General features: G+C 64.7%; 44 protein-coding genes and 1 pseudogene (1 of these 45 running past the window's edge). 21 read left to right on the top strand and 24 right to left on the bottom strand.

The features are described from left to right. Positions 1-377: the final stretch of a LacI family DNA-binding transcriptional regulator gene (locus tag NX780_RS17475; RefSeq protein ID WP_258829159.1), read on the top strand. It extends 658 nt beyond the left edge of the window; 377 of the gene's 1,035 nt are visible here — the last part of the coding sequence; its start codon lies beyond the left edge, outside the window; it ends in the stop codon at positions 375-377. 81 nt (positions 378-458) lie between these two features. Here the strand turns inward: NX780_RS17475 and NX780_RS17470 are convergent, their stop codons facing one another. Both NX780_RS17470 and NX780_RS17465 read right to left on the bottom strand, forming a co-directional pair. Beyond that, complete coding sequence (locus tag NX780_RS17470) at positions 459-1,043, bottom strand: DUF308 domain-containing protein (RefSeq protein WP_258829158.1); 585 nt, start codon at positions 1,041-1,043, stop codon at positions 459-461. Between the two features lie 88 nt (positions 1,044-1,131). Beyond that, positions 1,132-1,716 carry a TetR/AcrR family transcriptional regulator gene (locus NX780_RS17465; RefSeq protein ID WP_258829157.1) on the bottom strand — a complete coding sequence of 195 codons (585 nt, stop codon included), beginning with the start codon at positions 1,714-1,716 and terminating at the stop codon, positions 1,132-1,134. Between the two features lie 168 nt (positions 1,717-1,884). Here NX780_RS17465 and NX780_RS17460 point away from each other — a divergent pair, with 168 nt between their 5' ends. Both NX780_RS17460 and NX780_RS17455 read left to right on the top strand, forming a co-directional pair. Then, positions 1,885-3,117, top strand: a complete 1,233-nt coding sequence (locus tag NX780_RS17460; RefSeq protein WP_258829156.1) for an exonuclease/endonuclease/phosphatase family protein — start codon at positions 1,885-1,887, stop codon at positions 3,115-3,117. A 97-nt stretch (positions 3,118-3,214) separates the two neighbouring features. Beyond that, positions 3,215-3,454 carry a hypothetical protein gene (locus NX780_RS17455; protein ID WP_258829155.1) on the top strand — a complete coding sequence of 80 codons (240 nt, stop codon included), beginning with the start codon at positions 3,215-3,217 and terminating at the stop codon, positions 3,452-3,454. Between the two features lie 17 nt (positions 3,455-3,471). Here NX780_RS17455 and NX780_RS17450 read toward each other — a convergent pair whose 3' ends face one another. Continuing rightward, positions 3,472-4,530 (bottom strand): AI-2E family transporter, encoded by a 1,059-nt coding sequence (locus NX780_RS17450; RefSeq protein WP_258829154.1) that lies wholly within the window; start codon positions 4,528-4,530, stop codon positions 3,472-3,474. 85 nt (positions 4,531-4,615) lie between these two features. On the opposite strand from NX780_RS17450, the gene NX780_RS17445 reads away from it, so the two are divergent. Further along, on the top strand, positions 4,616-6,568 hold the full coding sequence (locus NX780_RS17445; protein ID WP_258829153.1) for a TonB-dependent receptor: 1,953 nt from the start codon (positions 4,616-4,618) through the stop codon (positions 6,566-6,568). Positions 6,569-6,584: 16 nt separating this feature from the next. On the opposite strand, the gene NX780_RS17440 is transcribed toward NX780_RS17445, so the two are convergent. Next, positions 6,585-7,328, bottom strand: coding sequence for an SDR family oxidoreductase (locus NX780_RS17440; RefSeq protein WP_258829152.1), 744 nt, complete (start codon positions 7,326-7,328; stop codon positions 6,585-6,587). 132 nt (positions 7,329-7,460) lie between these two features. On the opposite strand from NX780_RS17440, the gene NX780_RS17435 reads away from it, so the two are divergent. Further along, positions 7,461-8,390: a LysR family transcriptional regulator gene (locus NX780_RS17435; protein WP_258829151.1), complete on the top strand. Its 930-nt coding sequence runs from the start codon at positions 7,461-7,463 to the stop codon at positions 8,388-8,390. A gap of 10 nt (positions 8,391-8,400) precedes the next feature. Here the strand turns inward: NX780_RS17435 and NX780_RS17430 are convergent, their stop codons facing one another. Further along, positions 8,401-9,849 carry a Gfo/Idh/MocA family protein gene (locus NX780_RS17430; protein ID WP_258829150.1) on the bottom strand — a complete coding sequence of 483 codons (1,449 nt, stop codon included), beginning with the start codon at positions 9,847-9,849 and terminating at the stop codon, positions 8,401-8,403. A gap of 412 nt (positions 9,850-10,261) precedes the next feature. Here NX780_RS17430 and NX780_RS17425 point away from each other — a divergent pair, with 412 nt between their 5' ends. Together NX780_RS17425 and pelA are read left to right on the top strand one after the other, a co-directional pair. Then, entirely contained in the window at positions 10,262-13,180 is a 2,919-nt protein-coding gene (locus NX780_RS17425; protein ID WP_258829149.1) for a TonB-dependent receptor domain-containing protein, read from the top strand. Positions 13,181-13,273: 93 nt separating this feature from the next. Next, on the top strand, positions 13,274-16,375 hold the full coding sequence (gene pelA, locus NX780_RS17420) for a pectate lyase (RefSeq protein WP_258829148.1): 3,102 nt from the start codon (positions 13,274-13,276) through the stop codon (positions 16,373-16,375). 282 nt (positions 16,376-16,657) lie between these two features. Here the strand turns inward: pelA and NX780_RS17415 are convergent, their stop codons facing one another. The 11 genes and pseudogenes from NX780_RS17415 to tssK form a co-directional block, all read right to left on the bottom strand. Then, entirely contained in the window at positions 16,658-17,161 is a 504-nt protein-coding gene (locus NX780_RS17415; RefSeq protein WP_258829147.1) for a hypothetical protein, read from the bottom strand. A gap of 18 nt (positions 17,162-17,179) precedes the next feature. Next, positions 17,180-17,797 carry a hypothetical protein gene (locus NX780_RS17410; RefSeq protein ID WP_258829146.1) on the bottom strand — a complete coding sequence of 206 codons (618 nt, stop codon included), beginning with the start codon at positions 17,795-17,797 and terminating at the stop codon, positions 17,180-17,182. A gap of 205 nt (positions 17,798-18,002) precedes the next feature. Further along, entirely contained in the window at positions 18,003-18,386 is a 384-nt protein-coding gene (locus NX780_RS17405) for a T6SS amidase immunity protein Tai4 family protein (RefSeq protein WP_258829145.1), read from the bottom strand. Positions 18,387-18,496: 110 nt separating this feature from the next. Then, entirely contained in the window at positions 18,497-19,603 is a 1,107-nt protein-coding gene (locus tag NX780_RS17400; RefSeq protein WP_258829144.1) for a hypothetical protein, read from the bottom strand. After that, positions 19,604-19,885, bottom strand: a complete 282-nt coding sequence (locus NX780_RS17395; protein WP_258829143.1) for a hypothetical protein — start codon at positions 19,883-19,885, stop codon at positions 19,604-19,606. Between the two features lie 199 nt (positions 19,886-20,084). Then, positions 20,085-20,818 (bottom strand): annotated as a pseudogene (locus NX780_RS17390) (IS3 family transposase); the annotation flags it as partial. Between the two features lie 785 nt (positions 20,819-21,603). After that, positions 21,604-22,440 carry a hypothetical protein gene (locus NX780_RS17385; RefSeq protein ID WP_258829142.1) on the bottom strand — a complete coding sequence of 279 codons (837 nt, stop codon included), beginning with the start codon at positions 22,438-22,440 and terminating at the stop codon, positions 21,604-21,606. A 2-nt stretch (positions 22,441-22,442) separates the two neighbouring features. Further along, complete coding sequence (locus NX780_RS17380; RefSeq protein WP_258829141.1) at positions 22,443-24,371, bottom strand: peptidoglycan DD-metalloendopeptidase family protein; 1,929 nt, start codon at positions 24,369-24,371, stop codon at positions 22,443-22,445. Positions 24,372-24,378: 7 nt separating this feature from the next. After that, on the bottom strand, positions 24,379-27,285 hold the full coding sequence (locus NX780_RS17375) for a type VI secretion system Vgr family protein (protein WP_258829140.1): 2,907 nt from the start codon (positions 27,283-27,285) through the stop codon (positions 24,379-24,381). Beyond that, positions 27,285-28,052, bottom strand: a complete 768-nt coding sequence (gene icmH / locus NX780_RS17370; protein WP_258829139.1) for a type IVB secretion system protein IcmH/DotU — start codon at positions 28,050-28,052, stop codon at positions 27,285-27,287. The genes NX780_RS17375 and icmH overlap by 1 nt, the downstream gene beginning before the upstream one ends. A 12-nt stretch (positions 28,053-28,064) precedes the next feature. Next, positions 28,065-29,405: a type VI secretion system baseplate subunit TssK gene (gene tssK / locus NX780_RS17365; protein WP_258829138.1), complete on the bottom strand. Its 1,341-nt coding sequence runs from the start codon at positions 29,403-29,405 to the stop codon at positions 28,065-28,067. Between the two features lie 230 nt (positions 29,406-29,635). Here tssK and NX780_RS17360 point away from each other — a divergent pair, with 230 nt between their 5' ends. From NX780_RS17360 to NX780_RS17300, 13 genes are all read left to right on the top strand, one after another. After that, positions 29,636-30,244, top strand: a complete 609-nt coding sequence (locus NX780_RS17360) for a tetratricopeptide repeat protein (protein ID WP_258829137.1) — start codon at positions 29,636-29,638, stop codon at positions 30,242-30,244. A 34-nt stretch (positions 30,245-30,278) separates the two neighbouring features. Next, positions 30,279-30,791 carry a type VI secretion system contractile sheath small subunit gene (gene tssB / locus NX780_RS17355; RefSeq protein ID WP_258829136.1) on the top strand — a complete coding sequence of 171 codons (513 nt, stop codon included), beginning with the start codon at positions 30,279-30,281 and terminating at the stop codon, positions 30,789-30,791. Between the two features lie 2 nt (positions 30,792-30,793). Beyond that, a complete protein-coding gene (gene tssC, locus NX780_RS17350; protein ID WP_370663624.1) occupies positions 30,794-32,296 on the top strand; it encodes a type VI secretion system contractile sheath large subunit in 1,503 nt (500 codons plus the stop codon). 33 nt (positions 32,297-32,329) lie between these two features. Continuing rightward, on the top strand, positions 32,330-32,821 hold the full coding sequence (locus tag NX780_RS17345; protein WP_258829135.1) for an Hcp family type VI secretion system effector: 492 nt from the start codon (positions 32,330-32,332) through the stop codon (positions 32,819-32,821). A 32-nt stretch (positions 32,822-32,853) separates the two neighbouring features. Beyond that, entirely contained in the window at positions 32,854-33,330 is a 477-nt protein-coding gene (gene tssE / locus NX780_RS17340; protein WP_258829134.1) for a type VI secretion system baseplate subunit TssE, read from the top strand. Further along, positions 33,331-35,175: a type VI secretion system baseplate subunit TssF gene (tssF, locus tag NX780_RS17335; protein WP_258829133.1), complete on the top strand. Its 1,845-nt coding sequence runs from the start codon at positions 33,331-33,333 to the stop codon at positions 35,173-35,175. Then, the gene (gene tssG, locus NX780_RS17330) at positions 35,139-36,218 is read left to right on the top strand and encodes a type VI secretion system baseplate subunit TssG (protein WP_258829132.1); all 1,080 of its coding nucleotides are present in this window, start codon (positions 35,139-35,141) and stop codon (positions 36,216-36,218) included. Before tssF ends, tssG begins: the two co-directional genes overlap by 37 nt. A gap of 36 nt (positions 36,219-36,254) precedes the next feature. After that, positions 36,255-38,888: a type VI secretion system ATPase TssH gene (gene tssH / locus NX780_RS17325; RefSeq protein WP_258829131.1), complete on the top strand. Its 2,634-nt coding sequence runs from the start codon at positions 36,255-36,257 to the stop codon at positions 38,886-38,888. Between the two features lie 100 nt (positions 38,889-38,988). Next, positions 38,989-42,213: a type VI secretion system Vgr family protein gene (locus NX780_RS17320; protein ID WP_258829130.1), complete on the top strand. Its 3,225-nt coding sequence runs from the start codon at positions 38,989-38,991 to the stop codon at positions 42,211-42,213. Further along, entirely contained in the window at positions 42,210-43,691 is a 1,482-nt protein-coding gene (locus NX780_RS17315; RefSeq protein WP_258829129.1) for a hypothetical protein, read from the top strand. Before NX780_RS17320 ends, NX780_RS17315 begins: the two co-directional genes overlap by 4 nt. A 2-nt stretch (positions 43,692-43,693) precedes the next feature. Further along, complete coding sequence (locus tag NX780_RS17310; protein ID WP_258829128.1) at positions 43,694-44,695, top strand: PoNe immunity protein domain-containing protein; 1,002 nt, start codon at positions 43,694-43,696, stop codon at positions 44,693-44,695. Between the two features lie 140 nt (positions 44,696-44,835). Continuing rightward, entirely contained in the window at positions 44,836-45,558 is a 723-nt protein-coding gene (locus tag NX780_RS17305) for a malonate decarboxylase holo-[acyl-carrier-protein] synthase (protein WP_258829127.1), read from the top strand. Between the two features lie 85 nt (positions 45,559-45,643). Then, positions 45,644-46,459 carry a hypothetical protein gene (locus tag NX780_RS17300; protein WP_258829126.1) on the top strand — a complete coding sequence of 272 codons (816 nt, stop codon included), beginning with the start codon at positions 45,644-45,646 and terminating at the stop codon, positions 46,457-46,459. A gap of 313 nt (positions 46,460-46,772) precedes the next feature. Here the strand turns inward: NX780_RS17300 and NX780_RS17295 are convergent, their stop codons facing one another. The 8 genes from NX780_RS17295 to NX780_RS17260 are packed head-to-tail and all read right to left on the bottom strand — an operon-like array spanning position 46,773 to position 56,529. Next, the gene (locus NX780_RS17295; protein WP_258829125.1) at positions 46,773-47,372 is read right to left on the bottom strand and encodes a hypothetical protein; all 600 of its coding nucleotides are present in this window, start codon (positions 47,370-47,372) and stop codon (positions 46,773-46,775) included. A gap of 41 nt (positions 47,373-47,413) precedes the next feature. Then, positions 47,414-48,430 carry a type VI secretion system protein TssA gene (tssA, locus tag NX780_RS17290; protein ID WP_258829124.1) on the bottom strand — a complete coding sequence of 339 codons (1,017 nt, stop codon included), beginning with the start codon at positions 48,428-48,430 and terminating at the stop codon, positions 47,414-47,416. Positions 48,431-48,457: 27 nt separating this feature from the next. Then, positions 48,458-49,234 carry an OmpA family protein gene (locus NX780_RS17285; RefSeq protein WP_370663623.1) on the bottom strand — a complete coding sequence of 259 codons (777 nt, stop codon included), beginning with the start codon at positions 49,232-49,234 and terminating at the stop codon, positions 48,458-48,460. A gap of 2 nt (positions 49,235-49,236) precedes the next feature. After that, a complete protein-coding gene (gene tagF / locus NX780_RS17280; protein ID WP_258829123.1) occupies positions 49,237-50,232 on the bottom strand; it encodes a type VI secretion system-associated protein TagF in 996 nt (331 codons plus the stop codon). Continuing rightward, positions 50,229-53,999 carry a type VI secretion system membrane subunit TssM gene (tssM, locus tag NX780_RS17275; RefSeq protein WP_258829122.1) on the bottom strand — a complete coding sequence of 1,257 codons (3,771 nt, stop codon included), beginning with the start codon at positions 53,997-53,999 and terminating at the stop codon, positions 50,229-50,231. Before tssM ends, tagF begins: the two co-directional genes overlap by 4 nt. A gap of 16 nt (positions 54,000-54,015) precedes the next feature. Beyond that, positions 54,016-55,404, bottom strand: a complete 1,389-nt coding sequence (locus tag NX780_RS17270; RefSeq protein WP_258829121.1) for a hypothetical protein — start codon at positions 55,402-55,404, stop codon at positions 54,016-54,018. A gap of 1 nt (position 55,405) precedes the next feature. Then, positions 55,406-55,669: a PAAR domain-containing protein gene (locus NX780_RS17265; protein WP_258829120.1), complete on the bottom strand. Its 264-nt coding sequence runs from the start codon at positions 55,667-55,669 to the stop codon at positions 55,406-55,408. A 17-nt stretch (positions 55,670-55,686) separates the two neighbouring features. Further along, positions 55,687-56,529 (bottom strand): M15 family metallopeptidase, encoded by an 843-nt coding sequence (locus NX780_RS17260; protein ID WP_258829119.1) that lies wholly within the window; start codon positions 56,527-56,529, stop codon positions 55,687-55,689. Between the two features lie 188 nt (positions 56,530-56,717). On the opposite strand from NX780_RS17260, the gene NX780_RS17255 reads away from it, so the two are divergent. Continuing rightward, positions 56,718-57,596, top strand: coding sequence for a hypothetical protein (locus NX780_RS17255; RefSeq protein ID WP_258829118.1), 879 nt, complete (start codon positions 56,718-56,720; stop codon positions 57,594-57,596). Positions 57,597-57,671 lie beyond the last annotated feature (75 nt).

Genomic DNA, 57,671 nt, shown 5'->3' with positions numbered 1-57,671 from the left:
CCGACTTTTCCTCCAGCGCGGGCTGGTCGGCCGCCCACGAGCTGCTGGCCTCGAACACCAGCTTCACGGCCCTGTTCTGCGCCAACGACGAAATGGCCCTCGGCGCGATTTCCTGTTTCTACGAAGCGGGCCTGCGCGTGCCGAACGATGTCTCCGTGATCGGCTACGACGATGCGCCCAGCGCCGCCTATTCGGCGCCGCCCCTGACGTCCGTGCGCATACCGTGGCGCGAGATGACGGCCAGCGCCGTTGCCGAGCTGCTCAATCTGTGCGACGGCGGCCGGCGTCCGGTGGTGCGCGAATTCCCGGTCAGCCTGGCGCTGCGGGCTTCGCTTGCGCGACCGCGGGAACGCGCCACGGCAAGGTTCAAGGAATAGTTCGACGTCCGGTATCGCTCGTGGGCCGCAGCGCGACGTGCAGGGTGTTCCGCGGCGCGTGCGAAGCGTCCCTGGGAGTTCTCAGCCGCGGCGCGCGCGCAGGGCCTTGATGCCGAGCGCCAGCGCCGATACCAGGAAATAGAAGGCCCCGAAGCCGGCATAGCCGATCACGGTGGCGATCGAGGGCGTGGCCTGTCCGCCCGCCTGGTGGATGAAGACGGCGCCGGCCAGCGCGGACTGGGCGCCGCTCAGGATCATCGCCCACTGGGCGCCGCTGTGCTTCCAGCGCCGCAGGGCGGCCGCCAGCTGGAGCAGTCCCGAGAGGATCGCCCAGGCGCCGAATACCGCGAGCACGCGGTGCATGTCGGGGAGGGCGGCGGCGATGGCGGCGGTCACCGCCAGGCTGACGACCACGTTGATGGCCTGGGGCCGGTTCGACAGGATGCCGCCGCTGCGCTGGCCGTCGGCCAGGTTGGCGAGCGCATCCCAGGCCGGATAGACGATCAGCAAGGCCGCTGCAATGGCCGGGAATCCTGCACCAAAGATGGTCGCGAGGGCGATCCAGGCGATCGAGAACCCCGCCCTGGTGAAGTAGTACGTCTTGAGCCAGCCCTCCTGGGTGGCGGAGGTGGCGGGGGCGGCCGGCAAGGCCATGTCGTTCTTCATAATATACCTACTAGTTGGTAGATCGTGGGCGCAAATGGATTGCGGTCCGGCAGGCTGCGCTGTACCCGTACGGACCGTGCTGTCGGATTCAGGCGCCGGCGGTGAGGCGCGCCAGTTGCGGATCCATGATGGTGGCGAACGTTCCCGTGTCGCCGTAGGCCCGGGCGGAGAGCATGGCGCCGTGGACGGTCGCCATGAAGGTCTCCGCCTCGATGCGCGGGGACTCCTTCAGGACGATGCTTCCCTGCGTCGCGCCGCGCTCGAAGACCGAGGTGAGCCAGCCGGACAGGAAGCGGAAATAGGCGCGGATCTCGTGGGCGACGGTGTCGGGCAATACCGGCAGTTCGTTGGCCAGCAGGGCGCATACGCAGAAGGGCGCGCTCGCGTCGCCGATGCAGGCCTTCCAGTAGCCGATGTAGGCGCGCAACTGCTCGAGTGGCGCCGGAATGGCATGCCCGAGATTGGCGATGCCGTCTTCCGCGTCCTGGCGGTAGCGGCTGACGAGCGTGGTCACCAGTTCCGCCTTGCTGGGGAAATGGTGGTGGATGCTGGGCTTGCGGATGCCGACGGTCTCGGCGATGTCGGCATAGCTGAACCCGTTGTAGCCGCCTGCGATGACCAGGGAGCGGGCGCAGGCCAGGATGTCGTCGGCGGTCGTGGATGTCTTCTTCATGCGTTCATCCTACCTACTGGTAGGTTTGGAGTCAAGCCAAGATTGCCGGCACATTGCTGCGGCCGCCGAACTCCGCGATAATCCCAGCGCCATCCGATCGCTTCGACCGATCGCCCATTGATTCAGCCGGTCGGCCCGCCGACAGGCGCCCCTGTGAAGAAACGCCCCATGCCGACTTTTACCCCGACGCGCATTGCCCTGCTGGCAGCGCTGCTCGCCACTCCCGCGATCCACGCCGCCGAACCCGCCGCACCAGGCGCACCCGTGCAGATCGGCGTCGCCTCCTTCAACCTGGCCTGGGCCGGCTCGCAAAAGGACTTCGAGCGCCACGCCGCCGTCTGCAGCGCCGTGTCCTGGTGCGACACGCGCCCCAAGCGCGGCCCCGGCGGCATGCGTCCGGATGACCAGGCGGTGAAGGTCGCGGCCCAATGCGTCGCCGACACCGAGCGCCTGGCCGGAGGGCCGGAGCAGGCCTCGATGATGGCGCCATGTAACGCCTACCTGGGCCGCAACAGGGAAACGCCGCCGACCGCCGTCGACTACGCCGCCAAGCTGGCCGGCCTGCAGGCGACCGTCGACAAGCTGATCGAGACCCAGGGCGTGCGCGTGCTCGCCTTCCAGGAAGTGCGCTCGGCCGAGGTGGTCAAGACCCTGCTGGGCCGCTATGCCGACCGCTTCGATGTCTGCGACGCGCCGCACGAGGGCTTCCAGACCGTGGCCTTCGCCTGGGACCGCAGCCTGAGCAAGGAAGCGGGCCGCTGCAGCGTCAACCGCGAACTGGCGGTGGTCGACAACCCCGGCGACCCGAAGGCGCGCAAGGTGCGCCCGGGCCTGGCGCTCGAACTGCAGCTGCCGGGACGGCGCGTGAGCTTCCTGAACGTGCACCTGAAGTCCGGTTGCGCCAACATCGTGCCGACCCCGATCTACCAGGCACGCCTGCTGGACGATCCCGCCACCGCGTGCACGGTCCTGAACCGCCAGGTCGCGCCGCTCGAACGCTGGCTGGACAGCGTGGGCAAGCAGAGCCCCGAGTACGTGCTGCTGGGCGACTTCAACCGCCGCATCGACGAGGAAGCCGCCGCCGCCATCAAGCCGGAGCAGGTGCGCATCGACGGCAGCAATCCGCTCGGCGCACCGAAGGAGGATGCGACGGGCAAGGTGGCGACGCGCTACCTCTGGCAGGAACTGGCCGACGCGGGCCGCCCGCTGACGCAGGTGCCGCTGCAGGCCGATTCCGCATGCCGCGGCTTCACGGGACTCGACCACATCGTGCTGAGCGGCCCACTGGCGGCGCGCCAGGCGCCGGGACTGGTGTCGCGCAAGACCGCCGTCGTGCAGGTGCCGAACCAGCGCCTCGAGGCCAGCGACCACTGCCCGCGCAGTGTCACGCTGACGTTCTGAGGCAGGCTTCGTTCGCCGGCGCACGCGAGCCGATCCGTGCGCCGTCCCGGGGCGCGTCTCCTTACCATGCAGGTTCCAGAGCCTACAGGAGAACGACATGCCAAGAGGAGCCAGCCCGAGGCGAGAGCGCGAATCGAAGAAACTGGAACGCAAGTTCAAGAAAGAGAAGCGCTACAAGGGGCGCGAGGAGGAGGTCGCGGCCCGCATCGTCAACAAGCAGCGCAGCGCCGCCGGCGAAACCAAGGCGAAGCGCAAGCCGGCACACCGTTCGGCGTCGCGGCGCAGGAGCCGCAGCCACGCACGCAGGACCAGGCGCGGGACCAGGTCCCGTTCCTGATCCGCCCGCATCGCGGCTTACTCCCCGTGGAACTCCTCGGAGCTTGCGAACAGGCTCCAGGCCGCGATGAACAGGGCCGCGATCACCGGCCCGATCACGAAGCCGTTCAGGCCGAACAAGGCCATCCCGCCGATGGTCGACAGCAGCACCAGGTAGTCCGGCAGCTTGGTGTCCTTGCCCACCAGGATGGGACGCAGCAGGTTGTCGACCAGCCCGATCACCAGCACGCCATACAGGGCCAGCACCGCGCCCTGCCACACCGAACCCGTGAACAGGAACCAGGCCGCCACCGGACCCCAGATGATGGCCGCGCCGACCGCGGGCAGCAGGGACAGGAAGGCCATCACCACACCCCACAGCACCGGCCCCGGCACGTCGAGGAACCAGAAGATCAGGCCGCCGAGGGCGCCCTGCGCCAGCGCGACCAGCACATTGCCCTTCACGGTGGCGCGGATCACGGTCGTGAAATTGTCGAACAGGGGCTTCTTGTAGCGTGAGCTCAGCGGCACCGCGCGCTTGATGCGGGCCGCGATGGTGCGCCCGTCGCGGAACAGGAAGAACAGCAGGTAGAGCATCACCGTCATGCTGACCAGGAAGTTGAGCGCGCTCGAGCCGACGTTCACCGCATAACGCGCCGCCAGCTGGCTGGCCTGGGCCACGCCGGCGGCGAGCTTCTCCTGGATCGTCGAGAGGACGGTCGGGTAGTAGCGCTCGTACATCGAGCCCGCCCAATCCGGCAGGCCGGTCACGATCCGGCGCAGCATCGCATTGAAGTCGAGCTGGCCGCCGCTGACCATGGCGTACAGGCCAAGCGCCTGGTCGACCAGCGCCGCGGAAATCAGGGTCACCGGCAGGATCACCATCAGCACGATCAGCATCAGGGAGATCAGGGCCGCCGTATTGGGCCGGTTGCCGAGCTCGCGCAGGATGCGGTCGTGCATGGGGGCGAACACGATGGCCAGCACCATGCCCCAGAACACGGCGCCGGAGAAGGGCAGCAGGATCCAGAAGAAGGCCAGGGTCACGATCCCCAGCAGGAGCAGGAAGGAGTTTTGCGGAAGGGTGAACTGTTTCATCGCGCGATTCGGAGTTTGTTTCCCGTTGATAATACTCTATCAATACCCGATAATCGCTGTCTTTCCGATTCGTGTGCAATCTTCCATGCTGAAAACTCTGAGCCCGGCCATCCTTCTTGCAATCAGCGTGGCCCCGGGCTGGGCGCAGACCACCGCTCCCGCTGCAGACCAGCCGGCGGTCCAGGGCCGCAGCGAGGAGAACGCGATGCGCCAGGCCGAGGATGCCTTCGGCACCAGCGTCGGGCGCGAGACCATCGGCCTGTACAACTCGTCGAGCGTGCGCGGCTTCTCGCCGATCGCCGCCGGCAATGCGCGCATCGAAGGCCTGTACTTCGACCAGGTGTGGGGCTTGACCTCGCGCATCCGGCGCTCGACCAATATCCGGGTCGGCATCTCGGCCCAGGGTTATCCCTTCCCGGCGCCCACCGGCATCGTCGACTACAGCTTCCGCAAACCCGGCGATACCGCACGGCTGGCGCTGGTGACGGGCGGCGACAGCTACGGCGCCGCCTATGCCGAGCTGGATGGCGAAGCGCCGCTGTCGCGCAGCCTGAGCCTGGGCTTTGGCGGTGCGGCTGGCACCAACGAATATCCGAACGGGACCGATTCGCGCTACCGCAACGCGGCGCTCAGCCTGCGCTGGCAGCCTGTCGCGGCGCTCGAGCTGGTCCCGTTCTGGCACCGCTCCGAGACCTACGACGACGAGAAGGCGCCCAGCTACCTGCCGCGCGGCAGCGCGCTCCCGCCGCGCATCGAGCGGCGCCGCTTCAACGGGCCGGAATGGGCCGACTACCGCACCACCGCGATGAACGGCGGCCTGCTCGCAACGCTGCGTGCGGGGCAGGGCTGGACGGTAAGCGGCGGGATCTTCCGTTCGCTGTATGCGGACCACCGCGCCTTCACCCACCTGTTGACGGACGTGACGCCCGACCGCACTGGCAACCGGCGCCTGATCGTCGATCCGCCGGCCGAAAACAGTTCGACCAGCGGCGAGTTGCGCGCCACCCGTACCATTGCTGAAGGCCCGCGCCTGCACAAGGTCCACCTCAGCGTGCGCGCGCGCGACAGGCAGCGCCGCTACGACGGCTCGCAATCCTTCGACCTCGGACGCACCCCGATCGACGCACGCTATGATGCGCCGCAGCCGGACTTCGTCTTCGGCGAACAGACCCGCGACCGCACGCGCCAGTGGACCGGCGGCGTGGCCTATGACGGACGCTGGAGGAACGTCGGCGAGATCGGTTTCAGCCTGCAGAAGACCGACTACCGCAAGCGCCTTCAAAAGCCCGGCCTGCCGCTCGCCACCGCCGAGGACAAGCCCTGGCTGTACAACGCGACGGCGGCCGCCCATCTGGGCCGGGACCTGGTTGCCTTTGGCAGCTTCACGCGGGGCCTGGAAGAGAGCGGCGTCGCGCCCAGCAATGCGCTGAACCGCAACGAACTGCTGCCGGCGATCCGCACCACCCAGGGCGATATCGGCCTGCGCTACGCCTTGTGGCCCGACATGAAGCTGGTGGCCACCGTGTTCGACCTGCGCAAGCCCTACTTCAACTTCGATGCGGGCAACCGCTATGCCCAGCTGGGCGACGTGCAGAACCGGGGCCTGGAAGTGTCGCTGGCCGGGCGTCTCGGCCCGCGCCTGAACATGGTGGCGGGCGCGGTGCTGTCGCGCCCGCGCGCGACCGGCGAGGGCGTGCGCCTGGGACGGGTAGGAGCGCGGCCGGTCGGCATGAGCCGGCGCAGCGCCGAACTCAATCTCGACTGGCGCACGCCCTGGCTGGATGGGCTGTCGCTGGACATGACGGCCTCGCATACGGGCGCGATCACGGCCACCGTCGACAACCGGGTCGCGCTGCCCGCGCGCACCCTGGTCTCGCTCGCAGGCCGCTACCGCTTTACCTTGCTCGAGCGTCCGGCATCGCTGCGGGTCGCGGTCAGCAACCTGTTCGATACCTTCGGCCTGGAGCTGCGCGGGGCCGGGGCTTACGACGTCATCAACGGCCGGCTCGTTCAAGCCTACCTGTCGGTCGACCTCTAGCGCCCAGCCATCGGGATCAGGCGGCGAAGCCGCCGTCGATCAGCAGGTCGGCCCCGGTGACAAAGGCGGCCTCCTCGCTCGCGAGGTAGGCGACCATGCCGGCGACTTCCTCGGGACGGCCATGGCGCGGCAGGGCCATCAGGCCGTGCAGGCCGGCGGCGAAGTCGCTGTCGGCGGGATTCATGTCGGTATCGACCGGGCCGGGATTGACGTTGTTGACGGTGATGCCGCGTCCGCCCAGGTCGCGCGCCAGCCCTTTGGCCAGGCCGGTCAGGGCCGATTTGCTCATCGCATAGACCGCGCCGCCGGCGAAGGGCATGCGCCCGGCATTCGTGCTGCCGATATTGATGATGCGTCCGCCTCCGCGCATATGGACCGCCGCCGCTTGCGCCGCGACGAACACGGAGCGCACATTGACGGCGACGGTGCGGTCGAAGTCCTCGAGGGAAAAGGTGTCGACCGGATTCAGGACCAGCACGCCCGCGCTGTTGACCAGGATGTCGAGGCGGCCGAAACGCTCTGCCGTGCCGTCGATCGCGCGCCGCAAGGCCGTGGCATCCGAGGCGTCCGCATGTACGGGATACGCCTTGCCGCCTTGCGCTTCGATGTCGGCGGCGAGGGCCTGGGCGGCGGCGGCCGAGTTTGCGTAGCCGATCACGACGGTCGCGCCGTCTTGCGCAAGGCGGCGCGCAGTGGCGGCGCCGATGCCGCGCGAACCGCCGTTGATGAAGGCGACTTTCCCGTTGAGGCTGGTGTTCATGGTGATTCCTTTCAGAGTGGGGGAGGGGGTGGAAGCAGTATCCTTCCCTGCGCTTTGTCGCACTAGTCACAGATAAGCACTATCAGTTTCAACCAATGGTATAAACTGAAGGCGGACTCCCGCCGCGTGATCATGCAGACCGACCTCACCATTCACCTCGACGCCTTCGTGGCCGCGGCCGACGGCGCCAGCTTCTCCGCCGCCGCCAGGCGCCTGGGCCTGACCCCGGCCGCGGTCAGCAAGAGTGTGGCGCGGCTGGAAACGGGCCTGGGCGTGCGGCTGTTCCAGCGCAGCACCCGCAGCCTGCGCCTGACGGAGGAGGGCGAGCGCCTCTACCGGCAGGTACGCCTGCCCTGGGCGGAGATCGGCGATGCGCTGGCGGAGTCGCGTGGGGGCGCGGGCAAGCCGGCCGGCGCGCTCAAGATTTCCCTGGCGCCGACGGTCGGTCGCAATTACATCGTGCCGCTGCTGGACGACTTCCTGCGGCGCTACCCGGACATCCAGCCGGACCTGCGCTTCGAGAACCGCCAGGTCGACCTGGTGCGCGAAGGCTTCGACGTGGCCATCGGCGGGGGCATGGAACTGACCGAAGGGCTGGTCGCAAGGGAGCTGGCGCGGGTGCGGATCGTGCCGGTCGCCTCGCCTGGCTACCTCGACCACCATCCGGCCCCCGCCGAACCGGCGGACCTGGCCCAGCATGCCGGCCTGCTGCGCCGTCACATCATGACGGGCCGCCTGACGCCCTGGATTCTCGGGAACGGCGCAGGGGACGAAGTGGTGGCCACTGTGCGTCCGGTAGCCGTGTTCGACGACCCGGAAGCGCTGGCCCGCGCCGCCGCCTGCGGGCTCGGCGTCGCCATGCTGCCGATGCCGCATGCGCTGCCGCTGCTGGAGTCGGGCGAGCTGGTGCGCCTGCTGCCCGGCTGGTATGCGGCAGCGAAGCCGCTGTGCATCTACTACGCGAGCCGCAAGCTGCTGCCGGCCAAGGTCCGCGTATTCGTGGACCACGTCGTCGCCGACGCCGAAGCGCGCGGCTACGCCCGGCACTTCCAGGAGGCCTAGCGGCGGCGGATCAGGGAATCTTGATCCGGATCGGCATCGGCATCGGTGCGCGGCGGTCCGGCATCGGCGCGCGCTCGGGCGGCGTGAGGTCGGTGACCAGGTCGGCGATGCGCACCGTCCGGCCGGTCTCGAAGCATTTGTTGGCCGCGATGCCGACCAGGGCCGACCAGGCGCCGGCGCGTTCGTCCGAGGCGCGCTTGTACTTGTCTGCCGGACCTTCGCCGAAGATCTCGGTCAGCATGACGTCGTCGCCGCCGCCATGGCTGCCCTTGCCGATGATCGGTTCGATGTCGCGCGGCTGGCCGCGCATCGGGATCACGCGGATCGACACGCTTTCGCTGCCGCTTTGCACCTTGGCCGCGCCGGCCGCGCCGCCCGATTCGACGATGCGGTGCTCGATGCGGCCCTTGGTGCCGTTGAAGGCGATGTGGTAGCCCTCCCAGGCGTCATAGGCCGACAGCGCGTAGTTCAGGTGGGCGCCGTTGTCGTAGCGGACCATCACGTTCATCGTGTCCTCGATGTCGATGCCCGGGCGCCAGACGCACTGGTCGCGGTAATAGCCGTCGTATTGTTCGTTGTCGAGGTAGAGGGCTTTCAGGCCCGGGTCGGCGGCCAGGTCGAAGTAGAAGTTGCACTTCTGCTTTTCCGGGCAGGTCAGGCAGCGCTCGTGCGGACCCGAGAGACCCATGCGGCGCGCGGTTTCCGGCGTGTAGAACTGGCGCGAACCAAAGGCGTGCACGGTTTCCGGCTGTGCGCCCAGCCACCAGTTGACGAGGTCGAAGTGGTGGGTCGACTTGTGCACCATCAGGCCGCCCGAGTTGGCCTTGTTCGCGTGCCAGCGGCGGAAGTAGTCGGCGCCATGCACGGTATTGAGCAGCCAGGTGAAGTCGACCGAGATCACGTCGCCGATCTCGCCCGACATCAGGAGCTCCTTGATCTGGGTGCGCGGCGGCGAGTAGCGGTAGTTGAAGGTGACACGCACGCTCCGGCCGCTGCGCTTGACCGCGTCGATGATGCGCTGCGCCTTCTCGGCGGTGGTCGTCATCGGCTTCTCGGTGATCACGTCGCAGCCGGCATCGAGAGCGCGCACGATGTAGTCGTCGTGGCTGGCGTCGGTGGTGGTCACGATCACGAATTGCGGTTTCGTTTCGCGCAGCATGCGGTCGAAGTCCGCCGCGGCATAAGGGCGGGGCTGGCTGGCGCCGGTGTCGGCAATCGTCTTGACGGCGCGCGCCAGGCGCCCGGCGTTGCGGTCGCAGACCCCGACGATCTCGGAGGTATCGCGGAACTTGCCCGTCATCGCATTGGTGAACATGCGCGCCCGCGAACCCACGCCGACGACCGCGTAGCGCTTGCGCGGCGTGGCCGCCCAGGCGCCGGTCGCCGCCAAGAGGCCTGCCGCGCCGGCCGTCTTCAGTACCGTGCGACGATCGATTCCCTCAACGTTCTTTTCACTCATATCCGTCTCCAAACTTGTTGTAATGGGCCGAACCCGAAAGGCCGGTCAGTTCTATGTTGGCGTGAACCGGTGGAATTGGCAAGACCAATTAGTAGATTGGCTGGACTGCCGTAATCGGTGCCCAGTCGCCGTCGGGGCCTGCAGCGGCTCGTTTGCAATCCGTCCGAGACGGATCGTCCAGACTACCCGCTGAGGATCAAATCAGGGTGTGCAATCGTTTGCGTGATGTATCAAAGGAACATTTCAACATTTTTTTTCAACAAAGTGGACAGACCAGTTTATGATGTGGTCATATCAATTCTTCAGATGCCTTCGCAGAAAGGTCAGGAGTTGAGGTCGGGGTCTGTGGTAGTGGCCTGACCAGATAGAAGTGTGGTCATATCAATTCTTACAAAAATATCAAGGAGACTGAATGAAGCCGTACTTTGTACCCACCCCACGCCGCGCCACGCTCGCCACCGCGGTCAGCCTCGCGCTGTTCCAGCTGGCAGGGCAGGCGCAGGCCCAGACCTCCGAGCCGCCGGCCGACACCCCCGTCGCACAGGCGGTGGTCGTGACCGGTTCGCTGATCCGCCGCGTCGCCGACGAGGGCACCAACCCCGTCGTCACCGTCAAGGCGCAGGAACTCGAAGCGCGCGGCCACACCGAACTGAAGGACTTCGTGCTCGAGCAGCCGCAGTCGCTCTCGCTCGGCACCAACTCCGGCGCGGCCGGTCCCGTCACCAACCTGCGCGGCCTCGGCCCGATGCGCACCCTGTCCCTGCTGAACGGCCGCCGCCTGGCGAACGAGCCGCTGCAGGACCAGTACATCTCGGTCAACGTGATCCCGCGCATGGCGCTCGACCGCGTCGAGACCCTGAACGGGGGCGGCGCCTCGATCTACGGCGCGGACGCCATCGGCGGCGTGCAGAACTACTGGACCAAGCGCGGCTACCAGGGCGCCTCGATCAAGGCCGAGTACGCGCGCCCCGAAATGAGCGGCGGCGGCACCACCAAGAGCATCGGCGCCATCGCCGGCTGGGGCAACCTGGGCCAGGACGGCTTCAATGCCTATATCGCCGTCGACCACCAGAAGAAGGACGCGCTGTTCCAGAAAGACCGTCCGGAACAGCATGACCGCGACGTGCTGCGCACCCTGGGCCTGGGCCTGACGCCGGACGCGCGCAACCCCAACCCGCTGGCCAACTTCGGCTTCGCGCGCAATGCGAATTCGAACTACAACCCGGCCTTCGCCACCGGATGCGAGTCGCCCTGGTCGCTGCCGACCCTGGGCAACGCCAGCCAGAACACGCCGCCGACCTATGCGCCCGGCTGCACCCGCAACAACCTGTTCTGGAACCACGTCACCGACGGCAGCGAGATCACCACCGTCAGCGCGCGCGCCAGCTGGAACCTGGCCGGCGGCCACAAGATCGATCTCGATCTGCTGCATTCCGAATTCACGGTGCAGAAGTTCCGCGGCATGCAGGTGCCGGGCTCGAACCAGCCCTTCACCACGTATTCGATGTCGCCGAGCAGTCGCTTTTACCCGGGCAACGGCATCACGCCGCTACCACAGGTCGTGGGCAGCAACAACGGCACCACCAGCCCGGCCATGTACATCGACCCGTCGAAGACGCCGGGCACGCCGGCTCCCCTCAACATGAACGGCCGCACCATCTACTTCCAGTGGGGCCCTGGCGAACTGGGTCCGGCCTACCGCAACGACGAACAGGGCAATGACCGCATCGTGCTCTCGGCCGAGGGCGAAGTGCTGGGCTGGGACTACCGCGCCGGCCTGAACTACGGCCGCTCCAAGCGCGACACCCGCGTGGGCGAGGGCTACATCCTGTATTCGAAGGCCCAGGAAGGCTTCGACAAGGGCATCCTGAACCCCTTCGGCCCGCAGGATGCGGCCGGGCTCGAGTACCTGCGCAGCATCCAGGCCGAGGACTATACCTACCGCCTGAACAAGGCCTTCAACAAGAGCGTCGACCTGACCGTCACCAAGCCGGTGTGGGAACTGGGCGGCGGCGACCTGGTCGTGGCGATATCCGGCGAGCTGCGCGAGGATTCGGCGCGCACCTTCGACGCGCCGCTCGACTACGTGCTCAAGAACGCGAACGGCAGCTACAACATCGACGCTTCCGGCAACGTCAGGCAGACCGACCTGATCGGCGAAGTGCCGCAGGGCGTGGCCAAGAAACTCAAGCGCAAGATCTCCTCGCTGGTGCTGGAAGCCGATGCCCCGATCACCAGGACCTTCACGGTCAACGGTTCGGTGCGCGCCGACCACTACGACGACCTGAAGCAGACCACCGTGAACCCGGCGCTGGCGACCCGCTGGACCCCGAACGACAAGCTGCTGGTGCGCGCCTCGGTGTCGAGCGGCTTCCGCGCGCCGTCGATCATGGACATCCAGAATCCGACGCCGGAAGTGCGCACCCTGCAGATGGACGACCCGGTCCTGTGCCGCGGCCCGCAGCCGCTGGAGCCGGGCACCGGCACCCCATCCCCGGGCTACACGGCCGACCAGGTCTGCGACGTGCTGACCACGTACTGGACCAAGTCACCCAACAACACCCACCTCAAGCCCGAGAAGTCGCGCGGCTTCAACTTCGGCGTCGGCCTCGAGCCGATCAAGGACCTGTCGATCACCGTCGACTACTGGGGCCTGAAGCTGAAGGACGTGCTGGGCGCGGTCTCGATCGCCGAAATCCAGCAGAACCCGGACAAGTACGCGAACTTCATCAACCGCCGCGCCGACGGCACCATCGACTACATCGTGGCGAGCCAGGCGAACCGCGGCCAGACCCGCATCCGTGGCGCCGACATCTCGGCCAGTTACCGCTTGCCGAAGACCAGCTTCGGCACCTTCGACGCCAAGCTCGATGCGACCTGGTACCACAAGTACGAGTTCCAGAGCGAGCGTGGAGGCGTCTGGAGCAGCAACGTCGGCATCATCACCAACGACGGCCGCTTCGGCAGCGCGGGCCCGAACGCCGGCCTGGCCGGCATGCCGCAGGTGAATCCGCGCTGGAAGTACACCGCGGCGGTCACCTACAGCTACGGCGACTGGAAGACCACGCTGTCGCAGCGCTTCAACACCGGCCTGACCGACCTGACGCCGCGCGCCGGGTCGACCCTGACCGAGGTGGACGAGTACAGCCAGTTCAACCTGAACGTGCGCTACACGGGCATCAAGAACACCACCGTGCAGTTCGGCGTCAACAACATCACCGAAGAATGGCCGCCGATCACCGCCAACACCATCTACAGCGGCGGCTACCTGACCAGCCTGGCCGACATGATGGGCCGTGTCTACCGCCTCTCGGTGGAGTACAAGTTCTAAGCGGTGTCCTGCCGTCTCCTGGAGGGCGGCGCTCTGCGCCGCCCGCTGCCGGGTCCCCGTCCGGGGACCCGTTTTTATTTTGACGTACCGATCATGCGCATCCTCCTGCCTCTCCTGGCCATCCTGTGCCTGGCCCCGCCCATCCTCAGCCAGGCGGCCACACTGTCGACCATGACTCCGGCCCAGCCCTTGAGCGAGACCCGGATCGCCGCTCTGCCGCCCGCACAACAGGGACCATGGCGCGACTACCTGGCGCGCTCACGCCAACTGATGGCCGCGGACAAGGCGGCGCTGCAAGCGGAAGGGCCGCTTGACACCACGCCGCGCCCGCACGGCGGTCCACAGGACGGCGGCATGCCGCTGCGCCAGGCGGCCGCCTGGTACGGCAAGCCGGAGGCGCTGCACATAGCAGGCAACATCCTCAGCTTCCAGACCCCAGCGGGCGGCTGGGGCAAGAACATCGACAGGTCCGGCCCGCCGCGCCGGCCAGGCGAACCCTGGGTGCCCCTCGATGCCGGGCAGCGCAAGGCTTCCTGGAGCTATGTCGGCACCTTCGACAACGGCGCCACCACCAACGAGCTGCGCTTCCTCGCGCGCGTCCAGGCGCAACTGCCGGGCGCGCAGGGCGAACCCTACCGCGCCGCCTTCCTGAAGGGCCTGCGCTACGTCCTGAACGCGCAATACCCGAACGGCGGCTTCCCGCAGGTCTATCCGCTGCAAGGCGGCTACCACGATGCCGTGACCCTGAACGACAACGCCATGGTGCGCGTGGTGACGCTGCTGGCTGACGTCATGGAAGGGCAGGGTGACTTCGCCTTCGTGCCGGCTGCACAGCTGCGGGAGACGCGTGCCGCGGTGGAGCAGGCCGTCGCGCTGTTCCTGGCGACGCAGCAGAGAAGCGGCGCGTCCTTGAGCGGTTGGGGACAGCAGTACGACGCCTTGACGCTGGCGTTGGCCGGCGCGCGCAAGTTCGAGCCGGCCGCCCTCGCCAGCCTTGAAACTGCAGCGGTGCTGCAGTTCCTGATGCGCCTGCCCGATCCCTCGCCGGAGGTGCGCGCTTCCGTGGACGGCGGCGTGGCCTGGCTGCGCGCGGCGGCGCTGCGCGACGTGGCGTGGAAGATGACGCCGGAAGGCAGGAAACTGCTGCCGGCGCCGGGCGCTCCCGAACTCTGGGCGCGCTACTACGACGCGCGCACCTTGAAACCGGTGTTCGGCGACCGCGACGGCACCATCCATGATGACGTCAACGAACTGCAGGCGGAGCGCCGCAACGGCTATGCCTGGTTCGGCACCACGCCGGCGAAAGCGATCGCGCAGCATGCCACCTGGTCCGCGGGAGCGAAACAGGCACGCCTCATCCTGGTGGGCGACTCCACCATGGCCCCGAACGGCGGTTATGGCGATGCCCTGTGCCGGCGCCTCGCGCCCGCCGTCGTCTGCGTCAACCAGGGCCGTGCCGGCCGCAGTACCAGCAGCTACCGCGCCAAAGGCTACTGGGACACCGTGCGCAGGCTGTTCGAGGACAATCGCCGCTACAGCCAGACCTGGGTCATGATCGGCTTCGGCCACAACGACCAGCCGGGCAAGCCCGGACGCTCGACTGACCTGAAGACCGAGTTCCCCGCAAACATGGGCCGCTACGCCAGCGAGGCCCGGGCCGCCGGCGCGCTGCCCATTCTCGCCACGCCGCTGGCGCGCCGCACCTTCGAATCCGGCAAGCTGGTCGATACCCTCGCGCCCTGGGCCGCCGCGACGCGCCTTGCGGCGGCCGGGCAGGGCCTCGCGGTCGTCAATGTGCATGCCGCCACGATGGCCGCCTTCGCCGGCCTGGGCGAGGCGCAGGCCGTCACCCTGGGGCCGCCGCCCAAGCCGGATGCCAAAGGCCCCGACCTGACCCACCTGAATGCGCGAGGAGCGGAGATCGTCGCGCCCATCGTGCTGAAGGCGCTGCAAGCAGCCGTTCCGGCGCTGTCCGCCGATGCGAAGCCGCGCGTGATCGTTTCCACCGACATCGGCGGCACCGACTTCGACGACTTCCAGTCCCTGGTCCACCTGCTGCTCTACGCGGACATGGTCGAACTCGAAGGCCTGCTCGCCTCGCCCTGGGGCGAAGGGCGCGACCGCAAGCGCCACCTGCTCGCGATCATCGACGCCTACGAGAAGGATTATCCGAAGTTGAAGACCTGGTCCCCGGCTTACCCGACGCCCGCCTACCTGCGCGGCATCTCCAAACAGGGCGGTTCCGACCTCGCCCCGCCGCCGGGCTGGACGAAGGCGACCGAAGGCTCGAACTGGATCATCGAGCGCGCGCGGATCAAGGATGCGCGGCCGCTGTGGGTGCTGCTGTGGGGCGGCTTCGAGGACCTGGCGCAAGCCCTTCACGACGCCCCGGACATCAAGCCGAAACTACGCGTTTACATGATCGGCGGGCCGAACAAGAAGTGGTCGAACGCCGCCTACGACTACCTGGCGCGCGAGCATCCGGATCTCTGGGTCATCGAGAACAACTCGACCTATCGGGGCTGGTTCGCCGGCGGCGACCAGTCCGGTGACCTCGGCAACGCGGCCTTCGTGGAACGCCACGTCAAGGGCGCGGGTGCGCTCGGCGACTACTTCGCCGGTATCGCGCCGAAGATCAAGATGGGCGACACACCGTCGCTGACCTATCTGTTTGGTCCGAACCCGGAGGATCCACGGATCGCGAATTGGGGCGGCCAGTTCGTGCGCGCATGGGGCAGGCCGCGTCTGGTGTTCGACGGCGCGCCGCCTGCTGGCACCAATGTCGAAACCTTCGCCATCATGGAGTTGCGCTACCGACCCGCAGGCAAGGCGCCCGCCGCACCGCGCGCCACGCTGGTCGTCGACAAGCAGGAGTTCCCCTGCTTCCCGCAGCCGGACGGCTCCTGGCAGTTCCTGTTCTCGCCCAAGGAAGCCAAGACCTGGACCTACCGCATCGCCAGCAACCATCCGGGCCTGGACGGGCAGGTGGGCGGCTTCACGTCGACCGACCCCGCGCCGGAACGCGCGCAACAGCCCTCCAGCCGCTACCCCAACTGGTGGACCGACGACCCCGAGCCGCGCACAGCCGAGGGTCCGAACCAGGGTGCCAGGACCGTCAGCCGCTGGCGTGAAGCCTTCTTGTATGATTTCGCCGCGCGGCTGCGCAGGGCGCAAGCGCCGGCGCCGGCCAAATGAGGAGGCTCTCCATGCCCACGTTCCAGCATTCCCTGCGCGCTCTCGTGCTGACGGCGCTCGCGTCTTTCAGCGCGCTGTGTGCGGCGCAAGCCGCGGACAAGCCGCGCGTCATGGCACGCCGCGCCTGACGCGCTACCAGCAGGTGAGTGTCGACGTCGCCCAGTGAACGGATCAACGGCGGTCGTCGATGTAAGCCTGGTTCAAGATCATGCCGCTTGAAGCCAGCATTGCGCGGCTTCCGCAGGGCCTATCGCGTTTGAACTCGCCGCCAAATTCCTCGGTTCAGTTTGCGGCAGACAAGGTCAGATAGACTAGAGCACGATCGGCGTCGCCGCAAATGAAGCCTTTTACCGGCTTCGAGGTCTTCTTCAACCGTGATGTGTGGCGGTGACAGTTGTGGGTGCCAGGCAGCGCCAGCATGCTGTTCTCGTTGTTCCGGAGCAGGGCGTGGAAGGAGTGATCGAGCCAAGGCCTCGCAGCGCCCGGTACAATAAACTCCTCGCCTTGTTCCTCCAAGCGGTGGCCAAGCGATTCTTTATCGACGTGCTCGAGTTCAGCAACCAGCGTAATGAAATCGGTCGGTCCGGGGACGCCGTCGTGGTATTCCGGGATACCGAAAACTTCCCAGCGAACGGATTGCACCGAAAACGGCATCTCCACAATTTTCCGCAACTCATCGGTGTTGGAAGATACGTTTTTCTTCGATTCCTCAACTGTACACCCCAGCAGAAAGACGCTCGACAAGAGTGACAAGGTCAAAACGATTCTTTGCATTGCAAGGAGCATGTCAGGACACCTCGTCAGTCATTGTCTGTCCTTCGGTTCTCGCTGGCGCGGCATTGCGCGATTGGCAGCCGAGGACAAACTTGGTGCTGCAAGCTCCCGGTCGAGGACAGCTTCAACGGACTTCAGCTTCGCGACCTGATAAGTCGCGGTCGATACTGGGACAAAAAGCATCGCGGGTCCGTCCGGATAATCGTTTCCAGCCGCCGACAACCTGTAGCGTTTTACAACAATCGTCGGACTGTCGGTGTGGCGGTTGGCGATGATGAGATAGACGTCTTTTCCGAGTGGGACAACCGCCGCATCCCGCAGGGTCGTTTCGCCGAGGGAGGCGGTGGTCCATTCGTTCGTCAGGTCGACCTTGCTTTCGACTATGGGCACCTGCAGCCAATCGCCTTGATCATTCTCCTGGAAGCAAAACGAGACGCTGCGCCGGTAAGCGGTCGTGTCCTGGTAAGTTCCAGCCACCATGAACAGCCTGCCCGCTGCCGTTTTCCAGGAATGCATACCTTGCTGCGTCGTCCGCACGACGGCATCGCTCGCGGCGATCGCTGATTCGGTGCGGCCTAGAAAGAGGCCGCCGAGGATGCAAGCCGCAAGCACTGAATGAGGAAAGCCGCGTAAGAAAAAGCGCGTCATGAAGTTCCCTGTTGATGATATCGAAGGGGGCCGCGCATATCAGCAAAGCGCGACCTGTAGTTTACCTTGGCTCCGTCGGCATAGCAGCCAGGATTTGTTGGACTGGCACATGCATCGGGTTTGTGTAGTAGGGCTGTGAAAGGTAGATCGTCATCCGGACGATGCAGGGAATCGTCGGTTTCCCTTCGAGCGCATTTTCGAGATGCTATTTCTCATCTTGATCAGGATGAACGTGCTTATCTTGTTTGATGATGAGTCGTTTGAACTCTGCAGTCTGTAGAAGCTCCATACAGGTAACAAATGGCCTGACTTTACCGGTATCCCTGTCGACGAGGTGCTTACTGGGAAGCTGGCGAGAAAAATACTTCCGCACTTTATCGTACGCTTCTTCACTATCATGTGCACCTCGCTGAAAGTATGCTCCCATAGTGTACTGGGCTTCAATATTGATCACCTTATCATTGCTGACAGCGTTAATGCAATAAGCAAGTCCCCAATTCGTGAGAGTGTCTCTGGCTGAGGAAAGCGTGCCGGCATGGCTAATGACAGGTAAGACTGCCAACAGAAGTAGGGCTTTCAAATATTTCATATAAGCTCCCAGAAGAGAATCTCGGTAGTCTTTGGCTCCAGTCCAAGCAGAGGAGGAAAGGTGAAATAGCAGCTATCACCACAATCCGCCCCATTCCATAGAGTGACGTGTCACCTTTTCTCGAGTTGCCAGATTGTTGTTCCATAATCGTTGCCAAAATCTGGTGCGACCTCGCCTGCAGCAATGAAGCGTCTCGAGTTCTGGCGTGATGGAGAATAGTAATAACCACTGACGGAGGCGATCTCCCCAGCGGCTGGTCGGACGGCATCCTTGTCGTCATCACTGTCGTTCCATTCGAGCTTCGTCGCGACCCGTGGCTCATCCAACTGCTCGACAAAGTACCACTTCGAAGGCTTCTGCTCGAACGCGGCACGAGCGACGGCTGACGGAGCAATTGTCGGATATACCGTGCCGAGCACTTCGAGCCGCGGCCTTAACTCGTTTGCGAATTCCGACCTCGTTGCAAAATCAAACATTCTCGCTTCATCAACCCAGAGTCTGCTACGTCCAACTTGACGCAGGGCAGCCAGTCCTAAGGAATTAAAGGTGTTTGCGTAGCGCAATGGACAACCTTTCGGGCCAGGCCATGCAAACTGCAAAGCCGCAAACGGATCATCAGCGGAAACGTAGACTCCTGCTTGTGGCGGCATTTCACCTGTTTCACTTACGATATCCATTCTCACTTTAAACATTGGACGCGTAGGATTTTCGGAAACGAAATCTGGAAAGTAATACATCAGTGCATAGTCGTCCCACCGATTCTGCGGATGAGCAAGGGTGTCGTCGATCAATCCAGCATAACGACTGATTAAATTTGCTGCAGCTTCAAAACGTGCTGCTTCCTCGTCGCTTGCCCACATCATGGAGAACTGATCAGCACCTCGCAAGTAGTGATCAGTGCCGGTTTCACGATACTCACCTTGTGACCGCAGGGCAATGTTGCCAGCAAGGCCTTTTTGCAGATCTTTTAAAAAAGGCCAAGCGTTATTTGCCCAGTTCTCACTGGTATTACGGTTACCCCAGCGTTCGTCCACAAGATGTCGGTCACGACCCTGTTGTTTCGCAAGATCCAGCAGAGGATCGACAACGCCGTTGATGAGTTGTGTAATTATTAGATGAAGCTGTCTGAGTCGTTCGATCGATGCGTAGTGATAGAGCATTGCCGCTTGCGCGGCTTGCCAAGGTGAGAGAATGGCGGGTTGAATAGACGTCTTCATTTACGGATTGATCGTTTTCGTTTGTCCGGGTAAGGCTGGCAGGCCGATCTTGCTGTAAAGGCCTGCACCATCGAAATCATCATAGCCCCATCCGGTCTCAAATGGGCCGCTGATGTTCGGGTGGTTGATCTTTTCGCGCACCCCCAAGTATTCTTCAAAAAAGAGGGTTTTCTGGTTCTCATTCATGCCCGCCGTCATCGCATTTACCTGGTTCTGCGAGATAGGTTTGCCGAGACTCCCGTTCGCTTTGATCGGATAATAGATAACGCTGTCGTGGCGCACGTCTCCGCGTTCGATATTGAAAACGATCTGCTCCCAACCGCCTTCGAGATGAAAGCCGTCTAGCTGTGAGGTGTACTGTCAATAGTGGACACGTCCGTTTCAAGCAGCCAGCGACTGTCTGCTGAATTCTTCGGCAAACGATGCTGGCGATAAGTACCCGAGACGCGAATGGCGCCGCTGGCGGTTATAGAAGATTTCTACCCGCCAAGTAGAGCCAGCCTTCGTCGGTAGCGACATAGGTGATGTCGCTGACCCAGGCTTCGTTTGGCCCTATCGGCGCGAACGTCTGTTCCAACAGATTCGGTGCGACCGGATAGGCGTGTTTCGAGTTCGTCGTTGCCTTGAATCTGCGCTTTTGCTTGCAACGCAGGCCAAGCTCACGCCGCAGCCGCACGATCCGATCATGTCCCGCCTCAAAGCCTTGCGCGGCCAGTTCCGGCTGCAAGCGCAATGGTCCATACGTCTGGCGAGTTTGCACATGAGCAGCCTTGATGGCGATCTTCAGCTTCTCGTCGTCCTGTGTACGCTGCGATGCTGGACGATCCAGCGCAGCGTAATAGCCGCTGCGCGAGACGTCAAAGACACGGCACAACAGGCCAAGCGGGTACTCGAGTCGCACCGACTTTATGAACGCGTACCGGGCAGCGATTCCCTGGCAAAGTACGCGGTGGCCTTTTTTAGCACTTCCTTTTCCATCCGCTCCACGGCCAGCTCTTTACGCAACTTTGCCAACTCGGCTTCCAGTTCCGCGACGCTTCGGCTGCCCGGTGGTGCCGCCGGGTCTGTGCTGCGCTTCGCCGCGCTCACCCAGTTGGCCAGCGTCCCTTTCGGCACTGCGATCCGCTGGGCAGCCTGTTCCTGCGACAAGCCCTGTTCCAGCACCAGCTTCACTGCTTCGGCCCTGAACTCAGGTGTATATGTTTTCAATTTCATGTGTTCGCTCCTTCCGACGATTTTATCAATCGGAAGTGTCCGAAAAAGTCAGGGTACCTCAAGTCGAAGTCGGCCCCGATTGGCGCGACGTGTGCCTGCGCGGCGCCTGTTGGAATGACAAGGATGCTTAGGCCTCCCGGGGAACCGGCGTGTGCGAGCGAATATACGGCTATCGTTCCGGCGACGGCGCCCAGTCTTCGCATTGCTGAGATCATTGTGTAGATACGTTCGCTATTCAGCACTTCATCTGGCCGGCTTAAGTTTCGCTTCGCGCGCGAGCATGTCTTCGACAGACAGTACAGACGCAGGGTACTTGCGCGTGAAGACCGGCTGCATGAGGTAAGTGGGACCATCCGGTTGATCGTCCCCGTAGTGTTCAATTTGTTCCATGTGGCGGTAATGTCGCCCTTGTCGACATAGCTGCTGCTACTTGCGATCCGCTTATGGCCGACGACGAAATAAATCGAGCTGGAACGTTGCACGACGATACCGTTGGAGAGCGTCAGCTCACCACTGCTCGCGCTTTCCCAGGGTAACGCCGCTTTGCCATTCTTTTGGAAGACCGGAACATGGTTCCAAGCGTCGTCCCGCGCCTGCTTGAAGTAAGAAACTATAGCTGCGTCGGAAGCTCGTCGTATCCTTGTAAGTGCCCACGCCCAATACCAATTTACCGTCCATGACAGGCCACTCGTGAAGTCCCTGTTTCATTGGAGTGACATTCGCTGCGCTGCCTACATGGGCAGACGAATCGAACGCAAACAGGGTACACAGGATACGTATGGGACTCATCGTGCGGACTGTTGCCCTATGCGTTCCAGGTACTCGCCCTCGCAGGCCGACGCATCTCCGCGCCCTGCCCCGGCCGATACATTGGCGCAGCTGAGCGTGCGCCCGGCGCCCTCGGCCACGCGCGTGAAACGGTTATGGATCTCTACTGGCTGCCCAGCGGCGTTACCGGGCACGACGCCGGACCAGTCGAACTGGTACCCGTTTGCGATCCGTTTAACGACGGGAACAGGCTTTGCGTCCGGCGAGGGATCGTCTTTGCCGCTCGCGCCGGCTTTCCAGATATCGCGCATCGTGCCGGTTGGCTTGTCGTACAGGTAATACGCGACGCTGCGTGCAAACCTGCCGGGCCTGTATTCGAATTTTCGGCAAATCCGCTTGAGCAGAATGTGCTCATCGGAGGCGTCGATCACGTGCAGGTTATAAACTGGACAGACATCACCGGATCCCCGGGGTCGCGCGATCGCGAACACGTGCCTCGACGATGGCGTGGAGATAGCGAGGTGCCCCTGGTCCGGCAGCAGGCGTAAGTCCATCCTGGCGCTGCGGACGACTTCCAGTGTCAGGTCTTCGGGACGCTCGGATGTGGAATAGATCGGAATGCTCCAGCGCTGGCGGTCCTCGTCCGAGGCCCTCAGTGCGTTCTCGAGGCGCTCGCCTGCCTCGAGCCTTTCCTGTTGCGGGTCCTTGCCGCTCACCGTATTTCCGCAGGGGGTGCTGGTGCATTTCGGATGGCCCGATTGGCTTGATGATTTTTGCGCTACAGGAAGCGTGTTGCTGGCATCGCAGGCTGCGATATTGAGCAGAAGGGCGGTTAAGATGAGAAAGCGGTTCATATCTAGCGATTGGTGCAATTGACGATGAATGGAAGGGGATCGAGTCGATTGCTCAGGCCAGTTGATCGCAGCCGGGCCTTCTTCCTGACCTCGAAATGCAGGTGGGCGCCGGATGCGACAGTACGCATGCCTTTGGCATTGCCGCTGTCGCCGGTCTTGCCGATGGGCGTGCCTGCGTCGACCGGTTGGCCTGAGGGGACAGAAAACTCATTGAGGTGCGCATAGAAGAAGCCGATGGTCTTTTCGCCAGGATTGAAGCGCTTGGCGAGCGCTGCCTGTTGCGGTGGAAGGTCGGCGACATCGACTTCAAGTACGAGAGTATGGCCGTATGGATACGAGGGATCCTTCGACGGCGCAGTATAGACGACTCCATCGGCCACGGCGTAAATGGTCGTGCCCGGGATCGCCACGAGGTCGATGCCTTGGTGCGCGCGCTTGCCGCCAGATCGTGTCATTCCGAATTTGGCCGAGTTCTTGCTTGCCAACTTGCCAGTGCGGAGGGTGCAGACGTCTAATGGATCACGCCATCCGGAGGATGCACCAAGCGCACCTGCGGGCGCGGTCGTGGCAGCCGGCCTGGCGGGTGCAGGATTGGTCGCCGGCTTGGGACGCGGTGCCGGTTTTCCAGGTTCCGGAGTCTTCGACATGCTTCTGACGATCACAGCGATGTCGCGCGGTTGGACCGCCAGGTGGCTCTTGTCCTTGACGATAAAGTTGTTGACGTTGATCTTTGCGTCGATGTAACCGAATAGCCATCCTTTGTACGCCTTGACCGGATCGTCGTCATATCGTGCGATCATCTGCTCGGTTTTTTCCGCACTCCCGAGCTGCTGGCGCAAGATTTTGGTCGCCTGCGCATCGGTAAACGCATTCTCCAAGCCAAGAATGCGGAGGGTGCCACCCAGACCCTCGTGGTGCAGCAGGTAGGCCATCTTGGCCTTGTCCTCAGCCGGCAGGGCTTGTGCGTCGAAACCGGATCTCTTTGAAAAGGAGCGCAGGTTAAGTACTGCATAGGCGGCCGCGCCGTCGATTGCATATTCCGCCTCCAGGCGCCTGGCCAGCAGTGCGGTTTTTGACTGGCCCTGGCAGCGCTCGTGCAGGAGCGATTTGTTGTACTGGAAGACATCCGCCCAGGCGGGTGCGAAGAATTGCGCCAGGCCCTGTGCCTTGTCCGGCTTGGTTGAATTCGATTTCTCCTGCCAGACGCCTTGTTTGTCCTTTGCCGCCTCCGCGTCGATCAGCGCTGCCAGCGACTGCGGCGTTAACCCGTGTTTCTTTGCAGCGGCAATGATGTACTTGCGATAGCGCTCGTTGCCAGGCGAGAGGCGCAGATTTTCCTCGGTGTAGATCGACGCAATCGCGTGCACTGGCTTACCGGCTTCGATACGGGTCTGGACTCGGGCAGTGTCACCGTCGGCGATTCTGGCATTGTGCGTGGTCCCGTCCTTGACTGCCGACGCACTGCTGGCGGCAGCCCCCTTTTTTGGCGCCAGATTGCCCTTCGCAGCCACCTGGCGCGAATCGATCGAAAGCTTCCATTCGCCTACTGGAAGGATAGAGCGGTCGAGTACCTCGACGAACTGCGCGGACAGGTCTTCGATCCAGACCTTGAGGCCACGCGCATGGTCGAAGATGCCAAGCGAAAGAACGCCGTCGGCGTCCATCTCACGCTCGACGACATTATCGTCGTGCTGAACCTTTACCTTCGCCGGCGTGAATCGGCTGTGGTCGAGTCCGCGAAACTGGATTGACAGCCTTGTATCGGGCTCACTGTTTTTATTATCGGGTAACAGCAGGTTCTGTCCCTCGCGGATACGATGGATCTGCTTACCTTTGAGCTTGTTGGCGTCGGCGAGCTGTTGGACGGTGAAGCCATGCTTCCTGCCGATCTTCCATAAGGTGTCGCCTTTTTTAACTTCGTAATTGCGCATCAGGGCCTCACAAATGTTCGGTGTCGCGGTCTTCGTCGAGGTCTCCAGGGTCGAAGCTCAGGTCCTCGTCGTCATCCTGGCCCCGGACCTCCTCGAAATGCGCGCTCCAGCCTTCATAGCCCACGAGCGCGTGATATGGCTGGTTGCGGTCCGCGCTCACCTCGGCGGTTTCGCCGCCACCGCCAATGGTTTCTTTAGCAAACTCCGTCTTCGCCACCGGATCGAAGAAGCTGACCTTGGCGTCCGCCAGAGCCTTACCTTCTGCACTGAAGGCCATGACAGTAATCGCGTGCGGACCTGGTCTTTCGGCCGTAATCATGGGAACTGTCGTCAGCTGCGTCGGCAAACCCGGAAGCAGGGCGGGGCTGGACGCGCCCGAATCGAAGATGTGCTGCCCACCCTTGACCGAAAACTCGCCCGGACAAGCAAAGGTGATATTCGCCCCCTCCAGCGTGATCGACGACTGGCCCGCCTGCAGCACGATCTTCTGCTTGGCCTTGATCTCGGTGCTGTCGTTCACCGAGATGACGACAACTTCCTTGTCCGCCAATATCTCCAGCTGATCCGTATGCGCCTGCAGCGACACCGGCCCATTACCGGCAATCGCCTGGATGCCACCTTCATGCGCATATAGGTTCGCCGCTTCGGCCGCCACCGACGACACCGTGTACGCCGCGCTCATGTGCGTATCGCCCTGGGTGGTCCAGTGCAGCTGCTGCCCGGCGAACACCACGGTCGACGCAGGCGTCGCCCAGTTGATGCTGGCCGCCGAATCCAGCAGCACGTGCGGCGCGGCGAAGCGCTCTACCGGCGAAGCGGCATCGAGCTCGCGCGCACCGGTCTTGCCCTTGAGCGCATCCTGGCCGTTGACGGCGCCTTCGTACTTGCCTTTTTCTTTCGGATCGATATCAAGCATGAAGGCCTGCTGCGCCTCACGTGCAGCTTTGCTGCTGAGGGCATGCTGGGCGGTGGCGGCATCGAGCAGGGTGGTGTCGAGCTCCCGCGCCGCCTTGAGCGCAGCCAGGCTTTCGCTGGCATCCATCTGGGTCGACGTCACACCGGAGCCCTGGGCCGCGCGCGCATGCGTCGTCAGCAGCACGCCCTCCGCGCCGCGCACCACGGCCCAGGCATCGGTCCGCAGCTCGAAGCCGCTGCCGCGGTAGGCGCCGCGCTGGGCGTTGCCGGGCGATTGCTGGACCAGGTAGCCGAGGTTCAGCTGGGAGTTCGCGCTGCTGCTGGCCAGGCGCATGCGCAGCTGGCCGCGGGTGTCGTCCAGCTGCCACTGGTTGTAGCCGCCGCCGTCGAAGCCGCGCGTGTGGATGCCCGAGATGGTGCCCGCGTGGTTGGCGGTGGAATCGACGCCGGCCGGGAAGGGCGGCGCGTCGGCCCCGGTGTAGAGCTGGGCCACGACCAGCGGCCGGTCGATGTCGTTCTCGATGAAATCCACCAGCACCTCGGTGCCGATGCGTGGCGTGAACTGCGAGCCCCAGTTCGGCCCGGCCAGCGCTTCGGCCACGCGCACCCAGGTGCCGGAACGTTCGTCGCCAGGGGCTGATCCCTGTTCGTCGACGTCGTGCGCCAGCCCTCCCTGGTTGCTTCCCTGACCGCGCTGCCAGGCGAACTGCACGCGCACCTGGTGGTCGCGCACGGTGGTCGCGGTCGCGTCCTGTACACCCACCACCAGCGCCGTCTGCGGACCGAGCGCCGTGTGAGGATGTGGCAGGGCGGTGGCGCGCGGCACGATCACGACGGCGTCGCGCACGCAACCGAAGCGGTTGCGGTAGGTGCCGGGCTCGATCCAGCCCGCGCGGTCCGCGGTGGCGATGCCGGCGTCGATGTTGTTGCGCGCCTCGTGCTCGACCCACAGGGTCTTGAAGGCGTTTTCCCCTATGGGATAGCGCTCGTGCTGTGCGAGTTCGAAACGGTAGCCCGGCGCCAGGCGGCGCACCGCGCCCTGGCCCTCGAACACCTTGTTGTCCAGCTCCAGTGCGTGCAACATCAGCTGGGCGTGGTCGTCGGCGCCGCTACTGGCGATGCGCTCGCCGCTGCCGTCGTACACGGGCAAGGGCGGCAGTTCGCCGGTATCCAGCGTGGAAGCCAGTTCCGCGTTTGGCGCCAGCAGCTGCGCCGGGTCCCAACTGCTGATGGTCACCGCATTCGGCGCCGCCTGGCGCCGTGCGCCGAAATGGTCGATGGCGTCATCTACATCGGTAGCGCGCACGCCGTGAAAGCGCAGCGCCGGGTTCCCTGGCGTGTCGGGCGCTTCGGCCTGGCGGTCGAAGATCACGAGTTTGTGGCGCGACTGCCCGTCGCCGGAGTCTGGCGCCTGGTCGTGCTCGAAGCGCCAGGACAGGCCCTCGGACACCATCAGGCGGACAAAAAAATCGTAGTCGCTCTCGCGGTACTGGGTGCTGATCGGCCGCGCCGCCAGCTCTTGGGAGACGTCGAACTCGAAGCGCAGCTGCGGATAGTCGGCGAACAGTTCGGTAACGATGTCCTGGACGTTCCTGTCCTGGAAGATGTAGCTGTCGCGGCGCAGGCGCAAGAGGGCAAGCGCAGGTTCCAGCAGCAGGCGGTAGCGCGCCACGCCGCCGTCCGCGCCCAGCCACTCGGCCGCCGTGCACAGGCCGTGCCAGGCGCGGCGCGAACCGTCAGGCTGGAGCAGGGTGACGGTCAGCTCCTCGCCGATGAACCCCTCGAGCTCGAGGTCGGTCGAGGTGCTGAGCGCGTCGACTTCGAAGGCATACAGCTCGTTCACCGCTTCGCGCCCGCGCAGGCGCTCGGCCATCAGGGCTTCGGGCAGGGCGCCGTCCTGGCTGCTCGCCAGCGTAACCAGGCGCGCATGCTGGGACAGTTTGGTGCCGAAGCGGCCAAGCGCCTGGCCTGCCGCGGCGAGCAGGTCGAACGGTTCCATCAGGGTAGCGTGATCGTCAGGTTGGCCTGGCGCGGCGCCATCTTGACCACGTCGTTGTGCGCCGCCATGCGCTGCTCGGTATTGCCGGCCAGCGTCGTGCGCAGGCCGATGTAGCCGAGGGCGCAGATCAGGGCGAAGACGGTGAACAGCACCCACATCGGCAGGTCGTTCCTCAGCTTGTGCACCACCTGGTCGGGGCGCTCCGCGTGCGGGGCGAAGCCGCCGCGCTTGCCCTTCATGCGCGCGATCTCCTCGCCCAGGCGCGAGGTGAAGTAGTTCAGCTTCTCCGTGCCCTCCAGCGCATAGCGTCCCTGGAAGCCCAGCAGCAGGCACATATGGAAGACTTCCAGCGCCTCGAGATGGGCGCTGCCGCGCGCGCGCAGCGCTTCCAGGCGGTTGAAGAAGTTCTCGCCGGCGAGCTGGTCGCCGTACAGGGTCAACTGCAGCGGATTGGTGGCCCAGCGGTCGGCGATCGTGAAGCGGCTGCGCAGGATGATCTCGTCCACCGCCGCGCAGAAGGCGTATTTGGAGGCGTCGATGTCCTCGCTCGAGGCGCCCTGTTTCTTGGCCGCGCGTCCGAATTCGTCGAGGAACTGCGTCATGCGCTGGGCGAACTCCCCGTCGTTCTTGGGCGCGTTGCCGTTCTTGAGCATGAAGAGGGCGTAGAAGCCGTCGTACATCAGGTCGAGCAAGGACTGCGGCGCATTGCTGTCAAGGGCCGGCGCCGGCGCGGCGCCGATCAGGGAAGGGGCGGTCATGGTGTTCATGGCGTGGTCGGTTTAAGCGGTGACGGCGACGAGTTCCAGGCGCAGGTCGTTCATGCTCGAGGGGACGAACACCGACACCGACTGGGCCTGCAGCATGCGTTCATACATCTGGCCCTTGGCGTCGACCAGGAAGTAGACGGTGTCCGGGCGCACCGGCACCGCGGCCGGCACCTGGGGCGCGTGCTGCAGGCGCACGCCCGGCATCGCGGCTAGCACGAACTTGTCGACGTCGTCGGGCGCGCCCACTTTCAGGCGCAGCGGAACCGCGTTCACCAGTTCGACCACCGGCATGCCGCTCGTCACCGCCAGGTAGAAGGCGGTCTTCTCGTCGATCTTGCCCGAGTCGAGCTTGCCGAGGTAGTAGGACGGCTTCACCTCTTCCAGCGCGATCGAGAAGTACTTCGAGGAGATCACGGTATCGATCAGCTCGCGGATGATCGCGTACAGCCTGGCGAAGCCCGGGCCCGGGTCGGCGTGCTGGTAGGACGGCAGGTCGGAAAGCTGCCAGCTCTTCGAAAACGTCATCAAGGAGCCGGCCAGGCCGAGCAGCTGCTCGAACAGGCGCTCCGGATGCAGGGCCGGGTGGTGGAAGTAGTGGGTCAGCGAGGCATAGGCCGTGCTGGCCGTATGCAGCAGCCAGAACGAGGACATGTCGCCGGAACGGTATTCGATGACGTTGCGGCTCGGCTCGCGGTGGTGGCCGTAGAGGGCGCTGACCTTGGCCTGCAGGGCGTCGAGCAGGCGGCGCAACTGGTGAGCCAGCACTGGGGCGCTCTGCACCGCCACGCTGGGCGGCACGAAGTCCGGGTCCAGCTCGAAGCCGCCGGTCGCCACGCGGCGCAGGCGCAGCAGGGCGAAGCTGGTGTAGGAATCGCGCGGCTCGTGCTCGGGCACCAGGCGCACCGTTTTCTTCAGGTAGGCCAGCTGGGCGTGGGCGGCCTGGGTGTAGAGGTCTGGCGTCTCGCGGTTGTCCTGCAGGTAGCGCGCGCTGTCCTGGGGTTGGCCGGGCTGGGCGAAGTTGCCCCCAAAAGGTTTGAAGGCGGGCAGGGCGGCGTAGAAGGTCACGCTCTGCTGGTTCTGCAGCAGGGTCGAGAGGTCGACGCTGTCCGGCAGGGCGTCATTCGCGGGGGCATCGACGAGTTCGCCGTCCTGGAAGCGTAAAGACAGCGCTATGACTCTCAGTACATTGCTTGCCAGCGCCTCAGTATCGACTTTTAGTAATTTTACCCCCCATGCATAAGGATGGGTCAGTTGGAGGCTCTCATGCAGGCGCCGCTCATGGTACTGGTCCTGCTGCTGGAAGTGTTGTGGGCGTAGGAGCAACCCCTCGCCCCATAAGACTTTGCTCGTCATCCGATCGTTTTCCCTCTGGGCCGGCTTACTGCGGCCTGCAAAAATTGGGCTGATAGTAACATTTCCCCATTTCTCGGGTGACACATGTTTTCAATCGTGCGCGGGTTGCGCGTTGTGAGAATTTGTGAGTTTCAATTGAAAATAGGGAATTTTTAGTTTCTGGTATTGTGCCGCCGAACGTGCAGTATTTAACAAAAGTAATAACCTTTAGTTACCCGTAAAGGATAGGCATGACCTTCTGTACCCCCGCACTCTCCGGCTCCTTCAAGCGCCTCGGCGCCGCCGCTAGCCTCGCCCTCCTGCTGGGCGCCTGCAGTTCCACCCCGACCGTTCCTGCCGGTCCCCCGAAGCTGGACGAGCTGCTGTCCCAGGCCAGCCAGGCAGCCGCCAGCGGCAACAAGGAGCAGGCCGTCACGCTGTGGAAGCAGGGCGCGGCCGCCTACCCGGCCGAGAAAGCGCCCTGGACCCACATCGCCCAGACCCGCTTTGAGGCCGGCCAGTACGGCGACGCCATCCAGGCCGCCCTCGAGGTGCTGGTGCGCGACCCCAACGACAAGCTGGCCAACAGCATCATCGCCATCAGCGGCCTGCGCCTGTCGACCCGCGCCCTGGGTGACCTGAGTCGCCAGAACAACCTGTCCGGATCGCTCAAGACCGAATCGCAAGAGCTGGCCAAGCTGCTGCGCGAGAACCTGGGCGAGACGGTGCTGGTGCCGCCGCCGGCGCCAAACGTGCGCGAACGCGAGCGCCCGGAGCCGCCGGCCCGCACCGCCAAGAAGCGCAGCAAGGCCGGCAAGACGGCCAGCGCCAATGCCAATCCCTTCGAGGGCCTGAACTGAGCCTGCCCCCACGACTCCACCACAAGAGGAAACCATGTCCAAGAATGAAAGTGTCCAGAAGCGCCTGCAGAAGATCCGTCCGCCGCGCGTGCAGATGACCTATGACGTCGAGATCGGCGACGCCATCGAATCCAAGGAAGTGCCCTTCGTGATGGGCGTGGTCGGCGACTTCGCCGGCAAGTCGGAGGTGGAGCAGAAGCGCCTCAAGGACCGCCGCTTCGTCAACGTCGACCGCGACAACTTCGACGAAGTCATGAAGGGCATCGAGCCGCGCGCCGCCTTCACGGTCGAGAACACCCTGGCCAGGGACGATACGAAGATCGGCGTGGACCTGAAGTTCCGCTCGCTGGACGACTTCCGTCCGGAAGCCGTGGTGGAGCAGGTCGAGCCCCTGCGCAAACTGCTGGAAGCGCGCACCAAGCTGGCCGACCTGCGCAACAAGATGGCCGGCAACGACAAGCTCGAGGACCTCCTGAACGATGTCCTGAACAGCACCGAAAAACTGGCCGAGCTGGGCCAGCAAGCCAACGTCAAGAAGGAAGACTGATCATGTCCGCCGTAGTCACGCCAGGCGTCAACGCCGAAGTCATGCAAACAAGCGCCCAAACCCAGGAGACCGCGCTGCTCGACCAGATCGTCGAGCAGAGCAAGGTGGCCAAGTCGAGCACCGAGCACGAACGCGCCAAGGACCTGATCTCCGAACTCGTGAGCCAGGTGCTGGAAGGCACCGTGGTGGTGTCGAATAACCTGGCCGCCACCATCGATGCGCGCGTGGCGGAGCTGGACAAGCTGATCTCCGAACAGCTCTCGACCATCATGCACGCGCCCGAATTCCAGAAGCTGGAATCGAGCTGGACCGGCCTGCACTACCTGGTCAAGAACAGCGCCACCGGCACCAACCTGAAGATCAAGATGCTCAACGCGACCAAGCGCGAGCTGGTCAAGGACTTCCAGAGCGCCCTCGAATTCGACCAGAGCACCATGTTCAAGAAGGTCTATGAGGAAGAATTCGGCACCTTCGGCGGTGCGCCTTTCGGCGCCCTGATCGGCGACTACGAGATCACCCGCCAGCCGGAAGACATGTATTTTGTCGAGCAGATGTCGCACGTGGCGGCCGCCGCCCACGCGCCCTTCATCTCGGCCGCTTCGCCCGAGCTGTTCGGTCTCGAGAGCTACGCCGACCTGGGCCGCCCGCGCGACCTGGCCAAGGTCTTCGACACCGTCGAATACGCCAAGTGGAAGTCCTTCCGCGAGTCGGAAGACGCGCGCTACGTCGGCCTGACCCTGCCGCGCTTCCTCGGCCGCCTGCCGTACAACCCGCTGGACGGCGCCACCACCGAGGGCTTCAACTTCGTCGAGGATGTCGACGGCACCGATCACCACAAATACCTGTGGTGCAACGCGGCCTACGCCTTCGCCACCAAGCTGACCTCGGCCTTCGAGGACTTCGGCTGGTGCGCGGCGATCCGCGGCGTGGAAGGCGGCGGCCTGGTCGAGAACCTGCCGACCCATACCTTCAAGACCGACGAGGGCGAGGTTGCCCTGAAGTGCCCGACCGAGATCGCCATCACCGACCGCCGCGAGAAAGAGCTGTCGGACCTCGGCTTCATCTCGCTGGTCCACTGCAAGAACACGGACTACGCCGCCTTCTTCGGCGCCCAGTCGGCCCAGAAGGCCAAGAAATACAACTCGGACGCGGCCAACGCCAATGCGGTGCTGTCGTCCCAGCTGCAATACATCTTCGCGGTGTCGCGCATAGCCCACTACATGAAAGCCATGATGCGAGACAAGATCGGCAGCTTTGCCGCCGCGTCGAACGTCGAGGACTTCCTGAACCGCTGGCTGGCGCAATACGTCCTGCTGGACGACAACGCGAGCCAGGAGCAGAAGGCGCAGTTCCCGCTGCGCGAAGCATCGGTGCAGGTGTCGGAAGTGCCGGGCCGTCCGGGTGTGTACCGTGCGGTCTCCTTCCTGCGTCCGCACTTCCAGCTCGACGAGCTGTCCGTTTCCCTCCGACTGGTCGCGGAGCTTCCCGCATCGACCAAATCGTAACCGTAATCGTTCATCACAACTGAAAGGAACACCATGGCAATCGACGTCTACCTCCAAATCGACGGAATCAAGGGCGAATCCGCCGACACCGGCCACAAGGACTGGATCGAGGTGAAGTCCGTCAACTGGGAAGTGCTGCAGCCGAAGTCGGCCACCGCCTCCACCGGTGGCGGCCACACCGCCGAACGCACCGAGCACAAGGACATCGTGATCTCCAAGCTGGCCGACCTGTCGACCCCGCTGCTGCTGCAGAACTGCTCGTCGGGCAAGACCCTGCCGAAGGCGAAGTTCGAATTCCTGCGCGCCGACGGCCAGGGCGAGCGCGTCAAGTACTTCGAGATCGAACTCGAGAACGTCCTGATCAGCAGCGTGGCCCCGTCGGTGGCCCCGGGCGACATCCTGGCGGAAGACGTCAAGCTGAAGTACTCCAAGGTCAAGTGGAAGTACACCCAGCAGAAGGTCGGCGGCGGCGCGGGCGGCAACACCTCGGGCGGCTGGGACCTGTCGGCCAACAAGACCGCCTGATCGGCGCGTTTGCACAAGGGAGAAGCTGAAACATGCAGGGCTACGTTCCGGGACTGATGGACCGCCTGATGGACGGGCCGGCACGCGGCAGCGCTCCCTTGCGCATGTCGATCGAAGAACTCAAGGACTCGGTCGCGCGCGATCTCGAAGCGCTCCTCAACACCCGCATCGCCATTCCGGAACTGCTGCCGAAGCAGTTCCCGGAATGCCGGCGATCGCTGGTGACCTACGGTCTTCAGGATTTCGCCGGCCGGTCCCTGTCCAGCTTCGACGACCGCGCCCATATCTGCGCCTGCCTCGAGCAGGCGATCGCGCGCCACGAGCCGCGCCTGCGCAATGTGCGGGCCTCGCTCGAGCTGCGCGATGACGCGGTCAACTGCCTGAATTTTTCGATTACCGCGCTGCTGGTGGTGCACGCCGCCCAGGAGCCGGTCAACTTCGACGCCGTGCTGCAACCCTCCAGCCAGCATTACACGATCAGCCGGGGACGCCGCGCGGCAGGAGTCTAGATGGAAGAGTTGTTGCCGTATTACGAAAGCGAACTGGGATTCCTGCGCCGCTACTCGCGCGAATTCTCGGAGCGCTATCCAAAAATCGCCGGACGCCTCCTGATGGGCGGCGAGGTCTGCGAAGACCCGCACATCGAACGCATGATCCAGGCTTTCGCGCTGCTCAACGCGCGCGTGGCCAAGCGTCTCGACGACGATTACCCCGAATTCACCGAAGCGCTGTTCGCGGTGCTGTATCCGCACTACCTGCAGCCCTTCCCATCGTGCTCGATCGTGCAGATGGATTATGCGGCCGCCGCCAGCCAGCTGACCAGCGCCACCCGCATCGAACGCGGCACGCTGCTCGGCAGCCGCAAGGTGCGCGGCGCCGACTGCAACTTCCGTACGGCCTATCCGGTCACCGTGGCGCCGGTGCTCTTGAGTGCCGCCTCCTTCAGCCCGATCCTGGAGGCGCCCGCCGCCGTGCGCCTGCCGGCCGGCGCCGGGGCCGGCATCAGCATCACCCTGTCGGGCAGCTCGCCCCAGGCCGGCCTGCGCCAGCTGGGCCTTGGGCGCCTGCGCGTCTTCCTCGACGGCGAAGCATCGTTCTGCGCGGCCTTGCGCGACGCCCTGTTCATGCGCAGCGTCTCCGCCTGGGCCGAGGACGGCAATAGCGGGCGCTGGATCCAGCTCGACGCCGTGCCCCTGCATCCGGCCGGCTTCGACGAGCAGGACGCCCTGATCGATTTCCCGGCGCGCTCGCATGCGGCATACCGCCTGTTGACGGAATATTTCAGCTTCCCGGAGAAGTTCAATTTTGTCGACATCGACACGGACGCCTTGCTGGCGCGCCTGCCGGCCGGATGCCGCGCCGTGACCCTGCACCTGGCCGTGAACGGCGTGCGCGCCGACTCCAACCTGGCGCGCATGCTGGGCACCTTGTCAAGGCAGAACCTGCGCCTGGGCTGCACCCCGGTGGTCAACCTGTTCAGGAAGCGCGGCGAACCGATCCGCCTGACCCATACCAGCGCCAGCTATCCCGTGGTGGCCGATGCGCGCCGGGCCTTTGCCTACGAGGTGGTGTCGATCGATTCCGTCAACCTGGTGCGCCAGACGCCGCAGGGCGAGACCATCGTCCGGTTCCGTCCCTTCTATTCGCTGCGCCACGGCCAGACGCCGGAGAAGAACGGGCACTACTGGGTGATGCGGCGCGACGAGAACCTGGCCCTGCAAAGCCCCGGTTATGAGACCGAGATCTCGATCGTCGACATCGACTTCGACCCGGCGGCGATCGAAACCGATACCCTGAGCCTGGAGCTCACCTGCACCAACCGCGACCTGCCGGCCCAGCTGCCCTGGGGCCAGCGCGGCGGCGACCTGTTCATGGAGGGCGGCGCGCGCGTGGGCGCCATCTCCTTCTTGCGCAAACCGACGCTGTCGCACCGCTTCGAGCAGGGCGGGGGCGCGCACTGGCGCCTGATCTCGCACCTGTCGCTGAACCACCTGTCGCTCAGCGAAGGGGGCGTGGAAGCCTTCCGCGAGATGCTGGCCATGTACGACCTGCCGCGTTCGCCCGCCTCGCAGCGCCAGGTCGGGGGCATCGCGGCGGTCGCCTACAAACCGACCCACGCCTGGCTGCCGGGGAATCCCTTCGCCAGCCTGGTGCGCGGCATGGAGGTGCGCCTCACCATCGACGAGGAAGCCTTCGTGGGCAGCGGCATCCACGCGTTCGCCCATGTGGTCGAGCGCTTCCTGGGCCTCTATGTGCATGCCAACAGCTTCACCCAGCTCGTCGTGGTATCCAGCAAAACCGGAGAAGAATTATTGAAATGCAGCCCCCGAAGCGGCGATTCGAGCCTGCTGTAATCGAGCGCCTGTTCGCCCAGCCGCAGCGCTTCCAGTACTTCCAGGCGGTGCGCCTGCTCGAACTGTGGTTCAAGCGCCATGGCCGGGTCGGCGCCGGCGCCGTGGCGCGCCACCTGCGTTTCGAAAACTCGACGCGGCTGAGCTTTCCGGCCAGCGAGCTCGAAGCGATGCGCGCCGATCCGCCGGAGGCGGCGCCGGGACGCACGGCGCCCGACGCGGAAGAAGCGCCGCGCCTGCAGTACATCCGCATTACGCCCGCCTTCATGGGCCTGCTGGGCGGATCGGGCGCGCTGCCGGCCCACTACACGGAACGCATCGCCGGCCAGGTGCTGCACGAGAAGGATGACAGCGCACGTGCTTTCCTGGATACCTTCTCGAACCGATCGCTGGCCCTGTTCTACGAAGCCTGGCGCAAGTACCGGCTGGAGCTGAAGTACCAGATCGAGGGCCGCGACGGTTTCCTGCCGCTGCTGCTGTCGCTGGCCGGGCTCGGACCGCAGGCGCTGCGGCGCCGTTTTGTGGACGACAGCCATGGCGAGCTGCTCGATGAATCGATCGGCTACTTCGGCACCAGCATCCGCCACAAGCCGGCGTCCGCGGTGCAGATCGCGCGCGTGCTGTCCGAGTATTTCGGGGAGCAGGTGAAGGCCGAGCAGTTCGTCGGCCGCTGGTACGACGTGCCGGAAGAGCAGCAGAGCCGCCTGGGATTCGGCGCCGCGTTGCTCGGCGCGGGCGCGATGGCGGGCACGCGGGTCTGGCAGCGCGACCTGTGCATGCGCATCGTGATCGGCCCGCTGCGGCGCGCCCGTTTCGATGCCTTCCTGCCGGGCGGGAAGGCGGCGCGGGCGCTCTCCAGCATGCTGTCCATGATGACGGGCGTGACGCTCGAATACGAAATCCAGCTAGTGCTGCACGGCGAGGACGTGCGCGGCACCGCGCTCGACGAGGGCGGCGGACGCCTGGGCTGGGACAGCTTCATGGTGACTCTCGATGGCGGGTCGCCCGACCGGGACGACGTGCGCTACGACGTCCACACCCTATAACAAACCTGACAATTTGGACTAACAAGGGAAGCCTGCATGAGCCTGAACCTAAAGACCCTGATCGGCAAACTGAACGACACCTGCCGCAACGCCGCCACCCGCGCTGCCGGGCTATGCGTGGCGTCCGGCCAGTACGAGGTCGATCTCGAACACCTGTTCCTGGCCCTGCTCGAACAGCCGAAAAGCGACTTCGCCATCATCGCGCGCCAGAGCGGCATCCCCGCCGGCATGCTGGAAGCGGACCTGCAGGCCGAGATCGCGCGCCTCAAGACCGGCAACACCCGCACGCCCGTGTTCTCGGCGCGCCTGCCCAAGCTGTTCGAGCATGCCTGGCTGATCGCCTCGCTCGACATCCCGGCGGGCCGCCCGGCTGCGATCCGCAGCGGCCACCTGTTGCAGGCCCTGCTGGGCGACCCCGAGCTGTCGCAGCTGGCCTACCGCGGCTCGAAGCTGTTCGACCGCTTCGACGTCGACCAGATCAAGCACAATCTCGACAGGCTGGCTGCCGGTTCCCAGGAGGCGGTATTCAACGAGGTGAAACAGGAAGAGGGCAGCGACCCGGTCGGCGAGCTGACCACCAGCCCGGCCTCGAAGACCCCCGCGCTCGACCAGTTCACGACCAACCTGACCCAGCGCGCACGCGACGGCAAGGTCGATCCGGTGATCGGGCGCGACATGGAGATCCGCCAGGCGGTCGACATCCTGATGCGGCGGCGCCAGAACAACCCGATCCTGACGGGGGAGGCGGGCGTGGGCAAGACCGCCGTGGTCGAAGGACTGGCCCTGCGCATTGCAGAAGGCGACGTGCCGGATGTATTGAAAGGTGTCGAGATCCATACCCTGGACATGGGCCTGCTGCAGGCCGGCGCTTCGGTGAAGGGCGAGTTCGAGAACCGCCTGAAGAACGTCATCGACGAAGTGAAGAAGAGTCCGCACGCGATCATTCTCTTCATCGACGAAGCCCACACCATGATCGGCGCGGGCGGCCAGGCCGGCCAGAACGATGCCGCGAATCTGCTCAAACCCGCGCTGGCGCGCGGCGAGCTGCGCACCATCGCGGCGACCACCTGGGGCGAGTACAAGAAGTACTTCGAGAAGGACGCCGCGCTGGCCCGGCGCTTCCAGGTGATCAAGGTCGAGGAGCCGAGCGAGGAGCTGGCCTGCGCCATGCTGCGCGGGATGGCGCCCCTGATGGAGAAGCACTTCGGCGTGCGCATCTACGACGAGGCGATCACCGAGGCGGTGCGCCTTTCTCACCGCTACATCATGGGCCGCCAGCTGCCGGACAAGGCGATCAGCGTCCTGGATACCGCCTGCGCCAAGGTGGCCCTGGGCCAGAACGCCACCCCGGCCCTGATCGAGGACACCGCGCGGCGCCTGGAGCGCATCGAAGCCGAAGCGGCAGCACTGCGCCGCGAGCAGGCCAGTGGCAGCCAGCACGGCGCCCGCCTGGAGGAGCTGGAGCGCGAAGCGGCCACTCTGGCGGACCGCCGCGCCACCTTGGCCGCCCGCTGGGAAAGCGAAAAAGCGCTGAGCACCCAGATCGTCGAGGCGCGCCGCGCCATCGAGGCCGGCGAGGCGGAGGGCAGGGACGTGCAGGCCCTAGCCGGCGAGCTGCGCACCTTGCAGGGCGAAACGCCGATGGTCCCGGTGCAGGTCGACGGCCACGTGGTGGCGGAGATCGTCGCCGGATGGACCGGCATCCCGCTCGGCAAGATGGTCAAGGACGAAATCAGGACGGTGCTGAACCTGAAGCCCATGCTGGAAGAGCGCGTGATCGGCCAGCCCTACGCCATCGAAGCCGTGGCGCAGCAGGTGCGCACGGCGCGCGCCAACCTGGACGATCCGAACAAGCCGAAGGGCGTCTTCCTGTTCGTGGGACCGTCGGGCGTGGGCAAGACGGAAACGGCGCTGGCGCTGGCCGATGTGCTGTACGGCGGCGAGCGCAAACTCATCACCATCAATATGAGCGAATACCAGGAGGCGCACAGCGTCTCGGGACTGAAGGGTTCGCCGCCGGGCTATGTCGGCTACGGCGAGGGCGGGGTGCTGACCGAGGCGGTGCGCCGCAACCCCTACAGCGTGGTGCTGCTGGACGAAGTGGAGAAGGCCCACCCGGACGTGATGGAGCTGTTCTTCCAGGTCTTCGACAAGGGCGTGATGGACGATGCCGAGGGACGCGAGATCGACTTCCGCAACACCATCATCATCCTGACCTCGAATGTGGCTTCGAGCGTGATGATGCAGGCCTGCCTGAACAAGAGCGAGGAAGAGCTGCCGGCGCCCGATGCGCTGGAAGAGATGGTCCGACCCTACCTGGTCAAGCAGTTCAAGCCGGCCTTCCTGGGCCGCCTGAAGGTGGTGCCCTATTACCCGCTGTCGGACGACGTGCTGGCCAACATCATCGAACTGAAGCTGCGCCGCATCGGCGAGCGTATCGCGGCGAACCACAAGGCGGCGTTCGAGTACGACGAGGCGCTGGTGGAGGCGGTGCTGGCGCGCTGCACGGAAGTCGATTCGGGCGCACGCAACGTCGACAACATCCTGAACGGCACGCTGCTGCCGGAAGTGGCGGAATCGGTGCTGGCGCGCATGGCGGAGGGAGGCGCGATCGAGCGCATCGCGGTGACGGCCGATGAAGACGGCAAGTTCAGCTACAGCATTGCGTAGCAGCGCTTACCCGTAGCGCATGAGGGCGCACGCTCAGAAAAATGTGTCTTGGAAACATCGGTAAAATGGAACATCCTGTAAAGATGGTGGAAGGGAAAGCATGACATCGCCGATCGCCTCGCTGGCGTCCGCGGTGCTGGAAAGCCTGGCCGGACGCTACGCCCAGCACCGCCGCGTCCTGAAGCTGACGACGCCGCTGGGCGAGGACGTCCTGCTGGCCGAAAGCCTGCGCGGCAGCGAAGGGCTGAGCGAGGGTTTTCGCTTCGAGGTCGCCGCGCTGTCGCTCGACGCCGCCATTCCGCTCAAAGCCCTGATCGGACAGCCGGTGCTGCTCGAACTGCTGACGGACGGCTTCGGACAGAACCGGAACTTCCATGGACACGTCACTTCCGCGGAGCTGAATGGCGCCAACGGCGGCTTTGCCCGCTATCGCCTCGTCATCGAGCCGTGGACCCGTTTCCTCTCCCTGGGCCGCGACAGCCGCGTGTTCCAGGACATGAGTGTGCCCGACATCCTCGACACCGTCTTCCGGTCCTGGGACAGCCGCGGCAAGCTGGCGCCGGCCTGGCGCTTCGAGCTGGCCGACCCGGGCGTCTACCCAAAGCGCAGCATCACCACCCAGTACCAGGAAAGCGATTTCGCCTTCGCCGAACGCCTGATGAGCGAGGAGGGGCAGTTCTACTTCTTCGAGCATGGGGCCGAGTGTCATACCCTGGTCATCGCCGACCACAACGGCGCGTTCGTACCCAACCAGAAGGCGGACGTGCGCTTCACCCAGCCGGGAGCGGTGATGCGCGAGGACAGCGTCGACCGCTGGCGCATCGAATCGAAGCTGCAGACCAATGCGGTGGAGCTGGCGAGCTGGGATTACCGCAGCCGCGGCCTGCGCGCCGTGACCAGCTCCGCACTCGACGCGATCGCGCTGCCCAGCCGCGACCTGCCGGGCGTTTACGCCTATGCGTCGCGCGCGCATGGGCAACGCATCGCCGACCGCCAGCTGGAGGCCTTGCAGGCCGAGCGCGAAGTGCACGTCGGCGCCGGCACCGTGCGCAGTTTCGTTCCCGGCACCACCTTCACGCTGCATGAGCACAGCCGCTTCGATGGCAATGAGGACGCCGCCTTCACCCTGGTGCGCGTGCGTCATCTGGCGCACAACAACCTCGATGCCGATACGGGCAACGCCCTGGCGCGGCTGCTCGGGCAGTGCCTGCTCCGAAAGGAGAACGAGGAAGAGCTGGGTTCAAACCTGCATGCGGCGGGGCGGGAGCCTGGCACGCGCCCGGTCTACCGCAACCGCTTCGAGGCGATTCCGAGCCGCGTTCCCTACCGCGCCAGGCGCACGGACGGTCATGGCGCGCTGCTGCATCCGCGTCCGGTCGTGCAGGGGCAGCAGACCGCCATCGTGGTCGGCCCGTCAGGCTCCGTGATCCACACCGACCGGGACCATCGCATCAAGGTGCAGTTCCACTGGCAGCGCGGGGACGCGAGCCATAGCCGCCTGCCGCATCCCTCGCCCGACGGCCACACCGGCGCGCCCGCCGACGACACCGCCGGCACCTGGGTGCGCGTGGCGACACCGCTGGCGCCGGTCGCCGGCGCGAACTGGGGCAGCCATGCGCTGCCGCGGGTCGGGCAGGAAGTGCTGGTCGACTTTTTGGATGGGAATATCGACCGGCCAGTGGTGATCGGCGCGGTGTACAACGGTGCTGGCCAGCCTGATGCGCAAAGCAACCAGGTGGTGCAGGGCGGCGGCGCGGCGACCGGCAATGCGCCGGCCTGGTTCCCGGGAGAAGGTGGGGCACATGCGCATCCGGCGGTTCTGTCGGGGCTGAAGAGCCAGGCGCTGCAGGCCAGCCAGCAGGGCAACGGAGCGTATAGCCAGCTGGTGTTCGACGACACGCCGCAGCAGGCACGGGTGGCGCTGCAGCGGCATGCCAAGGCGCATGAAGGGCATGATGAGCTGAATCTGGGGCATCTGCGGCATCAGACAGACAACCAGCGCCTGGGCCCGAGCGGCTTCGGCGCCGAGTTGAAGTCGGCGCATACCGTGGCGGTGCGCGCGGGCGCGGGCATGCTGCTGGCGACCGATGTGGCGTCGGGAGCCGACGCGCACCTGGAGTCGTCGCCTGCCGCGATGCAGATCGAAAGCGCCAAGGAGTTGATGACCGACCTGGCGTCGACGGCGCAAAAGCACAAGGCGCAGATTGCAGGCGAGGGAAAGGCCGAGGAACTTTCCGCTGTGCGCGACGTCCAGCACTCCCTAGACACAATCCAGGTGAGCAGCGGCGCGGTGGCAGTAGCAGGTGAGGGCGGGATGGGCAGCGCGGCGTCGTTTGGTGAGGCTCAGTTGCAGTTGGCCGGTCCGATGGGCATCGCGGCGTTGACTCCTGCCAGCGCGGTACTCGCCGCCGGCGCTTCGACGGCGATCACGGCCGGGCAGGACATCGACATCGCGGCACAAGCCAACCTGTATCACGCCGTCAAGGCCGGGATCAGCGTTTTCACTTACGGCAAAGCGCAGGCAGCGAGCAAGCCGAATACCGAAACAGGCATCCGCTTGCATTCAGCCAGCGGGAAATTTAGCGCGCAAAGCCAGACCGGCCCGACGCGCATTACCGCCGACCGGACCATTACCGTTGCCAGCGTTACCCGCAGCGTGACCGTGGCAGCAAAAGACACCGTTCTGCTGACGGCGCAGGGCGCCTACCTGAAACTCACCGGGGGCAATATCGAGGTGCACGGACCGGGAAAGATGGCGTTCAGGGCAGGCATGAAGGAGCTGACGGGGCCGCGGAGTAGTACACCCGTGCTGCCGCAGCTGCCGAAGCCGGGACAGGTCAAGAACTTCATGGAGCTTAACTACCGATGGGACGATCTACAGCCCATGGTCGGCGCGCCGTACATGGTACTGTTCGATGATGGTACAAGCGTCAGCGGCAAGCTTGACGCTTATGGCCATGCCCGCTTGGAAAACGTTCCCACGCAGCGTGCACAGGTTTTCTATGGCGAGGACGAACGCGAAGCGGTGCCGCGCAAGCAGCCCAAGTCGAACGCCGTTTTCGGCGCAAAAGCGACGACGGACGACGAGGCGCAACGGCTAATCGCGCAGTATCTCGCACAGGAAGCGGAGCACTACAAATCGAATTTCTTCCCGGACGAAATCGAACGCATGGCGAACGCGGTGGACGGCGAAGGCGACGTCGAGCTGGAATACGATTACCACGTCCATGACTACCTCTACGACGACGAAGATTCGGCGGACGCACGCGACGGGGAACGCAGCTATCGGGACATCCACGGCAAGGACGAAGGAGAGCAGGCATGAGCGCGGTCACACCTGCAGCACGCGCCATCAAGCAGGCTGATTCCGGCATTGGCAACTGGCTGATGGACCTGGTCACCGGCGCTGGCTCGTCGCCGGGGCACATTATCGTGACCGGCATCCTTGGCGTGGTCCCCGGCGTCGGACAGGCGATGGATGCGCGCGACGTCATCATCAGCATCATCGTCATTGCAAAATCCCCCATGAGCGTCAGCGCCTGGGTCAACCTGGTGATCAATCTGATCGGATGTGTGCCTGCGGTTGGGGACGCGTTGAAGGTCGGCTTCAAGCTGATGAAGCAGGGGAGAAGCTTTGGCCGTGTGCTGGAAGCTGTCTCGCCTAAGCTCCGAGGCAATGTGCAAAAATACATGCAGAACGTTAACTGGGGAGCGTTGATTGCCCAAACCAAGAGCTTGTTCTTCAAGTGTATTGACGCGTTCATCGATGGCCTCGATTCTTGGGCGGTCAAGATGTTCGCCGGACGAAAAGAAGTCGCTGCCATCATCGCCGAGCTACAGGGCTTGCGCCGTCGGGCGCCCAAGATGATCGACGAAGCCTTCGCGGAACTGAAGATCATGCATACCCGCATGCTCGGCCATGAAGTGCCACGCAATACGGCTGCAGTTCGCCCGCCTGCTCCCCGGCCTCAGGCACCGTCGCGGGCAGCGCTGGCGGAACAGCAGCGGGTTGCAGCGGCGCGCGTGCAGCGCAGGCTGGCAGCCAAGCGCGCCGCAAAAGAAAAAGCTCCGACAGCGCAACCAAACGCGACGAATACCGCAACGAAGAAGAAGGCCGAACCGAAGAAGCAGAGCTGGAGCTCTGGTATTCCAGCGGAACACATCACCGACTACTACGTCAAGCGAAAGCATATCCACTTCCGTAAAGCCAAGAATGGAGGCCAACTAATTGAAGAACACAGTGTCGGCCACAATGGCTTGGATCACTTGTGGGCAAATTATTCCGCAGGGCGTGAATTCGTCGTCGGCGAGACCAAGTCCAGCATCTTCGATTCTTTCAAGCTCATGGCAGCGTTGCCAGCGGATTTGCAGGAAGCGTTCAACGCTTTGCGCGCGGACGAAGCTGCTAATCCTACCCGCAATGACAGGCCGAACATTTTCGCAAGCGAGGATCGCGACCGGCTCGCCAACAGGCGCGTAGGCGTTGGCGGATCGGATACCCAGGACACGGAGCTTCGGAAGGGCCTCGCTGCCCCGAATGCGGAGACGGGCCTGCACACGCAGATGAGTCACAAGTGGATCGAAGAGCGCTTGCCGCACCCTAGGGAACGCTTGACTGCCAAGGGCAGCAGGCTGCCCAACCTGATCCGCGACTGGTTGGATGGGGATATAGACGAGTGCCCCTACAACCGCTGGATCTCACTGGTGACTGGGCGCCAGCTTCACAAGCACCGCCAGTCGGGGGGGAGCACGCACGAAGTACAGGTCATCCTTAACTTACCCGACAACATACTAGAGCGATAACCATGATTCGATTGATCACGAAACAAGAATTTCCGACGGAGCGGCGGGACCCGCTCTTGGATTACCAGGCGTATCAGGTGGAAGCGGAAGACCTGACGAGCCGTATCCCGAAAGCGGCCAAACGGCTGAGCGATCCGGATTGGATCAAAGGCAAGGATATCGCTACGCTACTGCGGCTGACGCGCGCGCGCGCGGAGTACTCGCTAGATTTGCTTTCGCTCAGCTATTCGGCTGGCGCTCGCATCGACGAACTGGCTGGTTTCCTCCCCAATGTACTCGCTTACTACGAGGAGTACGCCATGTACTCCGAGGCTTACAACGCAAGTCCTGAGGGCAGTAGGAATCCGGCCCCGCACTTGGCCCTCGCCGATGTCGACTTTCACCGCGCCAGCCGATTGCTCTGTTTCGCCATCCTGCTTGGATGGCAGGAACTGGTACCGCGTGTCATGGACATTGTCGACTACAAGAACCCTGTCCGCGATGGCATGTTGGAGCGCTTGGCGGCACGCTTCGTCGAGCGCCCCTCGCCACCGCCCTCGGAGTGCGTACGTCATCTTCCCTACTATAAAACCTTGCGCATTTTTGATGCAGGCCCTTCTGAACGGCCGGGAATGATGAGTGAGTACCTGGATGACTGGTACGAGGCAAGCCGCCGGGAACCGTACCACGGCATGCACGGCGCTCCTCGTTTTCAGGGCTATTGGTCATGGGAGTCCGGGGCGATCACTGCCGTCCTAGGGATCGACGACACGATGTATCGCGAGAAGCCATTCTACCCGCGCGAAATCGTCGACTTCTATCAGCAGAGACTTGCGGCGACCGATGCGCAAAATCGGCCTCAAGCGAAAGAAATTCGTGCAAAAGCCGGCGATCGATGCCCAATCGGGGGAACGTGGGAATCGGTTGGTATTCCTGCTGAACGAGAGCAGTATGCGCAGGGTACGGAAATGCGTCAACTTGGCTCACCATACGGACTGACAGTCTGGCGGTATGTCAAAAAATAGGAATCTGGATCGGGAAACCATACTTTCCGAAACATCTCCACCTCATTTGCTTTGTCGGATATATTGGAGCGGCATATTTGGTTGATATGGCAGACGAGTCTTTCGAAATTTAGAACCCCGTCGCGAAACTAGGCGAGTTGATGGAAGCTGTAAATTCAGAAAAATTGTTTCTATCACTCACGCTGTTGGCATTCGGCAGTGTCCTCGGCTGGCTGTTAACCTACAAGATTGCCGGCGCGGATGCGGGATTTGAAGCGCTTGCTATATGTCTGACTATTGCAGGACTAACGTTTGTTTTTCAGCTAGCACTTTATTTCGTCAATCAAGACCGACTTTTTTATGTCGCGGTATTCTATGGCGCGCTTGGCCTGAATCTCGTTTGGTTCATGTTCAGCCTGTTCATTCCGATATTCTGGGTGGAAACGGTGCCGTTGCTGGCAAAGTGTTCTGCATCGGGAATCTTGGTCTTTCTGTCTATCGCGAACCTTTGGCGAGGCTATCGCCAGTTCGCTGATCGGTGGCGAAGCGTTGGCGACCCACTTGTCATCGGAAGAGTAAATCCGCAATTGCACACAATCGATTGGGAGCAGATCCAGAAACGGTTGCGATACGATGCCAACATCTTTATCCCTGGGCTGCCTCAAAATGTCACCTCGGTATTGTCGGCGCTATTACTCATCTCAATGCTCGCAGGGCTTAATTTCCGGACTGTGTATCCGGTGTTAAGCACGTTTGCCTGGGGTGTTCCGTGTGCAGTATTCGGATCGTTTTTCTTCCAGCTAGTTGGAAATCGTATGTCAGAAGCTAGCGCTATCAACGATTTACAGAAAAAGCTTGGGTTTGTGTTCAAGATTCGGAAGTGAACAAGACGAACCCTCAGCAGATGCCAGTCCAATGGAATGCAGTCGCATCCGTTGCGAGAAAGTTGATGCGTTCAGGCGCGAGTGCATGCCTGCATCTTTTGTAAAGACGGCCAGCCTCTGGAGTGTATTCGCTCGAAAGGGCGGGCAAAAAATGATGGAAAAGCCGACAACAATACTATCTATTTCCTTTTTTCTTTTATTGTTCAGCACCGTTGGTAGCTCATTGCTAGCGTCGAGATTGGCAGGGGATAACGCGGGATATGGTTCAATCGTTCTCGGCACCAGTGGGGCGAGTCTAATTTTCCTCGTGCAGGTCGCGCTATACCGCATGATTCATAACAGGTTGTATTTCGCAATCGTGTTCGGCGCTGCTCTACTTCTTACGTTGGCTTGGATCATGTTTTGCCTGTTCATGCCCATACTTTGGATGGACTCGCTGCCAGTCTATGCAAAGGCAGTTGTAGTATGCATACTCCTATTGTTGTGTGTGGTTAATTTTTTGAAAGGTAAAAGCGACTTTCTTCGCAGTTGGTCCTCGCGTCCCGATCGGCTGCGATTCGGAAATTTGGACCCCGTCAAGGGGACGATTGCATGGGAGAAGGTATTGCTGTCCTTAAAGCTAGAGCCCGACCTATATATCCCCGGCCTACCGCGAAGGCTCTCAACCGTTGCCGGGGTGCTGCTAGTCGGCTTTATGTTAATTGGATTAAATTTTCGCATGGCTTTCCCCGTGTTTAGCGCATTTGCATGGGGCATTCCCAGTGCTGTGATTACGGCGTTTGTTTTCCAATTGATTGGCCAAAAGATGGGCGAAGCCAGGAAGGTACGAGAGATCCAGGCGGAACTTATGGTAGAACTTCAAAGTGCATCTGGAAAACAATTAGTCAAGAAACTGGCTTGATCGCGCTGGGATGGCGCTACGCAAAACCTGATCCCTGCGGTGGCGCTCGCGCTGAGCTGCCCATGGCTATGGCAGCGGTACAGCGGTCATGTCGCGTCGAGAAGCAGCGCAACGTCGCGCCTGACGCGTCATATGTAGCTCATCGACAAGGCGGGCCTGCCAGCCGCGAGATCACCCTACGCGTCCCACTCATACCCAGGTATCGTCCTGCCGGCCAGCTTGCGGCATCAGCTCGCCCAGGCTGCGTACGCAGCGCTCTTCGGACCGGCGGCACGCCGCCCATAGCCCGGTCCTGCCGCAACATGCGCCCGTATCAGCGGTGACCACCCCGCGGCCAGCGCCGCAGCGAAAGGATTCTCCGCTGACAAGGACTCGGAGGCGCGCGCGATGGCGCTGAGTTTGTCGACCGTGCGCTCGACCGCGACGAAGAAATCCCAGTCGGACAGCTCCTCGTCGGCACGAAGGCGAGCATGCTGTTCAACCCAAACAGCGTTAAGTAGGACATTGACTCGTAGACGATCTCGAAGAAACTGCGGCCGCTGCCATCAGCCAATATGGATCTGCTGAACCCCGCGATTTGCTTCCCGTCGCTGTCGATTGCCGGGGCCAGATCAACACCGGTTCCCGGCATGCGCGCCTGCACGCGCCCGTCGGCGCCAATCTGGAAGAGGACGAAGCGCTCGCCGTCCGGCGTCAGGAACACCAGTTCTCGCTCGTCGTTCCAGAAGCACGCGCAGCGCCTGCCTGCCTCGATGGTATAGCTCCCGCGCACCTTGTGGCGGGCGCGCAGCGCCAGCGGCGTGGACCCCGCCCAGATCTTCTCTCCGTCTGACTCGGTCACCTGCACAGCGATGCCGGTGTTGTCATCCAGGTCCAGCAGTTCGTCCGCCGAGCGGTGACTGTAGATGTACACGGCGTTGCTCTCCACCGCTTATGCCTGGACGCGAATCGCTGTCAACCGCCTTGGGGCGGCACGCCCAGCAGCTCCTCGATGTGCGCCAGCGAAGCCGAATCCTTGACCACCGAGCGCAGCCAGGTATGCAGGTCCTGTTCGCCCGCATTCGCCGCCTTGTCGGCAAAATAGGACACCGGGCTGTGCGGCTCGGTGCGGCGGAAGAATTCGGCGATGGCGCGCAACTGGGTGATGGCCTGATGGCGCGTGGTGATGGGGCCCGACGGACCCGCGTGGATCGGCGCTGCATGCGTTTCGGCGGACTGCGTGCCCGCCGGCGCAGCGTCGTGGGCCGGAGCTGCGGCCGCGGGTTCACCCGGCGCCGGCATCGTACGAATCAGCTCCTGTACCGCATCTCGCGCCGCCACGAAGGCCGGCGCCTCGTTGCCGAGCCGCGCATCGGCCGCGCGCTCCAGATCCAGCAGGGCGTCCATGCAAGCCTGCGCATCCCGCGCAAACCCGCTGCGGAAGGCGGTGGAACTGGCGCGCCGCGCCGCCTCCATCTCGGCCAGGCGGCGGCCGTCGTCCAGGTTGGCCTTGCGCGCGGTATCGAAGTCGAGCAGGGTCCAGGCGCTGCCGTTGCCGTCGGTGACCGGGATTTCCTTGAGCAGGCCGGGAATACGCGCCAGGATCCACGCCAGGTTGCCGATGCGCTGCTCCTGGTCGCCGTCCTCGGCTTCCGGATACAGGCCCTGGTCCCAGAAGCGCTCCACCAGGCCGCCCACCACGCGCAGGCCCTCGGCCAGGCCGGGCAGGTAGTGGCGCTTGGCGGCGGCTTCGGTCAGCCAGACTGCCAGGCGCAGGTCCTTGCTGGTGCCCGCGAGCAGGGCGCTGCTGCGCTTGACGACGAAATCCCAGTCGGCTTCCTTCAGCTCGGTCACCCATTCGCCCTGGTCGAGCGAAGGGTCATCGAACTTGCGGGCGTGGACGATGGCGTCCATATCGGACGAAAAACTCAGGTCGGCGCCGGCGGGGCGGTCCGGGCTGATCGGCTGAAGGAGGTCTTCGGCTGTGAACATGCGTGGTCCTTGTGATTCTGTTGTTGCTTACTGTGCGATGCGGAATTCGATGCGGCGGTTGCGCGCGCGGCCTTCCGACGTCTCGTTGCTGGCCACCGGCCGGTCCGAGCCCTGGCCCGAGGCCGTGAGCAGGTCGCCGTTGATGCCGTGACTGGCCATATAGGCCTTCACCGCCTCGGCCCGGGCCTGGCTCAGGCCCTGGTTGGTGGCGCGCAGGCCGACGTTGTCGGTATGGCCGATGATCTCGACCTTGCGCCCCTTGACCTTCTGCATGGCCGCGATCATCTCGTCGAGGATGGCACGCCCGGCCGGCGTCAGGGTCGCCTTGCCGCTCTCGAATTCGACGGTGCGGTTGGCCAGGGCGCTGTCCAGGATGCCCTGTTCGTTGCTGGACACGCGCAGGCCGTTGTTGACGGTATAGGTCGGGTTCAGGTTCGATGCGACGTCGCCTGCGATCTTCTGGCGCAGCCCTTCATTGGCGACTTCGCCGCGCAGGCTCACGGTGGTGCCGTCGATCTTCAATTGTCCGCGGCTGATCTGCTTCAGGTCCGGCGAGATGAGCTTCTGCACATAGCTGTTCCAGTTGGCGGGCATGGCCACCTGGCCGATCGCGATCTGGTCGACCACGCGCTCGGCGCCGTACAGCTCGCGCAGGCGCGCCAGTACGGCTGCCTTGGTGGCTTCGTCGGGAACGGTGCCGGCGGCCAGCACCTGGCCCGGCTGCGGCGCCTGGGCCTGGGCCTGGGCCATGTTGGCGGCGCCCAGCAACAGCGCCAGCAGGAATGGGTAGTAAGGTCGTGCCATGGTCAGGTTCCGATAAAAGCGGTGTTCAGCGAATCGAGGGCGGACTTGAGCGAGAGCTCCTCCTGCGCCAGGTAGGTCGACAGCTTGCGCACGGCATAGTCGTCGTTCACCTGGTCTTCGACCCAGTCGAGTTCGTCGAAGGTGATGTGGCGTTCCTGGCCCGCGCGCGGGTCGATGATGGCCTGCAGGGTCTGCGCCGAGGCGCCCGAGAAGCCCAGCACCAGGGCGGGGCGTTCCGCGATGCGGGTCAGGAACAGGGCCAGCTCGAAGTCGGCGCGCGCGAGGAAAGGCGTGATCAGGTGCATCCAGAAGGCCGCCACCAGGCTGCGGTACATGGGGTCGCGCGGCAGCGGCAGCAGCAGGCTTTTCTCGAGGCGGCTGGAGCTGCTCGCCAGTACCGGTTGCAGCAGCATGCCCAGGGCCAGCAGCAACTGGCGCACGCTGCCCTGGAAACCGGCCTGCGCCAGCATGGCCTGCAGGCCGCCGATGGTCTGCATCTCGAGGAAGTCGGCGAAGGCCGCGTCATAGGCCGACGTGCGCAGGTCGACCTCGATGACCTGGCTGGTGGCGGCCTGCAGCGGCGCCGCCGCGTCGGGGGCCCTCAGCACTCCGGTGCTCAGCGTCTCGAGGCGATTCCACAGGCGGTTCAGCACCAGCGGAGCATCCGGCACGAATTCGGCCGGCTCGCTCACTTCGAGGGTGCTCATCATGAGGAAGGGAAAGCGCCGGCTTGACTGGTCGCTGCTGGCCACGATGTGCCCCGCGATCGCGTGGCGGCGGCGCGGCCCGATGATGGCGAAGTGCAGTGGCGCCATGGCGTCGTAGCTGAGCTTCCAGCGGGCGTCGCTTGCCAGGAGGTCCATGGCGCGCGCCAGCCAGTCGTCGAGGGTCTTGATCAGGGCCGGATTGTCGCTGCCCTTGATGAAGTCGCCCCGGCTCGGCACCTTGCCGAAGTAGCCCACGGTGGCGGCCGTAGCGTTGGTACCGAGACGGCTCATTGCGCACCTCCGTTCGCGGCGACCGCGGTCACGGTGGCGGGCGCCGCGACGACGGTATCCGGCAGGCGCAGGCGCTTGAAGCCCTGGTTGCCCGGGCTAGGGGCGGGCGCGGCGGCCGGCTTGCGCGTGCCGATGACTTTCAGGTTGGCGGAGACGCTCACGCCTTCGTTCGACCAGGTCAGCTCGAACACGCCGCCATCCTTCTTCTTGCGGCTCGAGGCTTCGACCATGCTCTTCAGGCCTGTGCGGCCAGGTTCGTTCAGCAGGGTCACGCTGCGGCCCTGCGGGGTGATCGCCGTGATGCGCGCGCCCGGCGTGCCGAAGTTGCTGGGCCAGGCCATGTGGACCCAGGGCTGGGCCTGGCCGCGCCAGCGCAGTGCCTGGCCGTCGATCTCGATGGTGAATTCGGTGGCGCCGACCGCGCTCAGGGCCTGCAGGTCGAACATGGTCTGCTCTTCGCCGCCGCTGACGGCCGCCACATTGGCCACGCCATTGGCGGACAAGGGAGCGATCCAGCCCGGGAAGCTGGCCACGACGGTGGGCGCCAGATGGATGCCCATGTCGGCCCAGGTTTTTGCCGCCAGCACGTCGCCGCGGCGCACCACCAGCGGACCGATCGTCGTGTCGAAGAACTTGGCGATGGCGCCGGCCGGGCCAAAGATCTCGCCGATCTCCTGGTTGCTCGCCTCCAGGCGCGACTCCACAGAGAAGGGGTATTTCGGCGCGAGGTTCTGGCGGAAGGGCTGGACCACCTGGGCCGCCCAGACCTTGTTGATCTCGAGCTCGGTCGGCTTGACGATCACGGCGAAGCTCTGCATCAGCGGGCGCACCAGCAGCGGGCGGATGGCCGCCTTCTGGCTGTCGCTCATCCCGGTCAGCATCTGCTCGTCCACGTATTTCAGGGCGTCGGCCAGTTCCGAGCCGTTGCCGTCGAGCGTCTGCTGCATCAGCTGCTTGGCGCCCGGGCCCGGGTCGCCCTGGTTCTTGATGGTGTTGAAGCGGCTGCGCAGCTTGGACATCTGGTCCATATAGCCACGCATCAGGGAAGCGTTGTTGTCCTTGGCGACCACCATGCGCGCGACGCCGGCGAACTCGCGGCCGACGGGGCCGAGCGGCAGGGCGGCGTTCTGCGGGGTGCCGGCCGGGATGTTGATGTTCACCTGCGACGGTTTCTGGCGCAGGATGGTCTCCTTGAACCAGGCCATCACGCCGCGCTGCGCCTGCTGCAGGCCGGCGTCGACCAGGGTCGGATTGTCCCAGGAGGTCTGCTGGTAGACCGTGGTCACGAGCTTGCCGATGGGGGAGGTCTGTGGATCGCCCAGGCGATTCATGGCGCCGGCCGCGGCTTCGAAATTGCCGAGGTCGCGGATGGTCACGCCCTGCAGGAAGCGCTGCCACTCCTTGGCGTAGTCGTTCTTGTACAGCTCCACCAGCGACTTCTGGATCTGCTCCGGGCTGCCTTCCAGGGTGAGGTCGTCCTTCGACGCGGTCTTGAGCACCCAGTCGGCGCTCTGCAGTTCGCGGTTGGCGGCGTCGCGGAAGGCGTCCTGCACGAAGCCTTCCCAGGCTTCGCGGGTGAAGGTGCCGGGGATCGCATAGCTCCCCAGCACCAGCTCCTTGTCCTGCTCGCCCACGATGCGGGCCACCGTCATGGTCGGGAAGCGGGTCGCGGCGCGCGCCTTGACGTCGGCGTAGACGCGTTCGCGCGCCGGCATGCCGCGCACCACGCGGCGCAGGTTGTCGCGGGTCTGGTCGACCAGGGCGAGCTTCGGCTCCAGGCGCGGCCAGGACACGTCCTGGATCTGGGACAGGTAGAAGGTGATGATGCGCTCGGCGCCGCGGATCATCTCTTCGCGCGGCATGGCGCCGCGGTTGGCGTCCAGCCAGTTGCGCCAGAAGCGGGTCAGCTGGTCGTTCAGGTGGGCGCCTTCGGCGCGCGCCGGGTCGGCCAGCATCAGGTAGGTCTTGAGTGCGTTGTAGGCATCCTCGCTGCTGGTCGGCGAGGAATCCTTGAACTGCTGGGAGGCCTGGGCCGCGGTCTTCGCGGCGTCCGCGTCGGCGCCGCCTGCGCGCGCCGAGGGCTGCAGCTCGGCGGCGTTGCGGTTGACCTCCGTGAGGAAGCCCTCCAGCGATTCGCCCACGGGTTTGAGCATGACTTCGCGTACGCCGCTGAAGTATTCCTCGCGCAGCTTGCGCTCCAGGTAGTCGCCCTGGTACAGGCCCAGGCTCAGGGAAAGCGGCCTGTCCTCCCGATACCGTTCCAGCTGCTCGATGCGGTCCTGCAGGATCTGCAGGGCCTCGAAGCGCGACTGCAGGTCGACCCGCTTGGCCTGCACGCGCGCCGCCTGGGCCAGGTCGGCTTCGACGTTGGCCACCAGCTGGCGGTTGTTCATTGTCGACCAGGTCCAGCCGCCCAGGGCCAGGCCGGCCACCGCCACGCAGGCGATGAAGGCGGCGTAGCGCATGCGGATCTTGGCGGGGCTCGCATACTGCGCCACCAGGTCCTTGTCGGCGAAGATCACCTTGCGGAAGAGATTGAGCAGGAAGTAGCCCTGCTGCTGGTGTACCTCTTCTCCCTCATGCGGCTGCAGCTTGATGTCGAAGCGCCGCGCCACGCGCTCGGAGGAGACAGAGACCGGCTCGCCTTCCTGCAGCGCGCTGGTGAAGTAGAAGCCGCGGAACACGGGCTTGAACTGGAAGGGATTTTCCTCGAACAGGGTGGCGATGAAAGCGCGCAGCGGTCCCTTGATGTTGGAGAATTCGAGCGGGAAGGTGAAGACGCCCGGCGGCATGCGCTCGCGCCACTGCAGCGCCATGTTCGCCGCGCTCATGTCCTTCAGGCCTTCGTACAGCTCGTCGAAGCGGGCATCGAAACTGTCCAGCACCTGCTGGCCGCTCACGTTCGGGTTGTAGGGCAGCGTCGCGCCCCAGATGCGGTCACGCTCGCCGCGCTCGGCGTCCTGGAAGAATTCGTTGAAGCCGGTGATCAGGTCGGCCTTGGTGAAGACCACGTAGACCGGCGCGTGCACTTCGAGCTTCTCGGTCAGCTCCTGCACGCGCTGGCGCAGGTTCTTGGCCAGGTTGATGGCGAATTCCGGACGGTTGCCGGTCAGTTCGGCCACGCTGGCCGCGATGATCACGCCGTTGATCGGCGCTTTCTTGCGGTATTTCTTCAGCAGCGAAAGGAAGCCGAACCACTCGGCGCGGTCTTCCTCCTGCACCGAATAGCGGCCCGCGGTGTCGATCAGGATGCCGTCGGTGGTGAAGAACCAGTCGCAGTTGCGGGTGCCGCCGACGCCGTGCACGATCTTGCTGTCAGCAAAAGGGAACTGCAGGCCGGAGCTGGCGATCGCCGTGCTTTTGCCGGCCGCCGGGTTCCCGATGATCATGTACCAGGGCAGTTCGTAGAGGGCCGCGTCGCCGGACAGCTGACCCAGTTTCGAGCCCTTGATGGTCGCGATCGCGTCCAGCATGCGGGTGCGGATTTCTTCCTGCTCCTGGCGCTGGGCCGGGTTGGCCTTCGGTGCGGCGCTGGATGCCTGCTGTTCCAGCATGTCGCCCAGCTGGACGCCGGCCTGCTTGCCGCGGTAGCGGCGCCACAGCCAGCCTGCGCCGACGCCCAGCACGGCGAGCAGGAAGATGGCCCAGGCCCAGGCGGGCGGCAGTCCGAGCAGGGCGGTGGCGATCCACAGCAGGGCCGCCAGGGCGAGCAGGCCGGCCAGGCTCAGTGCGGGTCGGGAGGTCAGGGTTTGCCGGAGTGATTGCATCGTCGGTCGTTCTCGTTCAGGAAAGTGCCGCGGCCGGGCGAACCAGGGCGGCAGTACGTTGTAATGGGTCTTCGTTGCCGACGCACAGGGCGGCGCCGGCGGTTTCGTTTGCGTGCTGGTGGGCCAGGACCAGCGCGGCCAGGAAAGGCAACTGTTCGCCATGGCCGCAATGGCCGCAGGCGCCGCCGAGGCTCCTGACGTCCTGGCCGGCGTCGAGGTGGGGCAGGACTTCGCCGCTGAACTTCATCAGTTCCAGCACGCCGGCGCTGCGGTGGCTGGTGTCGGCCAGCACGGCGCTGACGCCGGCGCTGCCTTGCGCGTCGGGCAGCAGCGTTGCGGCGAGCTGGCGCAGCTCGCGTGCGTCGGGCTTGCGGCCTGCATCCTTCGCATTTCGCGGCATGCTCGCCAGCTGCAGGACGTTGGCGGGCAAGCCGCACTGCGCTGCCTGGGCGGCATCGGCGACCAGCAGGCCGGCGGCGGCTTCGCCTGGAATCAGGCCCTGCGGATTCGCGGCGGCGAACAGGGCGCCCTGCATCGCCAGCTCCTCGACGGCCGTTTCACCGATCTGCGAACCGAAGCTGAGGACGATCGTGAATACCGTTTCTCCGGGGCGTGCGGCCTCATCCGCCAGCTGGGCCAGGACGGCGCTCGCCTGCGTCGCCAGGCTTGTGACCTCCAGCCGTTTTTCCGGCCACCCGGCCCGGACCGAGAGCGCTCCCAGCCAGGCCGCGGCGATCGCGCGCTGCTCCTCGTTCCAGCTTGATGCGAGTACTGCCTGGATGCGCAGCACCGGGAGTGGCGCCGCGCCGGCCCCGTCTTGGGCGCCGGCGAGCAGCAGAGGATGGCCGGTCGCCTGCATCAGGAGTTCGCCGGCGACCGCGGTACCAAGTGCAAGGGCGCGCCACTGCTCGTCCTTGAAGCGCGGATCCGCGTGGCCGGCGCTGCTGCGCCACGCGTCCAGCTCCTCCTTGAACAGTTCGATGGCGTCGAGCTGGACGCGCGCGCTCATGAGCGGAAAACCGTCCTGGTCCACCAGTTCGGGGTCGAGGTCGGCGCGTGCGCGGCCTTCGCCGACGGCCTGCGACAGCTCCTCCGCGCTGGCGCCGTGCGGGGTATGGACGGCGCCGGCCAGGATGGCCAGCGCGGGCAGGGCGGGCGGCGCTGCCGGTGCGGCGGCGGCCGCGTCGTCTGTGGGCGCGGGGGATGCTGCCGCCGCGCGCGCTGCCGCGATGCGGCGTCCGAGCCAGACAGCCAGCAGCAGCGCCAGCGGCAGCGCCGCCATCCAGGCGAACAGGTCGAGCGTCGACGGCATGCGGTTGGTGGCGCGCCAGTACGACACCGCGCCGATCCAGCTGCCGCAGAACACGAGGGAGGCGAGCAGGGCGCCTTTGAGCCAGCCGCGCATGCTAGACCTTGTCCACCGTGGTTTGCTGGCCGGCGATGAGCCTGGCGCCGCAGCCGGTTTCGTCGCCATGGCGGGCGACCGGCTTGCCGTCGACCAGCATGGTCATGTCGCCGGTGGCGATGGTCTGGTCGCCGTGCACCGGGCAGCTCACCTTGTCGCCCAGGCGTGCAATGCCGATGCCGCCAATGTCGCTGACCAAGGAGGCCTCGACGACGGTGCCGCCGTGCGAGGTCTTGTCGCCGAGTCTGATCAAGGGGCCTGCCATATTCTGTTCTCCAATTGCTAACGCCGCTTCATGACGCCGGGCCTGCGAAGTTCCGTGTGCCCGAGGTCCATCATCTTCCAGCGGCCGCCCCAGGTGAGGCCGACCGATTCCGCCACTTCGCCATACAGCTGGTAGCCGCGCATGGCCCAGGGATCCTTTTCCGAGATCACGATGCGTCCATTGCGCACGAAGGCGCTGTCCGCGGCCAGGCCGTACTGGTGCCAGCTCTGGAACGCGGCGGCGTTGGTCACGTTCGGCCCCATGGCGGCCAGCTTCTGCTGGCGCTCCGGGCTGCGGTAGCCCTCCAGCAGTGCCATTTCGTAGCCGTGCTTCTCCTTCATGATGCGGAAAGCCAGCAGCAGGCGTTGTTCGAAGTCGGGGTCGAGCATGGCCCAGTCGCGGCTGGCCGAGGCGATCAGGGGGCGCGCCTCGGCGACTTCGGCGGTGGTGAAGGCCACCGGCGGTAGCGGCGGGGGCGGCACCAGCTGCTCGCCTTCGAGCAGGGCCGCGACCTGGCCGTTGACCTCGCGCGTATCGGTTTCGAAGCCATTGAGTGTCGTGTGGGCGCCGCCCAGCAGCGCGAACAGGGCCGGTGCGCCGAGCAGGACCAGGCCCGTCATGCAGATTGCATAGTGCTGTCGCAGGAAGTGGCCGGCCCTGTGCAGGCTATCGAGGCCGGACCGGCGGGTCGATGCGAGCGCCAGCTTGCGCCGCTGGGCGATCGACTGCCAGTGCCGTTGAATGCGTGTTCCAGCGCCGAGCAGCGTCTGAAGCATGAATGCGCGTCCCGTCGGGAACAGCAGCATCCAGCTGATCAGGCATGCCAGTGCGAAGTACAACGCAACAGCAACGAACAGCACGTACTTTTCCTTGTTTAAGAATTGTTACGGAAATGCAGTTGCCGCAAAGTATAACTTTCCCTTGCGATAAGACCCCGCACGATTGGAATTATGAGTAACGCATAAGTCCACACAATTGGTTACTTGTTATTTGGCACGATTTTTACAATCAGCGTAAAGTTATGGTCAACTCAACAGAGGAGTGTGTTTTGCACGACAGTAGCGAACGCCGCCCCGGCGCGGGTCGACCCAGTCTTCTATCAGCGAACGAGGCCCCCAAGCAGGAGGACCGCAGCATCCTGAGCCAGCTCGATGGCCGCTCCGCGCCCGCGCGCGCTGCGCCGGCGCCGGCCCGGCACGACCATCACCAGCGCGGGGTGCGCGCCGCCGTGTTCGCGATCGCCTTCGCCGGTATCGGCACCCTGGGGTGGCTGGCATTCGGCAGCGTGAACGAGTCGGCCGACGCGAGCCTGGCTGCGGCCCAAGCGCCGGCGCGTGTTCCGCCCATGGCCGCCCCGGCGCAGGCCTCGGGCGTCGCAACGAGCGCTCCCGCTCCTGCGCTCGAGTCCATACCGCAGGCGCCCGCCGCGGCGACCATCCAGGACGACCTGACGGCGGCGCTCGACGCACCGAATACCGCGCAGCCTTCCCCGGCCCCTGGGGCGAAGGCCGACCAGCACGATCTCGTCACTCTGCTCGACGCACCGGCCGCCGCCCCGGCCCCCGCGCTCAAGCTGGCCCAGGCCGCGCCAGGCAAGGCCGCCGGCACGAAGAAGCCGGCGGCGGACAAGCCCGCGCGCACCGAGAAGGCGCGTGCGCCCGCCGCCAAGCCGAAGGTGGCGCAAAAGCCAGCCTCCGGCAAGAAAACCGCACCCGCTGTCGACAGCGACGTCGCCATCCTGGCCGCCCTGCTGGCCCACACCAAGGCGCCCGAAGCCGGCTCGCCCGAAGAGATCTACAAGCGCTGCGCCACCAACGCCACCGCCGCCGAAGTGCAGCGCTGCCGCGTGCGCGTCTGCCAGGGCAGCGCCAAGGGCGCGGCCGAATGCAAGTCCGTCCGGATATCCAAAGCCTCGAGTTCGAGTTAACCATGCGTAGTGATTTGCTGGATCAGGCCATCGCTGCGCTTGCGCAGTTCGGCAGCGCCACCCGCCTGTATGCCC

Source organism: Massilia agri (assembly GCF_024753255.1).
Lineage (GTDB): Bacteria > Pseudomonadota > Gammaproteobacteria > Burkholderiales > Burkholderiaceae_D > Telluria > Telluria agri.
The sequence above is the reverse complement of the archived record's forward strand: the minus strand, read 5'-3'. Positions and strand labels throughout refer to the sequence as shown.

Bases quoted from the DNA above. Each gene is read 5' to 3' on its own strand.
- NX780_RS17470 (WP_258829158.1), bottom strand. From the start codon at position 1,043: ATGAAGAACGACATGGCCTTGCCGGCCGCCCCCGCCACCTCCGCCACC.
- NX780_RS17465 (WP_258829157.1), bottom strand. From the start codon at position 1,716: ATGAAGAAGACATCCACGACCGCCGACGACATCCTGGCCTGCGCCCGC.
- NX780_RS17460 (WP_258829156.1), top strand. From the start codon at position 1,885: ATGCCGACTTTTACCCCGACGCGCATTGCCCTGCTGGCAGCGCTGCTC.
- NX780_RS17455 (WP_258829155.1), top strand. From the start codon at position 3,215: ATGCCAAGAGGAGCCAGCCCGAGGCGAGAGCGCGAATCGAAGAAACTG.
- NX780_RS17450 (WP_258829154.1), bottom strand. From the start codon at position 4,530: ATGAAACAGTTCACCCTTCCGCAAAACTCCTTCCTGCTCCTGCTGGGG.
- NX780_RS17445 (WP_258829153.1), top strand. From the start codon at position 4,616: ATGCTGAAAACTCTGAGCCCGGCCATCCTTCTTGCAATCAGCGTGGCC.
- NX780_RS17440 (WP_258829152.1), bottom strand. From the start codon at position 7,328: ATGAACACCAGCCTCAACGGGAAAGTCGCCTTCATCAACGGCGGTTCG.
- NX780_RS17435 (WP_258829151.1), top strand. From the start codon at position 7,461: ATGCAGACCGACCTCACCATTCACCTCGACGCCTTCGTGGCCGCGGCC.
- NX780_RS17430 (WP_258829150.1), bottom strand. From the start codon at position 9,849: ATGAGTGAAAAGAACGTTGAGGGAATCGATCGTCGCACGGTACTGAAG.
- NX780_RS17425 (WP_258829149.1), top strand. From the start codon at position 10,262: ATGAAGCCGTACTTTGTACCCACCCCACGCCGCGCCACGCTCGCCACC.
- pelA (WP_258829148.1), top strand. From the start codon at position 13,274: ATGCGCATCCTCCTGCCTCTCCTGGCCATCCTGTGCCTGGCCCCGCCC.
- NX780_RS17415 (WP_258829147.1), bottom strand. From the start codon at position 17,161: ATGCTCCTTGCAATGCAAAGAATCGTTTTGACCTTGTCACTCTTGTCG.
- NX780_RS17410 (WP_258829146.1), bottom strand. From the start codon at position 17,797: ATGACGCGCTTTTTCTTACGCGGCTTTCCTCATTCAGTGCTTGCGGCT.
- NX780_RS17405 (WP_258829145.1), bottom strand. From the start codon at position 18,386: ATGAAATATTTGAAAGCCCTACTTCTGTTGGCAGTCTTACCTGTCATT.
- NX780_RS17400 (WP_258829144.1), bottom strand. From the start codon at position 19,603: ATGAAGACGTCTATTCAACCCGCCATTCTCTCACCTTGGCAAGCCGCG.
- NX780_RS17385 (WP_258829142.1), bottom strand. From the start codon at position 22,440: ATGAACCGCTTTCTCATCTTAACCGCCCTTCTGCTCAATATCGCAGCC.
- NX780_RS17380 (WP_258829141.1), bottom strand. From the start codon at position 24,371: ATGCGCAATTACGAAGTTAAAAAAGGCGACACCTTATGGAAGATCGGC.
- NX780_RS17375 (WP_258829140.1), bottom strand. From the start codon at position 27,285: ATGGAACCGTTCGACCTGCTCGCCGCGGCAGGCCAGGCGCTTGGCCGC.
- icmH (WP_258829139.1), bottom strand. From the start codon at position 28,052: ATGAACACCATGACCGCCCCTTCCCTGATCGGCGCCGCGCCGGCGCCG.
- tssK (WP_258829138.1), bottom strand. From the start codon at position 29,405: ATGACGAGCAAAGTCTTATGGGGCGAGGGGTTGCTCCTACGCCCACAA.
- NX780_RS17360 (WP_258829137.1), top strand. From the start codon at position 29,636: ATGACCTTCTGTACCCCCGCACTCTCCGGCTCCTTCAAGCGCCTCGGC.
- tssB (WP_258829136.1), top strand. From the start codon at position 30,279: ATGTCCAAGAATGAAAGTGTCCAGAAGCGCCTGCAGAAGATCCGTCCG.
- tssC (WP_370663624.1), top strand. From the start codon at position 30,794: ATGTCCGCCGTAGTCACGCCAGGCGTCAACGCCGAAGTCATGCAAACA.
- NX780_RS17345 (WP_258829135.1), top strand. From the start codon at position 32,330: ATGGCAATCGACGTCTACCTCCAAATCGACGGAATCAAGGGCGAATCC.
- tssE (WP_258829134.1), top strand. From the start codon at position 32,854: ATGCAGGGCTACGTTCCGGGACTGATGGACCGCCTGATGGACGGGCCG.
- tssF (WP_258829133.1), top strand. From the start codon at position 33,331: ATGGAAGAGTTGTTGCCGTATTACGAAAGCGAACTGGGATTCCTGCGC.
- tssG (WP_258829132.1), top strand. From the start codon at position 35,139: ATGCAGCCCCCGAAGCGGCGATTCGAGCCTGCTGTAATCGAGCGCCTG.
- tssH (WP_258829131.1), top strand. From the start codon at position 36,255: ATGAGCCTGAACCTAAAGACCCTGATCGGCAAACTGAACGACACCTGC.
- NX780_RS17320 (WP_258829130.1), top strand. From the start codon at position 38,989: ATGACATCGCCGATCGCCTCGCTGGCGTCCGCGGTGCTGGAAAGCCTG.
- NX780_RS17315 (WP_258829129.1), top strand. From the start codon at position 42,210: ATGAGCGCGGTCACACCTGCAGCACGCGCCATCAAGCAGGCTGATTCC.
- NX780_RS17310 (WP_258829128.1), top strand. From the start codon at position 43,694: ATGATTCGATTGATCACGAAACAAGAATTTCCGACGGAGCGGCGGGAC.
- NX780_RS17305 (WP_258829127.1), top strand. From the start codon at position 44,836: ATGGAAGCTGTAAATTCAGAAAAATTGTTTCTATCACTCACGCTGTTG.
- NX780_RS17300 (WP_258829126.1), top strand. From the start codon at position 45,644: ATGCCTGCATCTTTTGTAAAGACGGCCAGCCTCTGGAGTGTATTCGCT.
- tssA (WP_258829124.1), bottom strand. From the start codon at position 48,430: ATGTTCACAGCCGAAGACCTCCTTCAGCCGATCAGCCCGGACCGCCCC.
- NX780_RS17285 (WP_370663623.1), bottom strand. From the start codon at position 49,234: ATGGCACGACCTTACTACCCATTCCTGCTGGCGCTGTTGCTGGGCGCC.
- tagF (WP_258829123.1), bottom strand. From the start codon at position 50,232: ATGAGCCGTCTCGGTACCAACGCTACGGCCGCCACCGTGGGCTACTTC.
- tssM (WP_258829122.1), bottom strand. From the start codon at position 53,999: ATGCAATCACTCCGGCAAACCCTGACCTCCCGACCCGCACTGAGCCTG.
- NX780_RS17270 (WP_258829121.1), bottom strand. From the start codon at position 55,404: ATGCGCGGCTGGCTCAAAGGCGCCCTGCTCGCCTCCCTCGTGTTCTGC.
- NX780_RS17265 (WP_258829120.1), bottom strand. From the start codon at position 55,669: ATGGCAGGCCCCTTGATCAGACTCGGCGACAAGACCTCGCACGGCGGC.